Genomic DNA, 56,065 nt, shown 5'->3' on the forward strand with positions numbered 1-56,065 from the left:
CCCGACGACCGCACGTCACAGGGCCCGATCTGCCCCTGCCCGTGCACCTCGCGCGTCACGCGACCCCGCGTCGACGTCGGGCTCACCCGGCACGCGATCTCGCTCGGCTTCCTCCGCGTCGTCCAGCCGCACGTCGTGCGAGATCGCCGGGATGGACCCGGTGGACGTCGCGGGCTCGGTCGCCTGCAGCGTCGAGCGCAGCGGGAGCTGGCGGATGAACAGGGAGAGCACGAGGGCGGCGATGACGAAGGGCAGGGCGGTGGCGAACACGTCGTGCATGGCATCGCCCATCCCGGCGCGGATCGCCTCGGCGACGGCGTCGGGCAGCTGGGACAGCTTGGCCGGATCGAGCACCGCGGACTCGAGGTCCGAGCCCTCCATGCCCTGCATCGCCGCGAGCTCCTGCGGGGACAGCCCCTGCATCTTCGCGGCGATGTCGTCCTGCATGCGGGAGGCCATCACCGTGCCGAGCACCGCGATCCCCACGGTCGAGCCGACATTGCGGAAGAACTGCACCGCGGCGGTCGCGATGCCGAGCTGCTCGGTGCCCACGGCGTTCTGCACGATGAGCGTGTAGACCTGCATCGACAGGCCCAGACCCACGCCGATGACGACCATGGCCAGCGTGAGGTGCCACTGCGAGTCCCCGTAGGAGACCCGCGTCAGCAGCCAGTACCCGCCGATGAGGACCAGCAGGCCCGCGAGCAGGATCTCCTTGTACCGGCCCACGCGGCTGATCAGCAGCCCGGCCAGGATCGACATGACGATCATCGCGACGCTGAGGGGGATGAGGATCGCACCGGAGTTGGTGGCGCTGACGCCCATCACGCCCTGCGCGTACACGGGGATGTAGATGATGGCGCCGAACATGGCGACCGAGACCGCGAAGGCGGCGAGCACCGAGAGGCCGATGATCGGGCGGGCGAGCATCCCGATCGGCAGCAGCGGGTCCGTGGCGCGCAGCTCGACGACGACGAACAGGGCCAGCAGCACCGCGGTCGCGATGTACATGCCGATGATCGTCGCGGAGTCCCAGGCGTAGGTGGTGCCGCCCCAGCTGGTGGCGAGCAGGCCGAGCACGAGGCCCGGGGTGAGCGTGGCCATGCCGAGGTAGTCGATGATGACCGCGCGGCGGGTGTGGGGCAGGTGCAGGAAGCGGTAGATGACGAAGAACGCGACGACGCCGACGGGCAGCGTCAGGTAGAACAGCCAGCGCCAGCCCAGGCCGTCGGTGACGACGCCGCCGATGAGGGGGCCGGCCACGCTGGTCACGCCGAAGACGGCGCCCATGAGGCCCTGGTACTTCCCGCGCTGACGGGGCGGGATGATGTCGCCGATGATCGTCTGGGACAGCGGCAGCAGCGTGCCCATGCCCAGGCCCTGGACGGCGCGCGCGAAGACGAGGAACCAGAAGTTCGTGGACATGCCGGCCAGGATCGAGCCGATCATGAAGATCGCGATGCCCCCGAGGTAGAACCAGCGGCGACCGAAGATGTCCGAGAGCTTGCCGACGATCGGCACCGAGACCGCGGAGACGAGCATGGCGGCGGTCGCGATCCAGCTGTAGTGCTCCATCCCGCCGAGCTCGGCGACGATGCGCGGCATGGCCGGTCCGACGATGGTCTGGGACAGCGAGGCGACGAACATGCCGAGCATGAGGCCGATGAAGACGCGGCGCCCATCGCGGTCGAGTCCGGTGAACTCGACGCCGGGCGTCGCTGCCGAGCTGCCGGCGACCCGGCTGGCTGAGGTGGTCACGAAATGATGCTCCTGGGATGTCGAGGTGTGGTGGGCGGACTGTGCCCGCGGGTCCGGAGGCGCACCCGACGGACCGATCAGATGAGCCTAGCCACTCTACACTGACTGCACAATTGCAGAATGTGCAGTGATCGTGTGACTCTGCCGACGATCCGCACGGGCCATCCGCCGCGCGGGAGCAGGCGTGTGACACTCGCAGGGATGGACGAGAAGAACTCCGGGACCGCCGCGGCCCGAGACGCGACGCCCCCGGCCCTCGGTCTGCGTGCGCAGAAGAAGCAGAGGGCCCGGGATGCGATGCATCGTGCCGCCGTGGGCCTGGCAGCCGAGCTCGGGGCCTCCTCGGTGACGGTCGAGATGATCGCCGATGCGGCCGACGTCTCCCCGCGCACGTTCTTCAACTACTGGGAGTCCAAGGAGGCGGCGATCCTCGGGCTCACTCCGGACCGCACCGACCGCGCCGTGGACCTGCTGCGGGAGCGTCCCGTGGGCGAGCGCCCCGAGGCGTCGTTGCGCGCCGTGGTGCGGCAGATGGCCGCGCAGATGCCCACCGATCTCGAGCTGCGCCGCACCAAGCGTCTGGCCATGGATCGGGAGCCCGCGCTGCGCCTGGCCTCCGGACGCGTCATGTCCTCGCTCCACGAGGCCCTCACGACGGCGCTCGCCGAGCGTCTGGACGGCGAGGACGCCCGGGACCGCGCCACGGTGCTGGTGCAGCTGGCCTTCGGCGCAGCGCACGCCGCCTTCGCGCTGTCGCTGACCCACGGGACGACGCTCAGCGCCGAGTTCGACCGGATCTACGACCTCATCGACCGCGGGGTCGTCGGGATCTGAGCCCCGGTCGCGGGTGTGTGCCCGCCACCGAACGGGATCAGATCACGAGACGCCCGGTCCCCAGGAGCCATCCGCGGCCGTCGCGGAGCCGGTCGGCCACCGCGCGCTCGAGGCGCGTCGTCCGCGGGAAGGCGGCCGCGTCGTACGGCGGGCGCGCATGGAAGACGAAGAACGCCGCGTCGTCGGACCCGGGATGCGTGCGCTCGATGCTCCAGCGGGCCGCGAACGCCCCGAGGTTGGAATCGGCGCCGACGAGCTCGGGGAGCTCGTCGTTCACGAGCCACGACGTGCACGTGAACTCGCGGCCGAAGGGCGCTTGCGGCCCCGCGGTCGCGAGATCCGAGAAATGGGTCGTGAAGAACGTCGAGGCGCGCGCGAAGGAGGCGTCCACCGCGTCCGGGGTCAGCGGGCCCGTGGCCGGGATGTGGGTGCCGATCACCCAGCGGGGAGGGCCCTCCTCGCGGCCGCTGCGATGGAGGTCGAACTGCAGGCGACCGAGACCGAACAGGCGGCCGGCCCAGTTCAGCGCCGTCCACCCGAGCGTGTGATGGCCGAGGCCGCCGTACGTCAGGCGGTGGACCCGCATCTGCTGGCCGAGGTCCGCGAGCGCACCCCAGGACTCCTCCGCGGACAGGCCGCGCGCCGTGTGCCACGCCCGCACGGTGTCGGTCGAGACGAGGTGGGCGAGGATCGGGACGAGCCCGCGGCCCGGCAGCACGCGGGCCTGCAGGGCGTCGTCGCGCACGGCGAGCGCCCCCAGCGCCGCCTCCGGCACGTCGAGTCCCGCGGCGGTGCGCAGCAGGTTCGCCTCCTCGGTGACGGCCGCGAGGATCGCGGGGTCCGCGATGGCCCGCGGGATGACCGCGAGCAGCTCCTCGTGGTCGATGCCCGTGATGCCGAGCAGCTCCGCGGTCCGGCCGATCGCCGGGGCCGTGAGCATCGCGCCGACCGCATCGATCGAGAGGTCGAACGAGGAGCGGAGGGCGCGGGGCGGTGCGCCCTCGACGCGGGGGAGCGCGGCCTCGCGGGTGCGGCGGTGGGGGAGGTCCGGCTCGGACGAGGAGGCGGTGCCCTCGCGAGGAGGGGGGACAGCGGAAGCAGGATCGGCCATGGTCCGAGCCTAGGTGCAGTCGGTCATGGCGTGGTCGACGCGGGCGTGGAGGAGCCGGGCGGCTCCTCGTGCCGAGGCGTCGGATCGAAGGTCGCGGCCCTCAGGAGGCCGTCCTCCGTGCATCCGCAACGGGGCGCCGCGCGGTCGCGACCATCGTTCCCACGGCGACGGCCGACAGCACGACCGCGACCCACATCGGTCCCGATGCGCCGGCGCCGTGGGTGAGCACCAGGGCGCCGAGGGCCGGCCCGGCCGCGGCTCCGAGGTTGAGTGCCGAGGTGGCGTAGGCCCCACGCATCCTCGGTGCCTCGGAACCTGCGGCGAGCACGCGTGCCACCAGGGTGCTCCCCACGGCGAACGACAGGACCCCCTGGACGAAGACGAGGACCAGCAGGACCAGAGGGGTCCCTGCGACGCTCGCGAGCGTGATCCATCCCGCCGTCAGGAGCGGGCCGCCGATCCCGAGCAGGAGATCAGGGCGTGCGTCCGCCATCCGACCGGCGAGCGTGACACCCACGAACGATCCGCTCCCGAAGACGAGGAGCACGACCGGCACCCACCGCTCTCCCATCCCTGCCACCTCGGTCACGATCGGGGCCAGGAACGTGAAAGCCGCGAAGGTCCCCCCGTTGACCAGGGCCGCGAGCACGATCGCGAGCAGGAGGTCACGGCCGCGCAGCGCGGCGAGCTCGGCACGGAGGCCCGGTGCGCCGATGTCGGCCGCCGCCCGAGGGCACCCACGGGGGAGCCAGCGCAGAATGCCGATGACCGCGGGGACACAGAGCAGGGCGACGGTCCAGAAGGTCGTGCGCCAACCGCGCAGTCCTCCCAGCAGGGCCCCGGCCGGCACTCCGAGGATCATCGACGCGGTGGTCCCGGCCACGAGGACGGACACCGCGCGCCCCGTGCGGTGCGCCGGGACGAGGGAGCCCGCGGTGCTCAGCGCCACGGCGAGGAAGCCCGCGTTGGCCAGTGCGCTGACCGCGCGCGCCACCACCAGCAGCGGGAGAGCCGGCGCGAGAGCGGCCAGGACATGACAGCCGGCGAAGACGAGCAGGCACAGGAGCAGGGTCCGGCGTGGGGGCCACGTGCGGGAGAAGGCGGCCATCAGCGGGGCGCCCACGACCATGCCGATCGCGAAGGACGAGGTGAGCAGGCCCGCGGTGCCGACGCCGACGTCGAGGTCGTCGGCGATCGCGGGCACGAGCCCAGCGAGCATGAACTCCGAGGTGCCCATGACGAAGACCGCCAGGGCGAGGACATAGAGGGTGCGTGGCATCGGGTTCTCCGGGGTGAGAGAACAGAAGAGGGGTCTTCTGGTCACCACGGCCGGCACCGCGACACGTGTCGAGCGCACCCGCTCCCGTGAGGGGTGGGGGCTCTCAGGTGAGGGCGGGGCCGACGGCGTGACCGACGACCCCTGACCTGTCCGATGCGGGACTCGACATGCCCGCGAGGCTACCCGTCGAGGCCGCGCGGGCGCCAGGCAGTTCCCGGGGCCGGTCCTTGCCGAGGTGCGCGCGTCGCCCCGGTCCCGGTCCCCGGTGCGCGGCGCCCGGTGGATCCCTCGCCGGGTCCGCCCGCCGCCCGTCTACCATCGGCACCAGCACGGTGCCCCGGCACCATCAGACCCGATGCCCGCAGGAGAGCCGATGACCGACGCCGCCCCGACCGCAACGCCCGAGCCGAGCCCGGAGATCGCCGCGACGACTCCCGACGAGCCGGCCGCCGCGGCACCGAGCCCCGAGGCCACGACCCCGGCACCGCCTGCCGGCACCCCCACCACCGCGGCCCCGAGCCCCGAGGTCACCGCCGTGCGCGACGCCTACGCCTTCGAGGGCACCCGCATCCACCTGGGCGCCCTCGTCGAGGCTGACGAGCCGCTCGCCGACGTGCCCGTGAACCTCTCGCTCGCGATGCTGAACCGCCACGGGCTCATCGCGGGCGCCACCGGCACCGGCAAGACCAAGACCCTCCAGGTCATCGCCGAGCAGGTGGCCGCCGCCGGGACGCCCGTCTTCGTCGCCGACATGAAGGGGGATCTCTCGGGGATCGCCGTGCCGGGGGAGAGCTCCGAGAAGCTCCTCGCGCGCGCCGCCGCCCGCGGGCAGCAGTGGCGGTCGCACGCGGGGACGGCCGAGTTCTACAGCCTCGGCGGTCAGGGCCAGGGCGTGCCGATCCGCACCACCATCAGCGACTTCGGTCCGCTGCTGCTGGCCAAGGTGCTCGAGCTGAACCCGACCCAGGAGTCGTCGCTGGGCCTCGTCTTCCACTACGCCGACTCCCACGGCCTGGCGCTGCTGGACCTCAAGGACCTGCGTGCCCTGATCCAGTTCCTCACGGGCACCCCCGAGGGCAAGGCCGAGCTCAAGGCCATCGGCGGGGTCTCGGCCGCGACGGCCGGTGTGATCCTGCGCGAGCTCACGGCCTTCGAGGCCAGCGGCGCGGACGCCTTCTTCGGCGAGCCGGCCTTCGACACGAAGAACCTGCTGCGCACCGCGGCCGACGGCACCGGGATCATCTCGTGCCTCGAGCTGCCGGGCGTCGCCACCCGCCCGGCGCTGTTCTCGACCTTCATGATGTGGCTGCTCGCGGACCTGTTCCAGGATCTCCCGGAGGTCGGCGATGCCGACAAGCCCGAGCTCGTGTTCTTCTTCGACGAGGCGCACCTGCTGTTCGCGGACGCCTCCAAGGCCTTCCTCGAGCAGGTCACGCAGACGGTGCGGCTGATCCGCTCCAAGGGCGTGGGCATCTTCTTCATCACCCAGACCCCCAAGGACGTCCCCGGGGACGTGCTCGCCCAGCTCGGCAACCGGGTCCAGCACGCCCTGCGGGCCTACACCCCGGACGATGCGAAGGCCCTCAAGGCCACCGCGAGCACCTTCCCCACCAGCGGCTACGACCTCGTCGAGGTGCTGCCGTCCCTGCCGACCGGCACGGCGGTCGTCACCGTGATGAGCGAGGACGGCGCCCCGACGCCCGTGGCCGTCACGGCCGTGCGGGCCCCGGAGTCCTCGATGTCCCCGGCATCTGCCGCGACCGTCACCGGGATCGTCGCGGCCTCGGCGCTGAACGGCCAGTACAGCCAGGTCATCGACCGCGAGTCCGCCTACGAGATCCTCGCGGCGCGGGACGCGGATCGCGAGCGCGCCGAGCACGAGGAGGCCGCGCAGAAGGAGGCGGCGAAGCAGCGCCCGGCGCAGCCGCGGGCCGAGCGCGAGCCCGCCAGGCCGCGCGCGGAGACGTCGGGCGGCGGGCTGCTGGACAACCCCGCGGTGAAGTCGTTCCTGCGCTCGGCGGGCACCGTGCTGGGACGAGAGATCACCCGCTCGGTGTTCGGCACCCGGCGCCGCCGCTGATCGGCTCACGGGCCCCATCGGCTCACCAGAAGTAGCCGCGCCCCGCGCAGTACGTCGCGACCTGCTGCGGCGTCAGCCAGTGATGGCTGGGCAGGCCCGCGGTCAGCGTGGTGCCGGCGGGGTCGGCGATCCGCAGCGTGCGGTGCTCGGAGTCGTAGCCGTCGATGGTCACGAAGTGGAAGATCTCGCTCGTGTTGCCGCCCCAGTCGGGGTACTCCCCGGCACCGACCCACCAGTTGCACACGGTCGCGTAGCCGGAATCCACGTTCGCGGTCGCGCGCGACCACAGCAGGTCGGCATCGGCCGCGGACGCCGCGGATCCGGCCATCCACTGATCCCGGTAGGTGGCACCCGGGAGGTGCGCGGTGAGCACCAGGGAGATCGCCCCGAAGTTCGTGCCCGCCTCCGTGGTGCCGAGCTCGGCGGCGAGGGCGTCGAGCCCGGGCGGCGAGATCTTCGCACTCAGGGCGATGGACACCGCGGTCGGCCCGCAGTAGAAGAAGGTGGGCTGCTGCTGGTAGGTCGTGGGCAGGAGCGTCTCGGCGTCGGCCCGGGCGGCGGGTGCGCCGGCGATCGCGCCGATCCCGGCTGCGGTGAGCGCGGGGATCGTCAGCCCGGCGGCCCGCAGCACGGTGCGGCGGTCGGGGGAGCGGAGTTCGGCGGTGGGAGCGGGGGTCATCGTGCGTCCTCTCGTCGGTGGGACGCGGGACCTCGGCGCTCGGGATCCCGTGCGTTCTCGCCGTCGACCCTACGGGACCGCGTGCGGCCCGCCCCCGGAGCATGCGAGGACTCCCCGCCAGTCTCCTCCGACGGGGCGTCCTTCCCTGCACGGTGCGTCGGGCCGCTCCCCCTGAGGGGAGGACCGACGGCGGGCCTGCGTCAGCGACGACGCGCGGGGCCCGGCGTCACTTCTTGCCCTGGTTCGCGACCGCCTCCGCGGCGGCCTCGGCGGCCACCGGGTCGAGGTAGCGGCCGCCGGGGGTGACGGGGCGGAAGTCCTCGTCGAGCTCGTAGACGAGCGGCTGGCCGGTGGGGATGTTCAGGGCCGCGATGTCCTGGTCGCTGATGCCGTCCAGGTGCTTGACGAGCGCGCGCAGGGAGTTGCCGTGCGCGGCGATGAGGACGGTCTTGCCGTCGCGCAGGTCCGGCTTGATCTCGTCGTCGAAGTAGGGGAGGAACCGCGCGACGACGTCCTTGAGGCACTCGGTGCGGGGCAGCTCGGAGCCGAGATCCGCGTACTGCGGGTCCTGGTCCTGGCTGAACTCCGAGCCCAGCTCGATCTCGGGCGGCGGGGTGTCGTACGAGCGGCGCCACAGCATGAACTGCTCGTCGCCGTACTTCTCGCGGGTCGCGGACTTGTCGAGCCCCTGCAGCGCGCCGTAGTGGCGCTCGTTCAGGCGCCAGCTGCGGTGGACGGGGATCCACTGACGGTCCGCGGCGTCCAGCGCGAGGTTCGCGGTGGTGATGGCGCGGCGCAGGAGCGAGGTGTGGACGACGTCGGGCAGGACGCCCTCGGACTTGAGGAGCTCGCCGCCGGCGACGGCCTCCTTCTCGCCCTTGGCGGTCAGGCGCACGTCGACCCAGCCGGTGAAGAGGTTCTTGGCGTTCCAGTCGCTCTCGCCGTGGCGGAGCAGCACGAGTGTGTAGGTCATGCCGCCATCGTACGGGGCGCGACCGGGCGAGCCCTCAGGCCTCGAGCAGGATGGTGAAGGGCCCGTCGTTGACGAGCGAGACCCGCATGTGGGCACCGAACACACCCGTCTCGGCGTGGACGCCGCGTGCCCGGATCTGTGCGACGACCGCGTCGACCAGGGGCTCGGCGACGGGGCCGGGGGCGGCCTGGCCCCACGAGGGGCGTCGCCCCTTGCGCACGTCGCCGTACAGGGTGAACTGGGAGACGACCAGCACGGATGCTCCGGCGTCGGCCACCGAGCGCTCGCCGTCGAGGATCCGCAGGTCGCAGATCTTGCGCGCGATCGTGGCGGCCTGCTCCGGGCCGTCCTCATGGGTCACGCCCACCAGCGCGAGCAGCCCCTCGCCCTCGACCACGCCGACGGTCTCGCCGTCGACCTCGACGGAGGCGGAGTCCACCCGCTGGAGCACGGCGCGCATCTCAGGTCCTCGCCATCGAACCGGCGGGCCGCTCCTGGGTGGGAGCATCCCGGTCCCCGGGGGAGACGGCGTGGCCCACCCCCCGCAGCGGCGGACGGGCGGCCTGCCGGGATGGCGACGTGAGCGGAGCAGGACGCACGAACTCCGGCCGCGGCCTCTCGGCGACGTGGGAGGGGTGCACGGGCTCGTGGACCCGGCGCGCGGGCACGGGATGCGCGGCGATCTCGCGGGCCCGGGCGACCCAGGTCTCGGCGACGCGCACGATCGACTCGGTGGCCGATTCCCACGCCGCCTCCTGCTGGCGATGGGGACCGGTCGCCAGCGAGAGCACGACGCCGGCGGCGCGCAGGCACAGCTCCTCGGGGTCCACGCGACGCTGGAACACGCCCTCCCAGGCGCGGACCGCCTGGTCCACGCGCGCGTGGACCTCGGGGGCGATCCGTCCGGAGGCGCCGTAGTCGGCCAGCACGCTGAGATGGGCCAGCAGGCAGGCGAGGTCGTCGGCGCGTCGGCCGGGACCGACGGTGTCGATGTCGAGCAGGCCGACCACGCGGCCGCCCTCGACGAACACCTGGGCCTCGTAGAAGTCGCCGTGGACCACGTCGTGCGGATGCAGGCCCACGCGCCGCTCGACGGTCGCGAGGCCGCCCTGGATGGCGCCCACGAGGGCGTCCAGGCGCGGGCCGAGGGCGGGCACGGAGGAGCCGACGATCCCCGCGTAGAAGGCGGCGGAGTCGGTCCACGGGGCGCGCACCGGCACGGTGTAGAGCGAGGCGGGCAGCCGGTCGAGCAGGGCCACGAGGTCGCCGGCCGAGCACGCCTCGACGCCCTCCTCGACGATCGCCCGGGACAGCGGTCTGCCAGGCAGCTCGGCGAGGACGATGAGCCCCTCGTGATGGGCCAGCACCGCCGGGACCGGGACCCCTGCCGAGAGCAGGTGCTGGTGGCGGGCCACGATCTCGCCGCTGCGGCGCGGCTGGAGGACCTTGAGGAAGACGGCGCGGTCGGCGAGCTGGGCGCGCAGCACGGCCCGCCGCCCCGGTCGGTAGGAGACGACCTCGATGGGCACGGGGGCCTCGAGCGGGAGGCCGGTGGGCACGCCCAGCTCGGTGAGGGTCCGGCCGACGACGTCGGGGTAGCAGACCCGGGCGAGCATCGGCAGCCAGGGGTCGTTGGGATAGCGCCAGATGCGCACGGTGATCTCGCCGTCGGTCATCAGCAGGGACTGCTCGGCGCTCAGGAGGTCCTTCTCCGGCTCGCCGATATGGGCGCTGGCCCCGAACAGCTCGTCGCGGGGCGGGGCGCCCGGGCCGTCGAGCTCGGGCCAGGCGACCTGGGTGCGGTACAGCGCCTTCGTGGAGCGTCCGGGACGATGGTCGACGTGGTCGAGCTCCCACGACACGAGGACCCCACCGGCGTTGCTCACCGCCGAGCGGAGCAGTCCACCGGCCTCGCTCCCCGTGAGGAGCTCGGAGCCGTCGAGCGATCGCACCATGGGTCGTTTCTACCAGGGGAGAGGGGGCGGAGGACACCTGACGCACGGAGCAGGGGGCGCGAACCGCCCGGACCGGACAGCGGGGGCATCCCGGATCCGGCGGACGCATCCCGGATCCGTCCGGCGCTGCGCACGATCGTCGGCCCCGGTCCCTACCATGTGGTCATGGCCGATACTCCGCTCCCCACCCCTCAGCCCGATCCGAAGGCCGCCGCCCCGAGCGGCGGCAACCTCCTGGGCATCCCGCCGACCTTCCTCCCGGAGGACCACCCCGACGTCGCGGTGGCCGCGGGCATCCAGGACGGCGAGTGCGTGCGCGAGCTCGCCGCGCGCTACCCCGCTTCCTCTCTCGCCTGGGCGCTGCTGGGCCAGGAGGCGCTGACGGACGGTGAGCCCGTGGCCGCCTACGCCTACGCCCGCACCGGCTACCACCGCGGCCTGGACGCCCTGCGTCGTGCGGGCTGGAAGGGCCAGGGGCCGATCCCCGCCTCGCACGTGCCCAACCGTGGCTTCCTGCGGGCGCTCGCCGTGCTCGGCGAGGCCGCCCGTCAGATCCACGAGGACGAGGAGGCCGAGCGCATCGAGGCCTTCCTGCGCGAGGCGGACCCGAGTCTGCTCGACTGACCGCACGCCGCCCGGCGTCACCCGGTGGGCGGTCAGGGCTCCCGGGTACACTCGCCGCGTCCGTCGCCTCGTCGACGGGCATCCGGACGGAGCAGGCCGCGCCCCGCGCGCGGCGGCAGGTGCGCCGTCCCCGACCTCCCGTCCCCGTGCCCAGGAGTTGCCATGCCCGCCGTCGTGATCGTCGGAGCCCAGTGGGGGGACGAGGGCAAGGGGAAGGCGACCGACCTCCTCGGTGAGCGCGTCGACTACGTGGTCAAGCCCAACGGCGGCAACAACGCCGGGCACACCGTCGTGGTCCACGGCGAGAAGTTCGAGCTCAAGCTCCTCCCCGCCGGGATCCTCTCGCCCCAGGTGACGCCCGTGATCGGCAACGGGGTCGTGATCAACCTCGAGGCGCTCTTCGAGGAGATCGCCACACTCAGCTCGCGGGGCGTGGACACGACGCGCCTGCGCATCAGCGCCAACGCCCACATCGTCGCGCCGTACCACCAGACGCTCGACAAGGTCACCGAGCGCTTCCTGGGCAAGCGTGCGATCGGCACCACCGGCCGCGGCATCGGCCCGGCCTACATCGACAAGGTGGGGCGCCTCGGGATCCGGGTCCAGGACCTGTTCGACGCCTCGATCCTGCGTCAGAAGGTCGAGGGCGCCCTGCGCCAGAAGAACGAGCTGCTGGTCAAGCTCTACAACCGTCGCGCCGTCGACGTCGACGAGATCACCGAGGGGCTGCTCTCCTACGCCGAGGCGCTGCGCCCGATGGTCGTGGACACGGTCGAGCTGCTCAACGGGGCCCTGGACCGCCACGAGGTGGTCCTCATGGAGGGCGGGCAGGCCACCTACCTCGACGTCGACCACGGCACGTACCCCTTCGTCACGAGCTCGAACCCCACCGCGGGCGGCGCCTGCGTGGGTGCCGGCATCGGCCCCACCCGCATCGACGGCTCCATCGGGATCGTCAAGGCGTACACGACCCGTGTGGGCGCAGGCCCCTTCCCCACCGAGCTCGAGGACAAGTGGGGCGACTTCCTCCAGCAGGTCGGCCACGAGGTCGGCGTCAACACCGGTCGGCCCCGCCGCTGCGGCTGGTACGACGCCGTGATGATCCGCCACGCGGTGCGCATCAACGGCTTCACCGACATCGTGCTCACCAAGCTCGACGTCCTCAGGGGGATCGACGAGATCCCCCTGTGCGTGGCGTACGACATCGACGGGGTGCTGCACGACGTCATGCCCATGACCCAGACCGAGTTCCACCACGCCGTGCCCGTCTACGAGACGATGCCGGGCTGGGACGAGGACATCTCGGCATGCCGCACCCTCGAAGACCTCCCCGCGAACGCGCGCGCCTACGTCGCGCGGCTCGAGGAGCTCGCGGGCTGCCGGATCAGCGCCATCGGCGTGGGCCCGGACCGCGACGCCACCATCGCCGTCCACGACCTGCTGCCCGAGCGCGCCTGAGGTGGCGATCCGTCGGCGCACCGATCCGGCCGAGGGCGACGCCGCGCTCGAGGTCTGGGCGCGCGATCCCGCGGCGGCCCGTCGCCCGGTGCTCGCTCCCGCGGTGCGCCACACCCTGGAGCTGCTCGCCTCGGAGTTCCCCGGGGGAGCCGTGGAGGTGCGCGTGCCGCCCTACGGCGCCGTGCAGGCCCTGACCGGCACCCGCCACACGCGCGGCACCCCGCCCGCCGTCGTCGAGATGGACGCCCAGACGTGGCTGGCCCTCGTCGCCGGTGACCTGTCCTGGGACGAGGCCCGGCACGCCGGGCGCGTCGCGGCCAGCGGCGAGCGCAGCGACCTGTCCGAGATCCTCCCGCTGCCCGGACCGCGCCGACGGGTCCGCGACACCCGCGCGAGCGGCGGGCCCGGCATCTCGACGCCCGGCGCGCCGTCGGACGCCCCGGGCCGCGAGGACGGGGGAGCGGCATGAGCATCGCCGTCGAGATCGCCGTCGAGGACATCGCCGGTCTCGTGACCGCCGCGCACGCCGGGGCAGATCGCGTCGAGCTGTGCGTGGACCTCGAGCACGGGGGCACCACGCCGCCGGCGGCACTCGTCCGCGAGGCCGCCGAGCGTGCGGCCGCCCTCGTCGCCCGTGCGGACGCCAAGCCGCAGTTCGACGTGCACGTGCTCATCCGGCCGCGGGCGAGCGCCACCCCGCTCCTCGAGGACCGGGCAAGTTTCGTCCCCGACGCCGCCGACGTCGAGGCCATGGTCGCCGCGGCCGCCGAGGCCGTCGAGGCGGGCGCCGCGGGGATCGTGCTCGGAGCCCTCACGGCCGAGGGGCGCCTGGACGTGCCCGTCCTCGAGCGCGTGCGGGACGCCGCCCTGGGCGCCGCGACCGCCTCGCTCCGCGGGCTCCACCTGACCTGCCACCGCTGTCTCGACGCGATGCCGGACGCCGCGGCGCGCGTCGCCGCCGTCGAGCAGCTCGTGGGGCTCGGCTTCCATCGGGCGTTGAGCTCCGGAGGGGCCGCGCGCGCCCTCGACGGCGCCGCGGACCTCGCGCGCATGGTCGCCGCGGCCGACGGCCTCGTCGACATCTGTGCCGGCGGCGGCGTGCAGGTCGCCGACATCGTCCCGCTCGTGCGTGCCACGGGCGTCCAGGACATCCACCTCTCGGCACGTCGGACCCGCCCCGGTCCCGACGGCGTGCCGATCACGACCACCGATCCCGCGGTCTGCACGGCCGCGGTCGATGCCGCAGGAGCGCTGTGACCGACCGACCGACCCACCCGACGGGCTCCGAGCCCACGACCCCCCGCCCCGACCCCGAGGAGCAGGACGTGCACGCCCCCGCGGCGCGCGAGGACCCCGATGCACCGGCCGTCACGGCCGAGGACCCCGCGCCGCGCGACGACCTCCCCGAGGACCCCGACGCGCCGGTCGTCACGACCGACGCCTCCGGGCATCAGGTGCTGCTGGTCCGCCGGCGCCGGGTCCCGGCGCTGGGGTTCTGGGTGCTCGTGGCGATCGCCGTCGCCGTCATCGGCGGGGTCGTCACCGCCTGGGTCACCGGCGTGCGGGACGTCGCCGGGATGCTCTACTTCGCCGCGACCGCCGTGATGGTCGTCGGGATACCCCTGGCGGGCATCTCCGCGATCGTCGACGGCGTGCTGCACCGCCGCCGTCGCGCCCCTCGCCGCTGATCCGCGCGCCCCGTCGGGCGTCGTGTGATCCCCGTCCACCGGGCCCGGCGGCGTGCGGGGCGTGTGGCATGATGACCGGGTGGTACGCGGAGACGGACACCTGACCCACGATCTCCTCCCCGGGGAGAAGGGCCCGCAGGATGCCTGCGGAGTCTTCGGCGTGTATGCGCCCGGCGAAGAGGTCGCCAAGCTGACCTACTACGGCCTGTACGCCCTGCAGCACCGGGGGCAGGAATCGGCCGGCATCGCCGCCTCCAACGGCGAGCAGATCATGGTCTACAAGGACATGGGACTCGTCTCCCAGGTCTTCGACGAGACGGCGCTCGACGCGCTGACCGGGCACATCGCCATCGGCCACGCCCGCTACTCGACCACGGGCGGCTCCGTGTGGTCCAACGCCCAGCCCACCCTCGGCCCGCGTGCCGAGGGCACGGTGGCCCTGGCCCACAACGGCAACCTCGTCAACACCCACGAGCTCGTGGACCTCCTCGCGGAGCGCCAGGGCGCCGGCGCCCGCCGCACCGGTGAGATCGCCCGGGGCAACACGACGGACACGGCGCTCGTGACCGCGCTGCTGAACTCCAGCGGGCCCCTCGACGAGGCCCTGCGGGATCTGCTGCCCAGGATCCGCGGCGCCTACTGCTTCGTGCTCATGGACGAGACCTCGCTGTACGCCGCCCGCGACCCGCAGGGCATCCGACCCCTGGTGCTCGGGCGCCTGGACCGCGGCTGGGTGGTGGCCTCCGAGACCGCGGCACTGGACATCTGCGGCGCGAGCTTCGTGCGCGAGGTCGCCCCCGGCGAGATGATCTGCATCGACGAGCAGGGCCTGCGCAGCGAGCAGGTGCAGGAGGCCCGGCCCAAGGGCTGCGTCTTCGAGTACGTGTACCTCGCGCGCCCTGACACCCGCATCGCCGGCCGCAGCGTCAACGAGGCGCGCCAGGAGATGGGCCGCCAGCTCGCCCGCGAGCATCCCGTCGAGGCGGATCTCGTGATCCCCACCCCCGAGTCCGGGACGCCCGCCGCGATCGGCTACGCCCAGGAGTCCGGGATCCCCTACGGCCAGGGCATGGTGAAGAACGCCTATGTGGGACGCACCTTCATCCAGCCCAGCCAGACGATCCGCCAGCTCGGGATCCGGCTCAAGCTCAACCCGCTGCGCGAGGTCATCGAGGGCAAGCGCCTCGTCGTCATCGACGACTCGATCGTGCGCGGCAACACCCAGCGCGCCGTCGTGCGGATGCTCCGGGAGGCCGGGGCCGCGGAGGTGCACGTGCGCATCTCCTCGCCGCCCGTGCGCTGGCCCTGCTACTACGGCATCGACTTCGCGACCCGCGCCGAGCTGATCGCCAACGGTCTGGACGTCGAGGACATCGCCCGGTCCATCGGTGCGGACTCCCTCGGGTACATCTCGGAGGAGGGCATGATCGCCGCGACCCGGCAGCCCGCGGAGAACCTCTGCAGCGCCTGCTTCACCGGCGAGTACCCGGTGACCCTGCCGGACCCGGCGGCGCTCGGCAAGAGCGTCCTGGAGCAGAAGGCCGACGAGCTCGACGCGGCCGCCCGCGAGGCGGACCGCCAGGCGGGCACCACCCGGCACCTCGCGACGGTCGCGGCCCCCGGGACGCCCCGATGAGCGCGGGCGCGTCGGGCGGGCTCTCCTACGCCTCCGCCGGGGTCGACACCGAGGCCGGTGACCGCGCCGTCGAGCTCATGAAGGACGCCGTCGCCGCCACCCACGGACCCGAGGTCCTGGGCGGGGTGGGCTCCTTCGCGGGCCTCGTGGACGTCTCGGCGCTCAAGGACTACCGCCGGCCGCTGCTGGCCTCGAGCACGGACGGTGTGGGCACCAAGATCGCCGTGGCGCGCGCCCTGGGCATCCACGACACCATCGGCCGCGACCTCGTGGCGATGGTCGTGGACGACATCGTCGTGGTCGGTGCCAGGCCCCTGGCCATGACCGACTACATCGCCTGCGGCAAGGTCGTCCCCGAGCGCATCGCCGACATCGTGCGCGGCATCGCCGAGGGCTGCGCCCTGGCGGGCTGCGCCCTCGTGGGCGGCGAGACCGCCGAGCACCCCGGTCTCATGGCCGATGACGACTACGACGTCGCTGGCGCGGCCGTCGGCGTGGTCGAGGCGGACGCCCTGCTGGGCCCCGAGCGGGTCCGGCCTGGCGACGTCGTCATCGGCATGGAGGCCTCGGGCCTGCACTCCAACGGCTACTCGCTGGTCCGCGCCGCGATCGCCGCCGCGGGCCTCTCCTGGGACGCGCACGTCCCGGCGTTCGGGCGCACCCTCGGCGAGGAGGCGCTCGAGCCCACCCGGATCTACACCCGCGATCTCCTGGACCTGCTGGCCTCCGAGGCCGGCGCCGGTGTGCACGCGCTGTGCCACGTCACCGGTGGCGGGCTCGCCGCGAACCTCGCGCGGGTCGTCCCGGCGCACCTCGGTGCGCGGATCGACCGCGGCTCCTGGGAGCCCGGCGCGGTGTTCGGCGAGGTCGCCGCGTGGGGCGGCGTGGGGCTGCTGGACCTCGAGGCGACGCTCAACATGGGGATCGGCATGATCGCGATCGTGTCCGCCGGATCCGCCGATGCCGTGATCGCGGGCCTGCGCGACAGCGGTCTGCCGGCCGTGACGATCGGCGAGGTGCTGCCTCGTGAGATCCTGCCCCGTCCCGAGGCAGGAGACGCACTGATCGCAGGCTCCAAGGGCGTCGACGGCGGCGCCGTCCTCATGGCGGGACGCCATCCCGGCGCGTGGTCTACCGTCCGGTAGGTCCGGTATTTCCGACTCGTCCGCTCTATCCCGGATCGGCGACGCGGCACCGGGGCGGTGACGACGGTCTCGTGCCGGGACCGATCACTCGGCATGCCGGGGCGTCGATCGGGACCCGACACGACGACGGGGCGCTCCCGAAGGAGCGCCCCGTCGTCGTGTGCGGAGTCTCAGCGCCGGCGCGTGGCGCCGGAGGCGGGCTCGTCGGCCCAGTCCTCGTCCGAGCTCTCGTCGGGCTCGGTGTCCGCATACCGATCTGCCAGCTCGTCGTGGTGATCGTTGCTGGTGGCGCTCGTCTGCAGCTCTCGCTGGAGTGCCGACAGATCGGTCGGCGGGCTGTAGTACTTGAGGTCCCGCGCGACCTTGGTCTGCTTGGCTTTCTGTCGGCCACGACCCATGGATCCGACCCCCTGTGCATCGTCGTCTGTCCGGGCGCTCGTCGAGCGCGCGGAGGCGGTGTTCAAGGGCCCAGGGTACATCGGGCTCACGGGCGACAGGAAACGGCGGTGGTGTGACGGTGACCGCGGTCGCCGTCCACCTGCCGCGCGGACCGGGCCCGCATGCGTCCCCCGATGTCCCCCCGTAGGATCGGTGTGCCGCCTCCGGCTCACGGTCCGCTACTCTGCGGTAATATGAGTCCGGTCACCGAGTGGCGGCGGGTTTCGTGGATCGCAGGTCCAGGAGAGCTCGCCAAGGTGGCACAGCAGGACGAAGCCCCGATGAGGGGCGTCGGCGTCGCGGTCGCGCCAAACCCCGGTGCTCGGGGCGTGGCGCGTCGACGGAGTCGTCGCCCGCATCACGTCCGCACCACAGGCAGGGAGCCCCCGCTCCCTCGAGAACACGCAGGAGAGAGCCCGTGACCGTCGATCGCGCGAACACCCCCATCCGGACCCGTGAGCAGGAGACGCTGCTGACCCCCGCCGAGGTCGCCAAGCTGTTCCGGGTCGACCCCAAGACCGTCACCCGCTGGGCACAGGCAGGCAAGCTGTCCTCCATCCGCACGCTCGGCGGTCACCGCCGGTACCGTCGCGGCGAGGTCACCCGTCTTCTCGCCGAGAGCGAGGGCGACGAGGGCGAGCGCTGAGCGCACGCCCCCACGCCGACACCCTCGGCAGCCCTGCGGCGCCACCATGAGCACCACCGCCGCCTGGGAGCCCGACGAGATCCTCGGCGCGCCGTACGAGCGCCGGGACATCCCGCTCGGACGGGACGACGAGGGCGAGCTCCTCGCCACTCTCATCCACCGCCACCAGGACCAGGACAGCCCGCGCGACACGCCGGCGGTCCTGGTCCTGCACGGTTGGTCGGACTACGTGTTCCAGCGGACGCTGCTGGAGCGGCTGCACGAGGAGGGCATGGACGTCTGGGGCCTGGATCTCCGCAAGTCGGGTCGCAGCCTGCGCCCCGGGCAGACGCCCACCGAGGTCATCCGGCTCGAGGACTACGACCGGGAGCTCGACGCCGCGCTCGGTGCCATCGGTCGGGACCGTCGGCCGATCCTGCTGGCGCACTCCGCCGGGGGCCTGGTGGCGGTCCTGTGGGCCATGCGTCACCCCGCCACCGTCTCCGGGGTCGCGCTGAACTCGCCGTGGCTCGTCGCGCCGCTCGGCGCGGTGGGCCGTGGGATCGCCCGGCGTGCGCTGGCGCCGGTGGCCCGCCGTCGGCCCGGCAGCCCGATCCTTCCGCGGGGGCCCAAGCACTACGCCCGGATCGTGCACACGACCTACGGCGGGGAGTTCGACTTCGACACACGCCTCAAGCCCGAGGGCGGCCACCCCTTCCCGGTCGCGACGCTCCACGCGATCCTCGAGGGGCAGCGGCTCAGCGCCGCAGGTCAGGTCCAGGTGCCCGTGCTCGTCCTGCGTTCGGACGCCTCGCGGCTCAGCCTCCGGTTCGACGAGCGGATGCGCCGCGCGGACTCCGTCCTGGACGTGCACGCGATGGACTCCGCGGCGCGGCAGCTCGGTCCGGACGTCCGCGTCGAGGTCCTCCCCGGCGCCGTGCACGACGTCTTCCTCTCCCCTCCGGCGGTGCGCGAGCGGGCGATGCACGTGCTGCGGCGCTGGCTCGGCGGGATCGGCGTGCTGCCCCCCGCGGATCCACGATGAGGGCCGACGGCGGTGCGCGGGCGCCGTCGCCGTACGATGACGGGACGCCGATCCGGCGACCTGGCGCGTTCGAGGAGAGGCACGGCGTGTGAGCACGAACGACCCCCGTGAGCTGCGCGCCCTGGCCGATCTCTGCCGACGCTCGGCGGATCGTCTGGTGCTCCTACGCCTGCGCGTGGCCCGTGCGATCGGCGGCGGCGGGTTCGACACCGCCTCGACCGATGCCTGGGTGCATCGCATCCACCCCGCCGTCGCCGCGGAATCGTCCCAGCTGCACCACTACGCCCTGGCGCTGCGCGACGCCGCCGACCGTGCCGAGCGCGACCGCGGGGTGCGCCTGGGCGGGTATCGGGGAGCCGGGTACCTCGGCTCGGGATCACCGCCGGACGCGCACGTGCGCGAGGTCGCGACCTTCCTGGGGGCGCGCTCGGGTGCCGACCTCGGGTCGCCCCCGATCATGACGGACGGAGTGCGGGAGGACTGGTGGCCGGTGCTCCCAGGACGTGACGCCTCCCAGGCGATCGGCGCCCCCACCCCGGAACCGCCCGAGGACGACTGAGGACCGCCGGGAGCGGCAGGTCGTCCGGTCCCCGTCATCCCGCTACGGCCGCGCGGCGGTGTCCGCCGTCCTGCCGCGAGGGCCTCCGCCGACGACCGCGACGAGTGCTCCGAGCAGCCCGAGGGCGATCGGCACGAGCAGCGTCGTCACCGTGACCAGCAGCGAGGCCGCCACGGACGTGTCGGGATCGTGCCCGAGGGCGATGAGCGCCGCCGCGGAGCCCGTCTCGGCGATGCCGATCCCTCCCGGGGTCAGCGGGATCGCCGCGAGCAGCCTCCCGAGCACGAACACCGCGACGAGCTCCGCGACCGGCACCCGGAGGCCCACCGCGTCCAGCGCGACCACGAGCGCCAGCACCTGCAGCACCCGCGTGGCGACGGGACCCATGAGGAGCCCCGGTGCCCGCCGGCGCACCAGCGCGAGCGCATCGTCCCGTGTGCGCAGGACGAGCTCGGGGGACCAGCGCGCCGCCGCGCCCATGCCCAGCATGCCGGTCGCCTCGACGGCGGCCCGGGTCAGCCGCGCGAAGGTCCCGCGCCGCAGCAGCAGCACGGCGACGACGGCGACGACGAGCGAGATCCCGGAGAGCACCCACACGACGGCGAGGATCCCGCCCCCGGGATCGGCGCCGGCGACCGCGAGCGCCACGGCGCCGGTGGCCGGCAGCACGAGCGAGACGGCGAGGTCCGCGGCCGAGGTCACGACGATCCCGGTGAGCACGGCTGGCCGGGTCGCGCCCGCTCTCCGCAGACGCCGCCAGGTGACGGCCACACCGATCAGCGAGCCCGTGGGCACGGCGACCGTCAGCGCGGTGGTGATCGCGGTGGTGGGGACGGCCGTGGTGGCACGGAGCCCCGGGACGGAGGCCGCCAGCGTGACGGACTGGGCGAGCAGCGCCAGGACCGCCAGCACGGCCAGCAGCGCCAGGGCGGCGGGCGGGGCGGCCCCCAGGACGGCCAGGGTGCGGGACCAGGGGACGCCCGTGAGCGCGGGCAGGACCCAGATCAGCAGGGCTCCCGCCAGCAGCGCGGATCCGATGGTCAGCGGGACCGCCCGTCGGACGCGGGAGCGGCGGGCCGCGGCGGTGTCGTCGTCGAGCTCGGCCCACGCACCGTCGTCGGGCCGGTCGCCGGCGGGCGTGCTCATGCGCGCCAGTCTGGCACGAGAGGGGACGTGCCGACTGTCGGACCTCCCGCCTATCCTGAGGGGGCCATGAGCTCACTGTTCGACGACATCTCCCTGCCCGACGCCTTCCGCCGTCTCGACGGCGTGCGCGTGCACCCCGACGAGCCGTCCCCCGAGGATCACGGCCCGGAGGACGCGGACCCCGAGGAGGAGGACCCCTTCGCCCGGGACGAGCCCGTCGCGCCTCCGGCGGCGCCCGCGCACGGCACCTGGGACCCCGATCGCGACAGCGCGCGGTCCGTGGCGCGCGGCGCCTTCGGCTCCGCCGACCCCTCGGCGCTCGGATCCCTCGTCGGGGGGCTGAACGCACCGCAGCGCGAGGCCGTCGAGCACCGCGGCTCGCCGCTGCTGATCGTGGCTGGCGCCGGCTCCGGCAAGACCCGGGTGCTCACCCGTCGCATCGCGCACCTGCTCCGTTCGGGCGAGGCGCTGCCCGGGGAGGTCCTCGCGATCACCTTCACCAACAAGGCCGCCGCGGAGATGCGCGAGCGGGTCGAGGGCCTCGTGGGGCCCGTCGCGCGCTCGATGTGGGTCTCGACCTTCCACTCGGCATGCGTGCGGATCCTGCGCCGCGACGCCGCGGCCGCGGGACTGCGCTCGACCTTCTCGATCTACGACTCCGCGGACTCCCTGCGTCTGATCACGAACATCGCCAAGGACTTCGGCCTCGACGTCAAGAAGAACCCGCCGCGAGGCATCGCCTCGCGCATCTCGACGCTCAAGAACGACCTCGTGGACCCGGTGGACTTCGCCGATCAGGCCGAGAGCGCGAAGAACCCCTGGGAGAGGTCGATCGCCCAGATCTACACCGCGTACACCGAGCGGCTGCGCCTGGCCAACGCCGTGGACTTCGACGACCTCATCGGGCTCACGGTGACGATGCTCCGCGACAACCCGCCGATCCGCGAGGGCTACCGACGACGGTTCCGCCACGTGCTGGTCGACGAGTACCAGGACACCAACCCCGCCCAGTACGCCCTGGTCCGTGAGCTCGTGGGGGACGACCCCCGCGCCGACCTCACCGTGGTCGGCGACTCGGACCAGTCGATCTACGCCTTCCGCGGTGCGACGATCCGCAACATCGTCGAGTTCGAGCAGGACTTCCCGACCGCCCGCACCATCGTCCTGGAGCAGAACTACCGCTCGACGCAGAACATCCTCACGGCGGCCAACGCCGTGATCGAGGAGAACGAGGGGCGGCGCAAGAAGAACCTCTGGACCGCCGAGGGCGAGGGCGAGAAGATCACCCTCTACGTCGCCGACGATGAGCAGTCCGAGGCCCGGTACATCGGCCGCCAGATCGACGCCCTGGTGGACTCCGGCCGCAGCGCGGGGGACATCGCGATCTTCTACCGCGCCAACGCCCAGTCCCGCGCCATCGAGGACCAGCTGATCCGGGTGGGCCTGCCGTACCGGGTGGTCGGCGGCACCCGGTTCTACGAGCGGCGCGAGATCAAGGACGCGATGGCCTACCTGCGCCTGCTGTCCAACCCCGCCGACGAGATCAACCTGCGGCGCATCCTCAACGTCCCCAAGCGCGGGATCGGGGATCGTGCCGAGGCGGCGGTCGCGCTCCTGGCCGAGCAGGAGCGGATCGGTTTCGCGGATGCGCTGCGGCGCGCCGAGGACGCCCCGGGCATCGCGACCCGGTCCCTCGGGTCGATCCGCACCTTCGTCTCGATGATCGACGACCTGCGGCAGCTCGTCGTCGAGGGGCAGGGCCCCGCCGCCGTGCTCGAGGCGATCCTCACCCGCAGCGGGTACGAGGCGGACCTCCAGGGCAGCGACGATCCCCAGGACGAGTCGCGCCTGGAGAACCTCGCCGAGCTGGTCTCGGTCGCGGCCGAGTTCGAGGCCCAGGTCGAGGCGGGGGAGGCCGCCGCGAGCGAGTTCGAGGGCGAGCCCGACCCGACCTCGCGCGCTGGCGGCGCGACCGACGCCGAGCGCGCGGCCGACGACTCCGCCGTGGACCTCCACCTGGCCCCAGGCGAGGACGTGGATCCGGACGCCGCGCTGCCGGGCACCGAGGATCCCGACGCCGGACTCGTCGAGCAGTTCCTCGAGAAGGTCGCACTCGTCGCCGACGCCGATCAGCTGCCCGGGGGCGAGGACCAGTTCGTCACCCTCATGACCCTGCACACCGCCAAGGGCCTCGAGTTCCCGGTCGTCTTCCTCACCGGGCTCGAGGACGGCACCTTCCCGCACCAGCGCTCCCTCGCGGACCCCGACCAGCTCGAGGAGGAACGGCGCCTGGCCTACGTCGGCATCACCCGGGCGCGCGAGAAGCTCTACCTCACGCGCTCCCAGATGCGCGCGGCCTGGGGATCCCCGCAGTTCTTCCCCGCCAGCCGGTTCCTCGACGAGGTCCCGGGGCCCGTCCTCGAGGTGGCGCGGGCGGGCTCGAGCCTCGGCGCCGGCGGCTGGGGCGGCTCCGGAGGGAGCTGGGGCTCCTCCGGCGGCGGGCGCGGCCCCTCTGTCACGGGGATCGGCGTGGGCGGCGGCTCTCGCCGGGACATCTCGCGGCCCTCCTTCGGCTCGGGCCGTCCGGCGCGCTCGGGCGGCGACCTGCCCGCGCTCGCGGTGGGGGACCGCGTCACCCACGACTCCTTCGGGATGGGCTCGGTGACCGAGGTGAGCGGCGAGGGCGACAAGACGCAGGTCGAGGTGCAGTTCAAGGAGCCCCACGGCCGCAAGCGCCTGCTGCTGCGCTACGCGCCGATCGCCAAGCTCTGACAGGGGCCCGGCCGCGGATCAGGCGCGGTCGTGGAGGGTGATCCGGTAGCCGTCCGGATCCGCGAACGTGAACGTCCGTCCGAAGGGGCCGTCGATCGGTGCCTGCACGATCCGATGGCCGTCCGACGCGAGCGCGTCGTGGATGCCCTGGACATCATCGGCGTGGAGCCAGACGGCGACGCCGGCCCCCGGCTGCGGCACCGCGTCCAGATCGAGGTCGGGGGCGACCTCGCGGACCGCGAATGCGATGGGGGCGGTCGTGAACACCACGGCGTGGGGAGGTCCGGCGGGGGAGCGCTCGAGACCGAGGTACGTCTCGTAGAACGCCTGCGAGGCGGCGAGATCGCGGACCTGGAGGGAGATGAATTCGGGGCCGGTGACGGGCATGGGTGCCCCTTCGATTCGTGTCAGTTGTCTGACATGGTCGACCGCATGTCATGACTGCTGACATGGGTCGAGAGAGGGGTCGTCTCGAGCTGGAGGCATCCTTGGGCTATCTGCTCAAGGAGGCGTCGAGCGTCCTGCGCACGTCGATGGAGGAGGCGCTGAGACCTCTGGGGATGACCATGACCCACTACGCGTGCCTCGAGCTCCTGGCGCAGCGGCCGGGGCTGTCGAACTCGGAGCTCGCCCGCGGGGCCTTCGTCACCCGGCAGTCGATGAGCGTGCTGCTGCGGTCCCTCGAGGACGCCGGGGAGGTGCGCCGGGCGGCGGGGGAGGCAGTCGGGAAGACCCAGCCCACACGCCTCACAGACCTCGGCAGATCCCGGCTCGCGACGGCGAGCCGCGCCGTGCGGGAGGTCGAGGACTCGATGATCTCCACGCTGTCGAGAGAGGACCAGGACCAGGCGCGACGAGCGCTGCGGGCGATGGTCGCCGCCCTGCGCGCCACGACCGGCCCCGCGGGTCCACGCGCCTGACGACGGTCCTGACGTCCGGGGGCGTCGACCCCTCGCGCCGGGTCAGTCCCGGTCGCGACGTCGGGTCGACGGACGGCTGCGGACGGGCTCCTCGGCCGCGGCCGTGCCCCGGGGGTCGAAGCTGCGATCCGCCGGATCGTCCTCGGGGGAACGCTCGTCCTCCCAGGCGTTGACGTCGTCGACGGTGGTGTCCTGGCGTGCGAACAGCGCATACCCGAACCGCACCACCATCAGCACGACGATCACGCCGATGAGGATGGACGGGGGGATCGCCACGCCGGTGCGGGTCACGACGAACCAGATGATGGCCACCGAGCCCCCCATGAGCAGGGCGTCGCGCAGGGCGTTCTTCAGGCGCGTGCCCAGGCGGGCCCGTCGGATCCGCGTGCCGGCCACGGCGCCGTACGCCGCCGTGGTGCGGCGTGCGCGGGCGCCGGACTCCTTCAGCGAGCGCTGCACCTCGGGCGCCTGGCGCGCCGCGGTGTTGCGTGCCGCCTGCGTGTAGACGCCCGCTCCGGCCTTCGCCTCGGACGCCTGCTTGCGGGCGGTGTTCCGCGCCGCCTTGGCGATGATCTTCCAATCGGCCATGGTGATGCCGCCTCCGGTCGCTGTCAGCGGTCCTCGTCGCGCCAGCGGATGTCGCCGCCGCCGCGCGGTACGGACCTCGGGGATCGAGCATTCCGACGTGCTCGCGCCTCGGTGAGATAGGACAGCCCCACGTTCAGCGCGAGCGTGATGAGGATGGACAGGAACAGCCCCGACACCGTCGAGCGGACGCCGAACAGCCGCAGCACGAGGAACAGCCCGAGGATCGCGACCACGCTGAACAACAGGTGATCGCGGATGCGTCGGCCGAACGTGCGTGTCGAGGGAGCCACGAAGTCATCGTACGGGGGCGGCCTGCGCGGCGCCGGGGCGGGGTCCCGGGAACCGACGGCACCCGGTGCATGGGCCGCGCGGCGTCACGCTAGGCTTGCCCCGTTCTCAGGGACCGGTGACGAGGCCGCACGACGGCCGGGCCGCCCCTGCCGATCATCGAGAGGATTCGACACCCGTGGACCTGTTCGAATATCAGGCTCGCGACCTCTTCGAGAAGCACGGCGTCCCCGTGCTCGGAGGAGTCGTCGCGGAAGACCCGGCAGCCGCCAAGGCCGCCGCCGAGAAGCTCGCCACCCCCGTCGTCGTCGTCAAGGCGCAGGTCAAGGTGGGTGGCCGTGGCAAGGCCGGCGGCGTCAAGATCGCCACGTCCCCCGAGGAGGCGGAGCAGCAGGCCTCCGAGATCCTCGGCATGGACATCAAGGGCCACACCGTCCACCGCGTCATGATCGCGGCCGGTGCGGACATCGCCGAGGAGTACTACTTCTCGCTGCTGCTGGACCGCGCGAACCGCAACTACCTGGCGATGTGCTCGGTCGAGGGCGGCATGGAGATCGAGCAGCTGGCCGTCGAGCGGCCCGAGGCCCTCGCTCGCGTGGCGGTCGACCCCAACGTCGGGATCGACGCCGCCAAGGCCCAGGAGATCGTGGACGCGGCCGGCTTCGACGCCGAGACCGGCGCGAAGATCGTGCCCGTGCTGCAGGGGCTGTGGGACGTCTACCAGGGGGAGGACGCGACGCTCGTCGAGGTCAACCCGCTGGTCAAGACCGGCTCCGGCGACATCGTCGCCCTCGACGGCAAGGTGACCCTCGACGACAACGCCGAGTTCCGTCACGAGGACCACGCGGCCCTCGTCGACACCGCCTCGGAGGACCCGCTCGAGGCCAAGGCCAAGGCCCTGGACCTCAACTACGTCAAGCTCGACGGCGAGGTCGGGATCATCGGCAACGGCGCCGGGCTCGTCATGTCCACCCTCGACGTGGTCGCCTACGCAGGCGAGGAGCACGGGGTCAAGCCCGCGAACTTCCTCGACATCGGCGGCGGCGCCAGCGCCGAGGTCATGGCCAACGGCCTCGACGTGATCCTGGGCGACGACCAGGTGCGCTCGGTGTTCGTCAACGTCTTCGGCGGCATCACCGCGTGCGACGCGGTCGCCAACGGGATCGTCGGCGCCCTCGACAAGCTCGGCGACACGGCCACCAAGCCGCTCGTCGTGCGCCTGGACGGCAACAAGGTCGAGGAGGGTCGCAAGATCCTCGCTGACGCCGCCCACCCCCTGGTCACCCTGGCCGACACCATGGACGGCGGAGCGGCCCAGGTCGCCGCGCTGGCCGCCGACGGAAAGTGAGCCCCACCCGACATGTCGATCTTCCTTGACTCCGATTCCAAGGTCATCGTCCAGGGCATGACCGGCTCGGAGGGCATGAAGCACTCCCAGCGCATGCTCGACTCCGGCACCCAGGTGGTCGGTGGCGTGAACCCCCGCAAGGCCGGCACCGAGGTCGAGTTCGAGGGCGGCGCGTCCGTCCCCGTCTTCGGCTCCGTCGCCGAGGCCATCGAGAGCACCGGGGCCAACGTCTCGGTCGTCTTCGTGCCCCCGCGCTTCGCCAAGGCCGCCGCGGTCGAGGCGATCGAGGCGGGCATCGAGCTGCTCATCGTCATCACCGAGGGCATCCCGGTGAAGGACTCCGCGGAGTTCGTCAACCTCGCCCTCGCCAGCGGCACCACGCGGATCATCGGCCCCAACTGCCCGGGGATCATCAGCCCCGGACAGTCCAACGCCGGGATCATCCCCGCCAACATCACCGGTCCGGGCAAGGTCGGGCTGGTGTCGAAGTCCGGCACCCTGACCTACCAGATGATGTACGAGCTGTCCGATCTGGGCTTCACCACCTGCATCGGCATCGGCGGCGACCCGGTCATCGGCACCACGCACATCGACGCCCTCGCGGCGTTCGAGGCGGACCCCGAGACCGAGGCGATCGTGATGATCGGCGAGATCGGCGGCGACGCCGAGGAGCGCGCCGCCGCGTTCATCGCCGAGAACGTCACCAAGCCGGTCGTCGGCTACGTCGCGGGCTTCACGGCGCCGGAGGGCAAGACGATGGGCCACGCCGGCGCCATCGTCTCGGGCTCGGCCGGGACCGCGCAGGCCAAGAAGGAGGCCCTCGAGGCCGCGGGCGTCAAGGTCGGCAAGACGCCGACCGAGACGGCCGAGCTGCTGCGGGAGATCGTCCGGGCGAGCGCCTGACACGACCCCCTCACGGAAGGCCCCGATGCATCGCATCGGGGCCTTCCGTGCATCCCGGACGCGGTGATCGCGAGGGGCGGGCGTCCGTCGGTGCCCACGACTAGACTCGGCGGGACGCTCCGGGCCGCGGGTCCGGGGCACAGACCATCCCCGGCGCACAGGAGCAGACGTGAGCACCGACCTCATCGACACCACCGAGATGTACCTCAAGACGGTGTTCGAGCTCGAGGAGGCGGGGATCCCGCCCATGCGCGCGAGGATCGCCGAGCGCCTCAGGCACTCCGGGCCCACGGTCTCCCAGACGGTGGCCCGCATGGAGCGCGATGACCTCCTGCACCTCGACGAGGAGCGCCACATCCACCTGACGCCCAAGGGCGCGGCGATCGCCAAGGACGTCATGCGCAAGCACCGCCTGGCCGAGCGCCACCTGCTGGACACCATCGGGCTGGACTACGCCCATGTCCACGAGGAGGCGTGCCGCTGGGAGCACGTCATGAGCGCGGAGGTGGAGCAGCGCATCGCCCATCTCATCTCCCCGCCGTACCTCGACCCGTACGGGAACCCCATCCCGGGATTGGACGAACTGGGCATCGATGTCAACGAGAGCGGCGTCACACCGGTGGGTCAAGATGCCTCCAAGGCGCTCTCGCCGCTCGGGGACCTCGACCTCTCCCAGGGACCTGTCGAGGTGGTGCTCGACCGGATCGGGGAGAGGGCCCAGAGCGATGTCGAGCTCCTGCAGGATCTCGCAGGTCACGGCGTCGTGGCGGGGGCTCCGCTGGCCGTCGAGAGGGTCGTCGACGAGGTCCGTCTGCGTGTCGCCGGACACGATCCGACCATCATCCCGCGGGACGTCGTGGGCCAGCTCACGGTGCGCGTCGGGACGGCTCGGTAAAGGGAGCGTCAAGACCTTCTCCAGACCCTTTCAGGAGGGCCGGAACGGCCCGCGCATCCCCCTAAAGTCGTAGTCGTGCCGCAGGAGGATGCGGTCGCCGGCCCGGGATCCCTCCCGCACCTGGGTCGCAGCGAAGACTTGTGAGACGTCGGCGGGGAGGGCCTCAGGGCCCGGGTTATGGAGATCGCATCGTGTCGAACCGCAGCAGCAACACCCACCGCCGCGCCATCCGGACCGTGACCCCCGTGGTCCGGATCGGTCGGAACGCGGCCGGTGCCGCGATCACCGCAGGCCTCCTGGTGGGCGGCGCCTCGGGCGCCCTCGCCGACGGCGGGGTCGACCAGGCCGCCGGTGCCCCGGGCGCCGTCGCCACCACCGCGAAGGCCGCCCCGGCGGTCGCGCTCCCCGCCTCGACCGCGGGCGGCTACGGCTACGCCTCCGCCGCGTTCACCGCGAAGAAGAAGCCGGTCGTGACGCCTGCTCCCGCCGTGGAGCGCGAGAACGCCGACGAGAACGAGGACTCCTCCTCCTCGACCCGTGAGCGTACGAACCGCACCGCCGATCGCGATCAGGCCGACGAGCAGACCACCGCTCAGCAGAACGCCGACGAGCAGGACTCCGCGGACTCCGAGAAGAAGGCCGCGGCGACGAAGGACGAGGCCCCGGCCGAGCAGTCCTCCGCCAAGGGCAGCTCGATCGTCGAGACCGCCCGCAACGGCATCGGCGTCCGCTACGTCTACGGCGGTTCCACCCGCGGCGGCTGGGACTGCTCGGGCTTCACCGCCTGGGTCTACGCCCAGCATGGCGTGAGCCTGCCCCACTCGGCCTCCGGCCAGAAGTCCCAGGGAACCGTGATCTCCAAGTCCGAGGCGCGCCCCGGCGACCTCGTCTACACCCCGGGTCACATCGGCATCTACGCCGGCAACAACACGATCATCGACGCCGGCACGTCCGTCAAGGACACCTCCGAGCGCAAGATGTGGTCCGCCAGCTGGACCTTCGTCCGCGTCGGCTGATCCTCCCTCCCCCGCATCGACACGGGCCCGTCTCCTCGGAGACGGGCCCGTTCTCGCGTGCGGCACGTGGGACCTTCGAGCTCGTCCCCTCGCTAGGCTGAGGCGCATGGACACCGTGCGCGACATCCTGGCCGGCGTGCTCGCCGTGGCCGCGGCCGTGATGCTCACCCTATGGGCACCCGCGGCCTGGGTGCGGGACACCGTCGTCGACGAGGCGGGGTTCCTGTCCGTGGCACAGCCCCTCGGCAGCCAGGACTCCTTCCGCACCGAGGTCGCCGACACGGCGGTCACCGCGGTCCTGGACGAGATCGACGTGCCGCGACCCGTCCGCTCCCTCGTCCAGCCGGCTCTCCAGGACGCCGCACAGTCCCTCGCGCGCGACCCGGTCTTCGGGACCATCTGGGACGGCTCCATGAAGGACCTCCACACGGCGATCATGTCCCCGCAGGGCGGGGCGGTCACGGCCGACCTGAACCCGTATGCCGACGCCCTCCTGAAGCCGGTCTCCGAGCGTCTCGGGATCACGATCGACCTGCCCGAGACCGACGCCCTGTCGCTGACCATCGTCACCGTGCCGGCCTCGCCGTGGGCGGGGCGCCTGCAGGCCGCCGCGGATGCCGCGAGCTGGATCGGGTGGGCGGGGCTCGGCGCGGCCGTGCTCTCGGTCCTCGTCGCGTCGCGCCGGGGCGTCCTGGGCTTCGTCCTGGGGCTCGTCGTGGCCCTGGGCGGCGTCGCGCTCCTCGCGGGATCGAGGGTCGCGGGGATCTTCGTGCCCACCCGCGTCGCGGACAGCCCGATCCTCGGCTCGCTCGTCGAGGCGTTCGAGCAGCGTCTGGCCGCGGACCTGCTGGCCCCGGCGGTGATCGTGATCGGCGGGGGAGCGGCCGTGATGGCTCTGGCGATCGTGGTGATCGGGGTGGCTGCGGGGAGGCGGCGCGATGCGGCGGACTGAAGCCGGCGATGCAGCCTGCGCCCGGCATCGATCGTCCGCCGTCGCCGGTGGAGACTCGACGGCGCACGACGGTGTGCGACGTCGCGGTGGGTGCCCCCGGCGCGATTCGAACGCGCGACACCTTCTTTAGGAGAGAAGTGCTCTATCCCCTGAGCTACGGGGGCCCGGGCCGACGGGACGCTCCGACAGCCCGGACGAGTCTACGGCACTGCATGCGGGTGCTCGTGCGGCGCCGGGGCGCGCACGAGCCGCGGACGCCGTGCGAACGGGAGCGCAGGACCTGGCCCGGACCAGGGGCGCAGGACCCGGAGCGCACGGTGAGCGGCTCGCGGACATGGCCGACCCCGCACACCGAGCACGATCGGTGCGAGGATCGTCCTGATCGGCCCGGTCCGCCCACCCGATCACCCAGCACTCAGCACGGTGCACGCCTGCTCGCCCACCTGTTCCCCCACTTGTCGGAGGCTCCACCCATGAGGATCGCGCTCGTCCAGCTCACCCCCGCGCAGGAGGCGTTCCGCAACGCCGACCTCGCGGTCGACGCCATCGCCGACGCCGCCCGCCGTGGCGCTCGCCTCGTCGTGCTCCCCGAGGCGACGCTCACCCCCTTCGGGACCGACCTCGCCGCGGCCGCCGCCGCCCAGGCCGACGTCTTCGACGCGCGGGTGACCGAGGCCGCGGAGCTCCACGACGTCGTGGTCGTCGTCGGGAGCTTCGCGACGGCGCCGCACGCCAGGGTGCACAACCGGGTCATCGTCCGCGGGCGCGGCGTGCACGCGGACTACGACAAGATCCACCTCTTCGACGCCTTCGGCACGCGCGAGTCCGACACGGTGGCGCCGGGGACGGAGCTTCTCACCGTCGACGTCGACGACCTCCGCATCGGGCTCGCCACCTGCTACGACGTGCGCTTCCCCGAGCAGTTCCGGGCCCTGGCCCAGGCCGGTGCGGACGCCATCGTGCTGCCCGCGGCCTGGGGCGACGGCGAGGGCAAGCTCGAGCAGTGGTCGCTGCTGGTGCGCGCCCGCGCCCTCGACGCGACCGCGTACGTGCTCGCGGCCGATCAGGCGCCGCCGGAGGGCGATGCACCCGGCCCCCGGGGCGTGGGGCACAGCACCGTCGTCTCGCCGCTCGGGGCGGTGCTCGGGGAGCTCGGCCGGGAACCGGGCGTGCTCCTCGCGGACCTCGATCCCGCCGTGGTCGCGAGCGCGCGGGAGACCCTGCCGGTGCTCCGTCACATCGTGCCCCTCTCGTCGCTCGACGTCGAGGAGCGTGGCTAGGCTGGTCCGGTGCCAGCACTTCCCGCCTCCGCTCCCACGGCCCCCGGGCCCGTCCGCCGCGTCTCCCCGCTCGTCGTCGTGCTCCAGCTCCTGGGGGCGCTGGCCCTCGTGCTCGTGCCGACGGCGGCCCTCGCCCACGATCGGCTCGTGTCCTCGGACCCCGCCGACGGCTCGAGCGTCGAGACCTCGCCGACGGCCGTCACCCTGACCTTCTCCGACACGCCGCTGAGTGTCTCGCCGGTCGTGCGCGTCACCGGTTCCGACGGGCAGACCGTCTTCGACGGCGCCCCGACGATCGTGGACACGCAGGCCACGGCCACGCTCGAGCGGCCGCTGCCCGCGGGGACCGCCACCGTCGAGTGGCGCGTGGTCTCCGCCGACGGGCACCCGATCGAGGGCAGCTTCACCTTCGAGGTCCTCCAGGCCACGCAGCCGTCCGCCGCTCCGACCGTGTCGCCGTCCTCCGAGAGCGCCGCAGCAGCCACCCCGGCGGCCTCGTCCGGCACCACCGAGCAGAGCACGGTCGCCGAGCCGAGCGCGTCGGCGACGGCCGAGGCCGCGAGCACCGGCGGCGGGCTCAGCCCCGCGGTCATCGCGCTGATCGCCGTCCCCGTGGTCGTCGTCCTCGGTGTCGCGGCCTGGTTCCTGCTGCGCCGGCGCGGCCCCCACCAGGACTAAACCCTCCGCGCCGGTCGGATCCGGCGGCGCCGGTCGGGCCCCACGGCGTCGTTCGGGTCCTTTGGCGCCGTTCCGATCTCACAGCGTCGTTCCGACCACTGTGCGGCGTCCCGATCCCGCCGGGCGGGTCGGATGCAGGCGTTGCACGTCGTGCGCGCCACGCCCGTGGTCGCGCCGCGCCCCGGACGACACGGAACCCCCCACCCGTGACGGGTGGGGGGTTCCGTGCCCCCTCACGGGGACGGAGTCACGCAGGACCCCGGGCGCTCAGTGGCGTCGACTCACTTGTCGTCGCCGGTGCCCAGGAAATCCTTGGCGCTCGTGGCACCCTGGTCGATCCCGCCGTCGAGCTGGTCGGGAGCGAGGTCCTGCGCCTTCTTGTTGGCGCCGTCGATCGCATCGTTGGTCTGATCCTTGTGATCGCCGGCGAAGTCCTTCGCCTTGTTCAGTGCATCATCGAAACCCATGGTGTTCTCCTTCTGTCGTGGAAAACGCTCCGGGTCCGGAGCGATGCCGTCACGCTAGAACCTCCGTGCCGTCCCGACAACCGGAGATGTCCTCCGCGGACATATGTGCATGTTCGCGCGGTTCTCGAGACACAGGGCATCAATGTCACGCATAATGGGTGCGTGAACACGCAGATGAAGCCCCGGGACAAGAGTGGTCGTTGGGACCACATCCTCGCGCAGCTCGCCCAGGACCGGCGGCTGTCGGTGACCGCGGTCGCCGAGGACCTGGGGATCAGCGAGTCCACCGTGCGACGCGACTTCGTGGAGATGGAGCGGGCCCAGCTGGCACGTCGCACCCACGGCGGTCTCGTCGCGATCGATGTCGCGTACTCCCTGGCCGCCGGGCCGCGCAGTGCCGACGTCGAAGGAGCCCGTCGCGAGCAGGTCGCCGGGGCCGCGTGCGACCTCGTGCGCCCCGGACAGATCGTCGGGTTCAACGGCGGCCGCACCACCTCGGCGACGGCTCGACGTATCGTCTCACGCCCGGAATTCGAGGGTCGGGACGGCGTCGCCGGGCTCACCGTCGTGTGCGCCGCGCTGAACATCGCCATCGAGTCGGTGCTGCGGCCCTCCGTGCGCACCGTGGTGCTCGGCGGGGTCGCGGAGCCGCATTCGTTCGAGCTCACCGGCCCGCTCGCGGCGGCCACCATGCGCGACCTCTGGCTCGACGTCATGTTCGTGGGCATGATCGGCATGGACCTCGAGGCGGGGCTCACCTGCCATTCCGACGCGGAGGCCGGGGTCACCCGCACGATGATCGGGCACGCCCGTCGCGTGGTCGGCCTCGCCACCGCCGACAAGCTCGGGATCCGGGCCATGGCCGGGATCTGCTCGCTCGGGGCTCTGACCGATCTGGTGGTCGCGGGCGAGGTGCCCGAGGACTTCCGTCGCGACCTCGCCGAGCACGAGGTCCGACTGCTGCAGGTCTGAGCCGGACACCCTCGGAGCCACCCCGGGGTGAAAAGTCCGTTCCGTCCGAGGTGGCGCCCCTCGCGCCACGGTGGCCACGGCACGCCTGCACGATGCCGCGACAGCACCCCGGTAGCCTCGGGACGTGATCTGGAAGTTCTCGCGAGACAAGCGCCGCGCCGCGTCCCCGGCGCCCTCCCCGGCCCCTGCGGTCGAGGAAGCTCGCCCCGGCGACCCGGACGTCCGCGCGGGCGACCCGGACGCCTCCGCGACGCCGTCCCCGCGTCGCGCGGGGCACCCCGGGGCGGATGCGTCCGACGGCGTCGACTTCGAGGTCAGTCGCACCCAGGGCCATGCCCGCGCGGATGCCGTGCCCGATCAGGACGAGGACGAGCTCCCGCACCGTCGCCTCGACGACCGTCCGCTCAGCCGCGCCGACCGTGTCGGCGAGGCGCTGGACCGCTGGTCCGCGCCCCTGACGCTGGCCTCGCAGGGGCCGTCGTTCCTCTCCCAGCTGCGCGCGGGCGATCACGTCCTGGACCTCACCCACTCCCACCCCTCGGGCCTGGCCCAGCTGCTCGCCGGGCGGGGCGCCACGCGGCTGTCGTCCCTGGTCCGCGAGGTCGGCGCCCTGGCCGATGCCCGCGGGCACGCCCGCGCGCTGCGGGAGACCGCCGAGCGCCAGGCGGAGGAGATCGGCCTGACCACCTGCCACCTGGCGATCGGGGAGGCGACCTGGCAGCCCGAGGATGGCGGCGAGCCCGTGCACGCGCCCGTGCTCGTGCGGCCGATCACCCTGCGGCTGCGCGGCAACGCCCGCGAGGACATCGAGCTCGAGATCGACGCGACCGTCGACGTGAACCCCGTGCTCCTGCGCGCGCTGCGCGAGGCAGGCGTGGCCGTCGACGCGCGGGCGCTGCTGGCCACGACCGACGGCCCTTACGGCTTCGACCCCAACCCCGTCCTCGACGCGTTCCGGGCGCTCGGCGAGCCGCTGCCCGGCTTCCGGGTCACCCACGCCCTCGTGGTCGGCAACCTCATGGACGCCGTCGGCCCCCTCGCGCGGGACCTCTCGAGCGAACGAGCCGACTGGGTCGAGCACCCGCTGGTCGCCGCCATGGCCGGGGATCCCGGGGCACGCGAGGCCCTGGCCGCGGACGCCGACGAGGAGCCCGCCGCCCCCGTGCCCGAGACGGATCTCGTGGCCGCCGTCGACCCCGACCGCCAGCACGCGCTCGAGCAGGTCCTCGCCGGTCGCCACGTGGCGCTGTCGACACCCCCGGGGACCGACGCGAACGATCTGGTCGTCGACCTCATGGCAGAGCTCAACGCCCGCGGACGCAGCGTCCTGGTGGTCAGCCAACGTCGCCGCAGCCTCTCCCAGATCGCCGCGCTCGCCGAGGAGCGCGGCCTCGCGGACCTCCTGTTCGACCTCTCGCCGGACCCCGCCCTGCAGCGCACCGCCTCCGAGTCACTCCTGACCTCCCTGCGCCGCGCGGGATCCTTCCGCGCGGGCTCCTCGCTCGAGGAGTCACCCGCGCTGCGGGACGCGAGGGACACCCTCGTCGGCCACGTCGAGGCCATGCACCGGGTGCAGCAGCCCTGGGGCGCCTCCGCGCACGACGCGATCTCGGCGCTCGCCGCGCTCACCCGGAGCCGCCCCGCGCCGCGCACCACCGTGCGCCTGTCCGCGGAGGTCGCCGCGCGGATGATCGGCGAGGAGCGGGCACGGTTCGCAGTGCTGCTGCGCGAGGCCGCGGAGGCCGGCGCGCTGTCCACCGGGCCCGAGGACACGGCCTGGTTCGGCGCCACCATCACCACCGACACCCAGGCCCGCCGGGCCCGCGAGCTCGTCACGGAGCTGCGGGAGGAGATCCTGCCCCCCGTGCGGGAACGGGTCGCCTCGGTGTCCGGGGACCTGGGGCTGCGGGAGGTCCGGGACCTCGCCGCCCTGCACCGCCGCATCGCCCTCCTCGAGCGTGTCCGGACCGTCCTCGTCAGCTATCAGGGCGCCGTGTTCGCCGCGCCCCTGGAGGACCTCGCCGCGGCCACGGCAGACAAGACGTGGCGCGTCGAGCACGGTGTCGAGATGCGCTGGGGCGCGCGTCGCAGGCTCCGCAAGCAGGCGCTCGAGCTGGAGCGCCCCGAGGCCGAGGTCCCCGATCCCCATGCCGTCCTGGCCGAGGCGCGCCGGGTGCGCGAGGCCTGGCGCAAGGAGACCGCCTCGGCGGGCGCTCCGCCCAGGGTCCCGCCGCACCTGGACCGCCTGAGCCGGCTCGCCGAGCGTGCACAGCGGGCGTGCGACGAGCTCGCGGTGCTCCTGGACGGGACCATCGCCGGAGGTGAGCTGGCGACCGAGGACCTCGGGATCGTGGCCGCCCGCCTGGACGCCCTGGACGCCGACAGCGGCTCCCTGGCTGATCTTCCGCGCCACACGACCCTGGTGCGCAGGCTCCGCTTCGACGGGCTCGGCGAGCTCGTCGACGACCTCCGCGACCGTCGCGTGTCCGCGTCCCAGGTCTCCGCCGAGCTGGATCTCGCCTGGTGGCGCAGCGTGCTCGAGCTCATCGCCGGGGCCGAGCCCAAGATCTCGACGTACGACGGCACCTCGCTGTCGCGCGTCGCCGAGACCTTCCGCCGCCTGGACGCCGAGCACCTCGCGGAGTCCGCCGACCGGGTGCGCACCGCGAGCGACGACGTGCTGGTCAAGACCATGAAGCGCTTCCCGGACACCTCTCGGTCCGCGATCGCCGAGCTGTCGCGCTCCTCGACCACTTCCGTGCGGGACCTCGCCGCGAAGTACGAGGACATCCTGTTCCGAGCGCGCCCCAGCTGGCTCGCCTCGCCCTACCTCGTGCCGCAGATCGTGCCGCGCGGCACCCACTTCGACGTCGTGATCGTGGCCGATGGCGGGCGCCTGCCCACCTGGGCCGCGCTCCCGGCGATCCTGCGGGCGCGCCAGACGGTGATCGTCGGCGATCCCCTGGAGTACGCCGGCGAGGACCACCCGGTCCTCCTCGACGACGTCCGCGACCTCGTCCCCTCGCTCGCGCTGCGCCGCGACCCCCACCCGGCGACCGGTGGGGTGCGGGCCTTCGCCCAGCGTCGGGCCGCGGGACCGGGTGTCCTCGCGGCGCCCAGCCCCACGGTCGCCGAGCCGGACCGCCTGGTCCTCGTCGAGGCGGCCCGGGGGCTCGTGACGCCCGGCGCCGAATACGTCGAGAGCACCGAGGCGGAGCTGCGTCGCGTGACCGACCTCGTCATCGAGCACGCCCGCACGCGGCCCGAGCGGTCCCTGGGCGTCATCACCTTCACCCCGGCGCACGCGCAGGCCGTGCTCGAACGGGTCCTCAGCACCGTCGGCGTCGTGCCGATGCTCCGGGGCTTCTTCGACCCGGACTCGGAGGAGTTCTTCACCGTCGTGCCCGTCGCCCACACCCCGGGCCTCGTGCGCGACGACGTGATCGTCTCGCTCGGGTTCGGGATGACCCCGCACGGACGGCTCATCCACCACTTCGGCCCGATCTCCGGGGACCACGGGCGCAAGGCCGTGGTCTCGGCGCTCACCCGCGCGCGCGGCCGGACGACGGTCGTCTCGGGACTGCGGGCCGAGGACCTCGACGTGTCCCGCCTGCGCACCGAGGGAGCCCAGGACCTCCACGACCTGCTCACCTACCTGTACACGGGGGAGGACCCGCTCGTGACCGGCCGCGATGCCGCGCACGACGCCGATGCCCCGGCCGCCGGGATCTTCACCGCGAGCAGCGCTGCGATCCGCACGGCGGAGCCGGACGGGGCCGAGCCGGTGGATGCTCCCAAGGGCGCGGAGGCGGAGAGGGAGGTCTCGACCTCCGCGGACGATGCGACGATGCTCCGCCCGGATGGTGCCGAGCGCCCGAGCGCGCCGGCGTCCGCGCAGGGCGGCGGCGCGGTCGCGGTGGGGTCGACGCCCGCACCGGACCTCGTGACGGGCACGGACGACTCGAGCCCCGTGCGCGATGCAACGACCGCAGATGGCACGACCCCGGCGGACACTGCCGAGGACCTGGACCCGTCGGTGACGTCCGACGAGGTCCCGAGGACCTCCTCCGACGTCGACCCGGGAGCGCCGGATGCCGTCGCGGACGACGGGACCGCGGACCCCGGCCCCGCGGAGACCACGCCATCCGAGGACTCCACGGAGGGCCCGTCCGGCGACGTCTCGCCGATTGCCGAGGGGGACGGCGACGCCGCGCCGGATCCCGACACTGATGGCGTGGTGCCGATCGCGCCTGGCGCCACCGTGGACGCGGCGGGTGCCCTCGTGGCGGACCTCGCCGACCGGCTGTGGCGCCTGGGCCTGGTGGTCGAAGCGGACTTCGGGCAGACCGAGGACCGGATCGAGCTGGCGCTGGGCCACCCCGACCTCCCGGGACGGTTCCTCGTGGCCGTCGACACCGACGGTCCGCGTTACGTCGCCACCACGAGCCAGCGGGAGCGTGATCGCCTGCGTGCCGAGCGGCTCGAGGGCATCGGCTGGCACCCCGAGCGGGTGTGGTCCTGGGCGCTGTTCATCGATCCCGAGGGCGAGGCCGACCGCATCCGGCGCGCCGTCGAACGGGCGCTGACCGCCGTCCAGGACGAGGACACCCCGGAGACGCCGCGCGGCGTGGGCAGCGCGCCCCACCGCGTGCCGCGTCCGCAGATCGCCGCGGGCCGACCGCTGTCCTTCTACGCGACCGAGGACTTCGACGCGGTGGTGGAGTACATCTGCTCCGACGGTCGTGCCCGGCTCGAGGACCAGCTGGCGGGCGAGGTCCGAACCTTCCTGGGCTTCGAGCGACGCTCCGTGCTGCTGGACGTCGCGGTGGCGTCGGCGGTCCGCCGCTACCAGGAGCGACTGTGAGCACGGGCTCGACGGGCTCGACGGCTGATACGGGTGGGGAGGGGGTTTCCGCCGGGGCAGCACCGCACCGTGTGGTGATCTCCTCGCTCACGGGCCGCCCCATCGCGTGGAAGGACGACTCATCGTCGGACCGCCGCGACGGAGCCGGTCCCATCGTCCCGGATCGTGCCGCCGAGGACGCCCCGGAGCCGGGCCAGGACACCTCCAACGACGACCGGCTCACCCGCGACGTCCCACCGCACTGGGGCACCGGGAGCTGACGGGACCGAAGTGCGATGCGCCGCCGCACCGGCGCCCCGGCGATATCGCATTCGACCGTCCGTGATCGGTCCGCTGCACGAGGACGACGGGAATGGGCTTCCTGCCTGGCACGTGCGGGCGACGGGAGCCGGGATCTTGCCCGTCTCGTGCGGGCGACGGGAGCCGGGATCTTGCCCGTCTCGTGCGGGCGACGGGAGCCGGGATCTTGCCCGGCACGTGCGGGCGACGGGAGCCGGGATCTTGCCCGTCTCGAGCGGGCGACGGGAGCCGGGATCTTGCCCGTCTCGTGCGGGCGACGGGAGCCGGGATCTTGCCCGTCTCGTGCGGGCGACGGGAGCCGGGATCTTGCCCGTCTCGTGCGGGCGACGGGAGCCGGGATCTTGCCCGGCACGTGCGGGCCGCGGGGTAGGGGATCCTGCCCGGCGACGTTCCGAAGGATGCCCCCGCCGTGGCGCGGCGGGATGGGTCAGATCGAGGTGCCGAGCACCTGCCGCACCACGGCGGCCTGCGAGGGACGCATCCGTGCCAGCGCCTCTGCGGGAGGCAGCAGGGCGGCGTCGGTGATCTCGAGGCGTTGGAGGTGGATAGGCGCCTCCTGGATCGCCACGGTCCCCAGGCACCAGATCTCGATGCGCTTGACGTAGCCGGTAGACACGCGCGCGACCTCCAACGAGCTCGGGACGAGGCCGCACTCCTCTGACAGCTCACGCCGGGCGGCCGCCTCCGGGGACTCCCCGTACCGCATGTGGCCGGACGGGCACCCCCACCGATTGCCGTGCCAGAAACGGTTCTCGAGTAGGAGGATCCGGCCATCGGGGGAGCGCAGCACCGACACCACGCCCACGAGGAAACGCGGCTGCGTCCACAGCACCACCCTGAATCGCACGACGTCCCGGAGGCGGCGGAGCACGGCGGTGAGCATGCGGGGGAGTCTAGGCGGTGGCCCGGAGAATCGAGCGCGCGAGCATGCCACGGCGGCTTGCGCGTGAACTGGGCGTGGTGCCCGGTGGTGGGGGGCGTGCACCGGCGTCGCGAGGCCTGTGTCCTCGCCCTACCCGTGCCCGTGGCCGTGCGCGTGTCGGGGTCCGGCGTGCAACAACCTGACTCCCAGCGCCCGAACCCTCGATTTTCGGATGCCGTGGGCCTGTGGAGTCAGGTTGTTGCACGGACACGCCCGCCAGCGACCGGAACCCGACTCCACGGCGACCGCCGCCTCCGGCCGGCTTCGATGCGCACTTCGGTCCCGGCGCCCCGGCGGGACCTGGCTCTCATGCTGGCGACCCGCATTCGCGCGCGAGGCGACTGCCCGCGCCCCTGACAAGCCTCGGCGCTCGCTATGGCGACCGGCGCCCGGCCGGGCCATGCCGCTCGCCCGCGCCCCTGACATGCCTCGGTGCTCGCCATGGCAACTTGCGCCCGGCCTGGCCATGCCGCTGGCCCGGGCAACCTGCGCCCGGCCTGGCCACGCCGCTGGCCCGGGCAGCCTGCGCCCCGGTAGGCGACCTGCACACGGACTCGCGCGGACTTCCCGCACGCCGCCTGATGCATGCCCGGCGCCCGCGTTCCCTCACGGCACCCACGTCGCACCGTCCGACTTAGGCTGGTGCCATGAGCACCGACGCCACCGACCCCCACGCCCACGGCCCCCAGGCCACCGCTCCCGACCACGACGCCCCCCACCACGACGCTCCCCACGCCTCCTCCGGTGCCGCCGTCGATCCCGCCTCGCTGCGTCTGGTCGTCCTGGGCGCGGGCAACATGGGCGGTGCCTTCGTGCGCGCGGCCCGGGCCGCGGGGGTACCCGCCGACGGCGTGCGGATCGTCAACTCGCGCGAGGAGTCCTCGCGACGCGCCGCCGAGGACCTCGATGCGACGGCCGGAACCCTCGCGGACATCGCCGGCGCGGACCTGCTGCTGATCGGCATCAAGCCCTACCAGCTCGCCGCCGTGCTCCCCACGGTGCGCGAGCACCTGCGGGACTCCACCCTCGTGGTCTCCCTCGCCGCAGGCGCGACCCTCGCGTCGCTGGCGGAGACGCTCGGCGGGCACCGGCAGCTCGTCCGGGCGATGCCGAACATCCCCATGTCCGTGGGCGAGGGCGTCACGCAGGTGGTGGCAGGTCCGGACACCGACGAGGAGGCGCTGGACCGCCTGCGGGCCGTGCTGTCCGCCTCGGGTCTGGTCATCGAGCTGCCCGAGGACAAGGTCCACGCCGTGATCGGTGCCGCGGGCAGCGCGGTCGCCTTCGTGTACACCGTCGTGGACGCCATGGTCGACGAGGCCGTGCGCCAGGGCATCCCGCGCGCCGATGCCCAGAGGATCGTGATCCAGACCGTCAAGGGCGCCGCCCAGCTGCTCGAGACCACAGGGGAGCACCCCGCCGTGGCCCGCGGCAACGTCATGAGCCCCGGCGGGACGACCGCCGAGGGCGTCGCGGCCCTCGAGCGGCACGGTCTGCGACCTGCGCTCGCCGCCGCGATGGACGCCGCCGCCACGCGTTCGCGGGAGATGGCCGGGGAGTGAGCGCAGGGCTCGGCGACGTCTCGCTCGGGCCGCGCACGGCCGGAGCCGCGTGCGCGGCGATCCCGATCAGGGCCGGTTGGCGAACCGCTCGATGAGCTCGGTGTGGCCGGACACGATGAGCAGGTCGTGGCGGGTCACCATCGTCTCCGGGGTCGCGTACGTGAAGTCGCGGCCGGGAGACTTCACGCCCACGATCGTCACCCCGTACTTCGAGCGGATGTCGGACTCGGCGAGGGTGAAGCCGACGGTCTCGCGCGGGGGCCGCATCTTGACGATCGCGAAGCCGTCGTCGAACTCGATGTAGTCGATGAGGCGGCCGTTGACGAGGTGGGCCACCCGCTGACCCGCGTCCTTCTCGGGGAACACGACGTGGTGGGCCCCGATCCGCTCGAGGATCTTGCCGTGCGCCTGGGAGATGGCCTTGGCCCAGATGACGGGGCGGTCCAGGTCCACGAGGTTCGCGGTGATCAGGACGCTGGCCTCGATGGAGGTGCCGACGCCGACGACGGCGACCCCGAAGTCCGCCGCGCCCACCTGCTGGAGGGCGTCGAGGTTGGTCGCGTCGGCCTGGACGACGTGCGTCAGGTGACCGGAGAACTCCTGGACCAGCTCGGGGCGGGTGTCCATCGCGAGCACCTCGGTGCCCAGCTCCTGGAGGGTCAGGGCGATCGACGCGCCGAAGCGCCCGAGCCCGACCACGAGCACACCGCTGTCTCGACTGCGTTCGGACACGCGCACTCCTTCGGTCGTGGCCGGCCCTCCCGGCGGCGACCAGCGTAGTACGCGCTGCGGGCGCGCCGGTCGCGGGACCTGCACCGACACGCGACGGGCCGGTCAGCCGATGATCGGCCGGTCCTCCGGCAGGCGCACCACACGGGACCGCTCCCGCAGGGCCAGCGCCGCACCGAGGGTCATCGGCCCGATGCGCCCCATGTACATGCAGGCGATGATGACGGCCTTCGCGCTGGTGGGCAGGTCCGCCGTGATCCCGGTGGACAGGCCCACGGTGCCGTACGCCGAGAGCACCTCGAACAGCGTCCTGTCGAGCCCGAAGTCCGCGAGTTCGAGCAGGGCCAGGGTCGCGACGAACACGACCGAGGCGCTCATGACGAGCACGGCGATGGCCTGGCGGATCGCGTCCTGCGGGAGGCGGCGCCCGAACACCTCGACGTCGCGGTCACCGCGGGCCTCGGCGACGATGGACAGGACGAGCAGCGCGAAGGTGGTCACCTTGATGCCGCCGCCGGTGGATCCGGAGCCGCCGCCGATGAACATCAGCAGGTCCACGAACAAGCGGGTCGCGGGCTCGAACTGCCCGACGTCCAGCGTGGACAATCCCCCGGAGCGGGGCATCACCGAGGCGAAGGCGCTCGCGAGGATGCGGGTGCCCAGGTCGCGCCGCCCGAGCGTCCCGGGGTTGTCCCATTCCATGGCGAGGATCCCCAGGAAGCCGACGACGAACAGGATCGCGGAGGTCGAGAGGGTGAGCTTGGCGTGCAGGCTCCAGTGCGCCGGGGTGCGCCACTTGCGCACGAGGACGAGGATCACGGGGAAGCCGAGGGAGCCGACGAACACCGCGGTCGCGATCGGGATCGAGAACCACGGGTCACCCACGTACTGGCCCGTCCCGGCGACCTCGGGCACGAATCCGGCGTTGTTGAAGGCGCTGATCGCATAGAACATGCCGTTGAAGATCGACCGGCCCAGCCCGTGGTCGTTGACGATCATGTGGGGCAGCAGCGCCAGGAACGTCAGCAGCTCGAGGCTCGTGGAGGTGATCACGATGACCTTGAGGACCCCGCCGACCTCCGACAGCTTCTCGCTGCGGGTCTCCGAGGCGGCGATGATCCGCTGGGCCAGGCCCATGTGGCGCATCACCGACAGGCTCAGCAGCGAGGCCAGCGTCAGCACGCCGAGGCCGCCGACCTTCATCGCGACCATGATCACCACGAGCCCGAAGGTCGACCAGTGCGTCGCGGTGTCCACCGTGGTCAGCCCCGTGACGCACACCGCGGAGACCGCCGTGAACAGGGCGTCCACGAAGGGGGTGGGAATCCGCGACTCGGTGGCGATCGGCAGCGCCAGCAGCGCCGTGACCACGAGGATGATCCCCGTGAACGCTGTCAGGGCCAGACGGGCCGACGACGATCTCGCGGCGCTCGCGATGACGTCCCGCAGCGCCGAGCGCAGCCCCAGGCGCCGGGAGCGGTGGGCCAGCCGAGCGGCCCAGCGGCGCGGGCCGTCGGCACGCCGGGCGCGGTCCCCGGAGGATCCGCGGGCGGGGCGGCGGGGACGGGTGTCGCGCACGTCCTGCTCCCTCCGGCCCACGCCGGGCTCGTGCCACGGCACCGGGAGTCTACGCAGGCGTGCCCGGTGGTCCACTCGCTGCCGATGGGGCACGCCGGGAGCGCCCACCCCGATAGCCTGCGGCCATGAGCACCGCAGGGGGGACCACGCCGCGGCCCGGGGAGGGCGAGACCGCCGTCGTCTGGGAGGAGGCCGTCGCGGACTACGACTTCGGCCCGGACCACCCCATGTCGCCCGTGCGGCTCGAGCTGACCGCCGCGCTGTGCCGCTCCGAGGGACTGTTCGAGCGCCCCGGTGTGCGGATCCTCCCGGCGCCGATCGCGACCGACGCGCAGCTGGGGACCGTCCACGACGCGGAGTTCGTCGCGGCCGTCCGCGCCGCCTCGGACCCCGCGACCCGCCCCGCCCCTCGCGACCTGCTGCCCTACGGGCTGGGCGGCGACGACACCCCGGTGTTCGACGGTATCCACCCCGCGAGCGCCCGCCTGGTGGGCGGGACCCTCGGTGCCGTCGATGGCGTGCAGCGCGGGGACGTGCGCCGCGCGGTGAACTTCACCGGCGGGATGCACCATGCCCGGGCGTCCCAGGCCGCGGGGTTCTGCGTCTACAACGATGCCGCCGTGGGGATCCTGCACGCGCTGGACCGCGGCGAGCCGCGCGTCGTCTACGTGGACCTCGACGTCCATCACGGCGACGGCGTCGAGCGCGCGCTGTGGGACGAGCCGCGCGCGGTGACGATCTCGCTGCACGAGTCCGGGGAGCACATCTTCCCCGGGACGGGCTTCGTGCAGGACGCGGGCGGTCCCGGGGCACCCGGCAGCGCCGTCAACGTGCCGCTGCCCCGACGCACCGACTCCAGCGGGTGGCTGCGCGCGATCGAGGCGGTGGTGCTGCCACTGGTCCGGGCGATCGGCCCCACGCTGCTGGTCACCCAGCACGGCTGCGACACGCATCGGGACGATCCGCTGGCCGATCTCTCCGTCACCCTCGAGGGGCAGCGCGAGGCGATGCTCATGATGCGGGCTCTCGCCGACGAGGTCTGCGACGGACGCTGGCTCGCCCTGGGCGGTGGCGGCTACGCCGTGGCCGATGTCGTCCCACGGTCCTGGACCCATCTGGTGGCGATCGCGACGGGGGAGCCGCTGGACCCGGCGAGCGCCCTCCCGGAGGACTACCGCGCGACGATGCTGCAGCTGGCGCGCGAGCGGGGTCTGCCCCGACCGGACCGGGTGCGCACCCTCGGGGACGGCGTGCCCCCCACCCTGCGCCCCTGGGTCGCGGGCTTCGATCCGGCCGACCCCCTGGACCGTGCCGTCCAGGCGGCCCGCCGGGCGGCCTTCCCGGCCTGGGGCCTGGATCCGTACTACGACTGAGGCGACGCGCCCCTGCGAGAATGACCGCATGATGACCACGGCCCCCGGGGGACCCACGACGCTCGAGGACCTCGCGAGCGACCTGCACCAGGTGCACCTCCCGCTGCCCGTCGAGGGCGCCGAGCGCGGACGTCGCGCCGTCGCCTCGGCGCTCGACCAGCTCGCCGACCATGTCGTCCCCCGCCTCGAGGCCCTCGACGCGCCCCTGCTGGTGGTGGTCGGCGGCTCGACGGGCGCGGGGAAGTCCTCGCTGACCAACGCGCTCGTAGGACGCCCGGTGAGCCGGGCCGGGGCGATCCGCCCCACCACCCGGCGTCCGATCCTCGTCCACCATCCCGCCGACGCCGCCTGGTTCACGGGGCCGCGGATCCTGCCGGGGCTCGCCCGCGTGCACGCCGAGGGGCCGGGCACCGTCGGCGAGGACGCGCGCCGCGTCGCCTCCACGACCGCGGCCGCCGTTCCCAGGGACGGCACCCACGCCGAGGAGCCGTCGGCCGCGGCGACCTCACTCCTCCTCGTCGCCGATCCCGCCGTCCCGCGGGGACTGGCCCTGCTGGACGCCCCGGACATCGACTCGGTCTCGGCGGGCAACCGGGAGCTGGCCCGCCAGCTGCTGCGCGCCGCGGACCTGTGGCTGTTCGTCACCACCGCCAACCGCTATGCCGACGCGGTGCCGTGGGAGGTGCTGCGCACGGCCGCCGCCCGGGACATCACGGTGGCCGTCGTCATGAACCGGATCCCCGACCGTCCGGGGGTGGCCGAGGAGCTGTCCGAGGACCTGCGCGGACTCCTGGACCGCGGCGGACTTGACGGGGCACGGCTGTTCCTCGTCACCGAGGGGGAGGTCGACGAGGACGGGATGCTGCCGCCGGACGCGGTCGCCTCGATCCGCGGCTTCTTCACCGACCTCGCCGAGGACACCGCGGGACGCGGCGCGATCGCCCGCCGCACCCTCGCCGGCGCCATCACGGGGCTGGCGAGCAGTGCTCGGGAGATCTCCGATCACGCGGCGGACCAGGACGCCGCCCGGGAGCACCTGCGCGCCGACGTCGACTCCGCCTTCGCGGAGTCCCGGGAGCGGATCGACACCGTCCTGGGGGACGGCTCCCTCCTGCGCGGGGAGGTCCTGGCCCGATGGCAGGACGTGGTGGGCACCGGGGAGCTGATCCGTGGCGTGCAGAGCCTCGTGGGCCGGGTGCGCGACAGCATCACCGGTGCGCTGTCGGGCAGGCCCGCGCCGGCGGTCGCCGCCGAGGACGCCCTCGGGTCGGGCCTCGTGCACGTCGTGGTCGACGAGGTCGCGCGGGCCGCCGAACGGGCGGACGCGGCCTGGCGCTCCACGGAGGCGGGCAGGGCACTCGCCGCGGACGGGGACCTGGCCCGGGTGCCCGAGGGCTTCGGGGACGACGTGTCCGCGGCCGTCCGCGCGTGGCAGGGAGACGTCCTCGAGCTCGTGCGCAGCGAGGGCTCGGACCGCCGCATCAAGGCCCGCGTCCTGTCGCTGGGCGTCAACGCCGTGGGCGTCGCGCTGATGGTCGTCGTCTTCGCCTCGACCGCGTTCATCCCCACCGGGCTCGAGGTCGGGACGGGCGCCGCCGCCGCGCTGATCGGCCAGAAGCTCCTGGAGACGATCTTCGGGGAGGACGCGGTGCGCCGCCTCTCGCGGATCGCACGGGAGGCGCTGGCGAGTCGTCTGGACGACCTCGTCGCCGACCGTGCCGAGCCGTTCCGTGCGCGCCTGGCCGAGGTCGCCGGGGGGACCGGTCCCGAGCGGCTGCGCGAGGACGCGGCTCTGCTCGACGCCCTTGCCGCGGACGTCCGCGCGGGTCGCGGGGACCGCGAGGATCGGCCCGACAGCGTCGACGGACGCGCGAGCGGCGATCGGGACCATGACGCCCCCGAGCCCCGGAGCGCGCCATGACCCGCAGCGGGGGCCCCGATCAGCGGGCCGGGCTCGCCGAGCGCGTCGAGGCCCTGACCCGCGCGGTCGACGGGATCGAGGGGATCGTGGGCACCCGCGGGCTCGACGAGGCCCGCGCGGTGATCGCCCGCGCCCAGGGGCGGGCCGCGCTGTCGATCGAGCACACCGTCGTCGGGTTCCTCGGCGCGACGGGGTCCGGCAAGTCCTCGCTGCTGAACGCCGTGGTGGGCGCGGAGATCGCCCGGGCGGCCGTGCGCCGCCCCACGACCTCCGAGCCGCTGGCCGCGGTGCTGGGAGCCCCCGGCAGCGAAGCGCTGCTGGACTGGATCGACGTGCCCGAGCGTCACCTCCTCGACGATTCCGGCGTGCCGCTCGAACAGGCGCTGCTCGAGGCCGCGCGGGCTCCGCGCCGCGGGCTCCTGCGCCGCACCGAGACCCCCGCCGCGCCCGTCCCCGGGCTCGTGCTCCTGGACCTGCCCGACCTCGACTCCGTCGCCGCCGCGCATCGCAGGATCGCCGAGCGCATGGCCGGGCTGGTCGACGTGCTGGTCTGGGTCACCGATCCGCAGAAGTACGCCGACGACCTGCTGCACCACGAGTTCGTCGAGGCCCTCGCGGCGCACGACGCCACGACCCTGGTCGTGCTCAACCAGGTCGATCGGATCGCGGACCGCGACCGGCAGGCCGTGCTCGCCTCCCTCACGGAGCTCGTGCGCGCCGACGGGCTCGAGGCCGCGCCCGTGCTGGGCGTCTCGGCGGCGACGGGGGAGGGCATCGAGGATCTCCGGGAGCGGTGCACGGCGCTCGCCGTCCGCCACGACGCCGCCGCCCAGCGGGTGCGCACGGACGTCCGCGAGGCGGCCCTGCGGATCCGCGACGACGCCCCCGTGGGGACCCTCCCGGCCGACGTGCGCCCGGCCGACGTCCGCGCACTCACCGCGGACCTCGGGGCCGCCGCCCGGGTGGGTCCCGTCGCCGACGCCGTCGCCGCCTCGTACCGCCACCGCGCCGCGCGGCACGTCGGATGGCCGATGGTGCGCTGGCTGGGGAGGTTGCGCCCCGATCCGCTGGGGCGGCTCGGCATCGGCCGGACCGCCTCCTCCCGCGCCGTCGGCACCGAGACGGAGGAGGTCCAGACTTCTCGCACCTCGTTGCCCGCACCGGACGCCGCGACCGCGGCCCGCGCCTCGGGCGGCCTGCGGCGCTTCGCCGAGTCCACGAGCGAGGGAGCCTCCGATCCCTGGCGCGCGGCCGTGCGGCGCGCCGCCCGCTCCCACGAGGACGCGCTGCCCGACGCCCTGGACCAGGCGGTCGCCGGGGCGGACCTCCGCGCCCGCACCCGGCCGTGGTGGTGGCACGTGCTCTCGGTGATCCAGTGGCTGGCCCTGGCACTGGTCGTGGCAGGGCTGGGCTGGCTGGTGCTCCTGGCTGTGCTCGGGTTCCTCCAGGTCCCGGCGCCGCCGATGCCGATGGTCGAGGGGCTGTGGATCCCCGTCCCGCTGCCCACGGCGCTGCTCGTGCTGGGGCTGGGCATCGGCGTGCTGGTGGCGACGGCCGGCACGCTGATCGCCGCGCTCGCGGCCACGGCGGCGCGCCGCCGAGCCCGTCGCGTGCTCGAGGCGCGCGTGGCCGAGGTCGCCGAGCGGCTCGTCGTCGCGCCCGTCGAGGACGTGCTGGACCTCGCCCGCGACGTGGCGACGGATCTCTCCCTCGCGGCGGGCGGACGGCGCTGACCGCGCCATGTACCATGGAACGTCGTCTGTCGCACGGTCGGCGGCCCGCGCGTCCCGCGCGCCGGGTGCCGTCGGCGGCGGTCGTGGGCCGCGACGAGGATCCTCGCTGATCCCCGTCGGGCGGCCCCGGCCCGCGCGACACACCCCATCCCGGGCGAGCATCGACGGGATGGTCCACCGAACCGAGCGAGGAGAACGAGGCACCCATGGGCTCCGTCATCAAGAAGCGCCGCAAGCGTATGGCCAAGAAGAAGCATCGCAAGCTGCTGCGCAAGACCCGTCACCAGCGCCGCAACAAGAAGTGAGCGCCTGACACCAGCAGCGAGCTCCGCGAGGCCACGGCCCCGCGGCGATCCCGACCGGCCACCCCGAGACCCACGAGGTCCCGACGGGTGGCCGTCGTCGTCTCCGCGTCATGGAGAGCGGAACATCGGTGCACGATGCACGATGCACGGTGCGCGGCGACCCCGGGCAGGTCCCGATCGGCTCAGCCGCCGGGCAGCAGACGACGCCACCTCGGCCCGGGCCGCAGCGCGCGACGGAGGGCGACGGGATCGACGCGGTAGCGGGCCACGACCTGTCCGTCGACCACGACCACCGGCACCTGATCTCCCCACGCCTCGCGCAGGTCCGGATCCGCGTCGACATCGAGGCGCTCGACCGTGGTCCCGGCGCGCTCGGCCTCGTCCGCGACCAGGGGTCGGGCCGCCTCGCAGAGATGGCAGCCGTCCCGGTCCAGCAGGACGATGCGGGCCGATGGGTCCGAGGCGGCCGGGGGAGCGGGGGCGGGTCCGGGAGCTGCAACCATGCGCAGGAGCCTACGGGGCCGCGTACGGCACGGACGACGACGGGCCGCCCACCAGATGGTGGACGGCCCGACGGGTGTGGTCCGGGCTCCGGGCGCGATGCCCAGGCGCGAGGTCCGCGAGGGGTCAGGCGGCGGTGGGCGCCACGAACTCGGCCTCGACGGAGATCTTGACCTCGTCGCCGACGAGCACGCCGCCGGCCGCGAGGGCGGCGTTCCAGGTCAGTCCGAAATCCTTGCGGGAGATCGAGGTGGTGGCCGAGAAGCCCGCGCGGTAGGCGCCGAAGGGATCGGTCGCGGTGCCCTCGAACTCGGCGTCCAGCACGACCTCCTTGGTCACGCCGTGGAGCGTGAGGTCGCCGGTGACCTTGCGGGACTCGACCTTGGTCGAGCGGAAGGCGAACTCGGGGAACTGCGCGGCGTCGAAGAAGTCGGGGGAGCGCAGGTGGTCGTCGCGGCCGTCGTTGTTGGTGTCGACGGAGGTGATGTCGAGCTCGGCGGCGAAGACGAGGCTCTCGAGGGAGTCGCCCACCTCGAGCGAGCCGCTGGTGGGCTCGAAGGTGCCGCGCACCTTGGAGATGCCGGCGTGTCGGATGGTGAAGCCCACGGTGGTGTGAGTGGCGTCGAGGTTCCAGGTGCCCTGGGTGAGGCCCTCGGGAAGTGCGGTCATGGTCAAACTCCTCGGTCGGGGTGAACGGGTTAGTACTTGAAACGTAAACTAATATTCGGCACAATGCAACAGGACCCGCCGTGGCGATCCGCGCACCGGTCCGGGTCGATGGGGAAGGATCGAAGCGATGACCACTCTCGACGCGACCGGGCGCGACACCACCCGTGAGAACACCTCGCCCCGGGGCGAGGACGCCCCGCTGTGGCTGACCCGCACGGAACAGCATGCCTGGCGCAGCTTCATCGTGGGGGTCAACTCGATGGTCGAAGGGCTCTCCCAGGTCCTCGAGCAGGACCCGGAGATCGACCTGACGCTCAACGAGTACGAGATCCTCGTCCGACTCTCGGAGACCGAGGGGCACCGGGTCCGCATGGCCGAGCTCGCCGACCTCGTGGTCCACTCCCGCTCGCGCCTGACCCACACCGTGGCCCGCCTCGAGAAGCGCGGGCTCGTCGAGAGGGTGCGCTGCTCGGCCGATGGCCGCGGGCGAGAAGCCGTGCTGACCTCGGCAGGCATGGATCTGCTGGTCCGCGCGGCACCCGTCCATGTGGCCTCCGTGCGCAGCCACCTGCTCGACATCGTGGGCCCCGAGGACTTCCTCGCGCTGGGGCGGATCATGGGCCGCACGCTCGAGAAGGGGCCCGGCTCGGAGGGGCACGCCTGACCCGTCGTTCGCAGGATCGGCTGTTACCGTGAAGAGTCCCGTCCGGAGCCCGGATCCGGTCCTCGCGATCCGGTCGCGGACGGACACAGGGCGACATCCGTCGACACCTGTCGGCACCATCGACACCGCCCGTCGCCGAATCGGTGAGGTCCCCACGCGCACATGAGCACCACCACGGTCCACCTCGTCCGCCACGGAGAGGTCCACAACCCGGACAAGATCCTCTACGGGCGCCTGCCCGGGTACCGCCTGTCCGAGCGCGGGCAGCAGATGGCACGCCTGGTCGCGGAGTACCTCGCGCCGCATGACGTCGCCCATGTGGTCGCCTCCCCGCTGCTGCGCGCCCAGCAGACGGCCGCCCCGATCGCCGCCGCCCACGACCTCCCCGTCGAGACCGACGAACGGCTCATCGAATCTGCCAACCACTTCGAGGGGCTGCGCGTGGGGCACGGGGAGGGGCGCCTGACCAATCCCCGGCACTGGCCCTCTTTCGTCAACCCCTTCCGCCCGTCCTGGGGTGAGCCGTACCGCTCCCAGGAGAAGCGCATGATCGCGGCGGTCCATGCCGTGCGGGCGCGCTCGCTGGGCCATGAGGCCGTGATCGTCTCCCACCAGCTGCCCATCTGGGTGACCCGGCTCTCCGCCGAACGTCGCCCCCTGGTGCACGATCCTCGACGCCGCCAGTGCGGGCTGTGCTCCGTCACGAGCCTGCGCTTCGACGGCGACCGGCTCGTGGCGGTCGACTACGCGGAGCCGGCGGCGGCGCTCTACCCCGGGGCGGTCGACGCCACGGGCGGGAAGCTCACGTGAGCGCGACCCCGCGCCGCCGCATCCTGCAGGCCGGTGCCCTCGCCGCGACCGGCGCCCTGCTCGCCGCCTGCGCGACCGACACCTCCGACCGCTACGGCACCGACACCGGCTTCGTCTCCGGGGACGGCGTGGCCACCGAGATCGACGCCGCCGACCGCGGGGAGCCGATCGCCTTCACCGGGACCACCTACGAGGGCGACGCGTTCTCGGCGGAGGAGCAGCGCGGCCATGTCCTCGTGCTCAACGTCTGGTACGCCGCCTGCGCCCCGTGCCGCAAGGAGGCGCCCGAGCTCGCGACGATCGCGCGGGACTACGCCGACAAGGACGTCACCTTCCTCGGGATCAACGTGCGCGATGCCGCGGGCCCCGCGCAGTCCTTCGAGAAGAACTTCGACGTGCCCTACCCCTCCGTCCCGGACACCGATGCGCAGATCATGTACGCCCTGCGCGGCCAGGTGGCCCCCAACGCCGTGCCCTCGACCCTGGTGCTGGATCCCGAGGGCCGCGTCGCCGCCCGCATCTCGGGACTCATCGACGCCTCGACACTGAGGTCGATGATCGACCGGGTGCTCGGGGCATGACGGGGGCGGGCATCGGGGAGGTCTTCTCGAGCACGATCCTGTCGGGCTCGATGTGGCTCGCCGTCGCGGTCGCCGCCGCCGCAGGCATCGTGGCCTTCGTGTCGCCGTGCGTGCTCCCGGTGGTGCCCGGCTACCTCGGCTACGTCTCGGGGCTCGCCGGACAGGACTCCCAGGAGGAGCGCCGGGCCCGCCGCATGCTCTGGGGCTCTCTGCTCTTCGTCGGCGGTTTCACCGTCGTCTTCATGGTCCTCGGAGGCTTCATCGGCGCCCTCGGCTTCGTGCTCCAGGAGCACCTGGTGTGGGTCAACCGCATCGCGGGCGTCATCGTGATCGTCATGGGCCTGCTCTTCCTCGGAGCCTTCCCCGCCCTGTCAGGCACCAGGGCGATCGCCAAGCGGCCCGATGCGGGCCTGTGGGGTGCGCCGCTGCTGGGCATGGTGTTCGGCCTCTCGTGGACGCCGTGCATCGGCCCCACCTATGCCGCGGTGCTCGCCCTCAGCCTCGACGGCGCCTCGCCGGTGCGCGGCGGCCTGCTCGCGCTGGCCTACTCGCTCGGGCTCGGGATCCCCTTCGTGCTGTTCGCCCTCGGGTTCCAGCGCGCCCTCGGGGCCAGCCGCTTCCTGGCCCGGCACCGCCGCGTGATCGGCGTGATCTCCGGTGCCCTGCTCATCGCGATCGGCGTGCTGCTGCTGACCGGGCAGTGGAGCGCATGGATGGGGCAGCTGCAGGGTGCCATCGGCGGATACGAGACGGTGGTCTGATGGCACGCGACGAGATCGACCCGACCGCGGGGGACCAGCAGCTCCCGGACGCCGCCGAGAAGGCGACGACGGAGGGCACGGCCCGCGATGCGACGTCCGCCAGGAATCCGACGGCTTCGACGCCCCCTCCGTCTCCGAGGGCTCCGAAGCGCTGGAGGGCCGCGCGGTCCGCGGCGTCCGGACGCGGCGCACGCGGCACAGACCGCTCCTCGCGCGCGCCGCAGGGGCCGATGCTCCCCGGCAGCACCGCACCCGCCGACGGCGCCGATCCCGGTCGCCGCGCGACCCTGCCGCGGCTCGGCGCCCGCGGCGTGCTGCTGTTCCTGTGGCGTCAGCTCACGAGCATGCAGACCGCCCTCGTGCTGCTCATGCTCCTGGCCGTGGCGGCCGTCCCCGGCTCCCTCTACCCCCAGCGCAGCGTCGACCCGGGCCTGACCGACCAGTTCCTCGCCGAGAACGGCACCTACGGCAAGGTCCTGGACACCCTCGGGTTCTTCGACGTCTTCTCCTCGCCGTGGTTCTCGGCGATCTACCTGCTGCTGTTCGTCTCGCTCGTGGGCTGCATCGTGCCGCGCCTGGGCGTGCTGATCCGCCAGCTCCGCTCGCGGCCCCCGCGGACCCCGCGCCGGCTGGACCGCTTCGTCGGGCACTCCCGCACGGAGCTGCCGGGGCGCTCGGACGAGGAGCTCATCGCGCAGGCCTCCGCGGCGCTGAAGCGGCGGCGCTACCGGCTGGACGTGCACACCGAGCGCCACGGCGCCTCGATCAGCGCCGAGCGGGGCTACCTCCGCGAGGCGGGGAATCTGCTGTTCCACATCGCCCTGGTGGGCGTGCTCGCGGGTGTCGCCCTCGGGCACCTGACGCAGTACCGCGGGCAGGTCACCGTCATCGAGGGCGAGGGCTTCTCCAACACGCTCGCCGGCTACGACTCCTTCACCCCGGGCCCGTGGTTCGACGCGTCGACGCTGCCGGAGTTCCAGTTCACCCTCGACGATTTCCGTGCCGAGTACGACACCTCGCCCACCGAGCACGAGTTCGGCCAGCCCCGGAAGTTCGAGGCGGACGTCTCGGTGACCGATCCCGGCACCGGCACCACGAAGCAGACGGTGCGCGTCAACCAGCCGATGCACGTGCCCGGCGCCTCGGTCTACCTCCTGGGCAACGGCTACGCCCCGGACATCACGATCACCGACCCCACGGGTCAGGTCGTGGCGCAGGGGCCGTTCATCTCGATCCCGCGGGACAGCATGTACACGTCCCAGCTGGTGCTCAAGGCCCCGGATGCGCGCCCCGAGCAGATCGCCGTGGTGGGGATCTTCATGCCGACCGCCGAGATCGACGAGACGGGCCCGCACTCGCGGTTCCCCGACCTCGTGGATCCCCAGATCGCCATGTCCGTGTACACCGGGGACCTCGGCCTGGACCAGGGCGTCCCGCAGAACGCCTATCAGATCGACGTGTCCACCCTGACCCCGGTCACCGACGCCGACGGCCAGCAGGTGCTGCTGAGGATGGCGCCCGGACAGAGCCAGACGCTGCCCGACGGCACGACGATCGCCTTCAACGGCGTCAAGCGGTACGCCGCCTTCGACATCAAGCACGATCCCTTCGCCTACTTCACCCTCGGTGCGGCCCTCGCGGCGACGTCGGGGCTCGCGCTGTCGCTGTTCGTCCCGCGCCGTCGCGTGTGGGTGCGGGTCACCCGCCGTGACGGCGAGGACGGGCCCGTGAGCGTGCTCGAGGTGGCGGGACTGGCCCGGAGCGAGGATCATCGTCTCCAGGCCGCCGTCGAGGAGCTCGCCGCGCGCCTCGCCGCCGACGCCGGACCGGATGCGCCCGAGGGCGCCGCACCAGGAGGAAAATCCCGTGGCTGACACCATGTTCGCGCAGGTCTCGGGCCTGCTCTTCGTCGTCGCCATCGTGGTGTACGTCCTGGCCATGACCGGCTTCGCGGTCGACCTGGCGCGCAGCACCCAGCGGCGCAGCGACGCCCGGCTCGAGCGCCGTGCGGCCACCGCCCCGGCCCGTGCCGCGGGCTCCGGCTCCAAGGTTGCGGTCCTGGACCGGGATCCGGGCGCCGTCGACGCCGGTGACGCGTCTGCCCGGGGGACCGGATCGGGCGTCCCCGCGACGGGCGCGGCACCTGCCGGCGGCATGAGCGCGGGCACCTTCGCGGTGATCATGGCCTGCGGTGCGGCGATCGTGCACGTGGCCGCGGTGGTCCTGCGCGGCCTGGCGACCCACCGGGTGCCGTGGTCGAACATGTACGAGTTCGCGATGACGGGCAGCGCGGTGGTGATGGTGCTGTTCCTCGCGATCATCCTGCGACGCAGGGAACTGCGGGTGCTCGGCACCTTCGTCGTCGGGCCGATGCTGATCCTCATGCTGATCGCCCAGCGCATGTGGTACGTCCCGGCCGCGGCCCTGCCGCCGAGCCTGCAGAACTCCCACTGGCTGGTCATCCACGTCTCGGTCGCGATCCTGGCGTCGGCGCTGTTCACGATCGGCGCGGTCATCTCCGTCCTGCAGCTCCTGCAGGCGCGCCGCGAGCTCCAGGATCCGGACGGCGCCGTCGAGGCCCCCGGGACCCGCACGGAGCGGCTGCGCGAGGGCATCTGGCGCCGCATCGGGCCGGTGCTGGACCGGCTGCCCAGCTCGAAGGACCTCGAGGCGCTCGCCT

53 protein-coding genes and 1 tRNA gene (1 of these 54 cut by a window edge) are annotated in these 56,065 nt (G+C 73.3%); 35 read left to right on the forward strand and 19 right to left on the reverse strand.

Annotation, left to right across the window (positions count from 1 at the left end; genetic code table 11):
- Positions 1-15 precede the first annotated feature (15 nt).
- Positions 16-1,758, reverse strand: a complete 1,743-nt coding sequence (locus ACT3TZ_RS04970; protein ID WP_444582291.1) for an MDR family MFS transporter — start codon at positions 1,756-1,758, stop codon at positions 16-18.
- Between the two features lie 201 nt (positions 1,759-1,959).
- On the opposite strand from ACT3TZ_RS04970, the gene ACT3TZ_RS04975 reads away from it, so the two are divergent.
- Positions 1,960-2,592, forward strand: a complete 633-nt coding sequence (locus tag ACT3TZ_RS04975) for a TetR/AcrR family transcriptional regulator (protein WP_444582292.1) — start codon at positions 1,960-1,962, stop codon at positions 2,590-2,592.
- 37 nt (positions 2,593-2,629) lie between these two features.
- Here the strand turns inward: ACT3TZ_RS04975 and ACT3TZ_RS04980 are convergent, their stop codons facing one another.
- Both ACT3TZ_RS04980 and ACT3TZ_RS04985 read right to left on the reverse strand, forming a co-directional pair.
- Entirely contained in the window at positions 2,630-3,703 is a 1,074-nt protein-coding gene (locus tag ACT3TZ_RS04980) for an acyltransferase domain-containing protein (protein ID WP_444582293.1), read from the reverse strand.
- A gap of 100 nt (positions 3,704-3,803) precedes the next feature.
- Positions 3,804-4,982, reverse strand: a complete 1,179-nt coding sequence (locus tag ACT3TZ_RS04985; protein ID WP_444582294.1) for a Cmx/CmrA family chloramphenicol efflux MFS transporter — start codon at positions 4,980-4,982, stop codon at positions 3,804-3,806.
- 373 nt (positions 4,983-5,355) lie between these two features.
- Here ACT3TZ_RS04985 and ACT3TZ_RS04990 point away from each other — a divergent pair, with 373 nt between their 5' ends.
- On the forward strand, positions 5,356-7,062 hold the full coding sequence (locus ACT3TZ_RS04990) for a helicase HerA-like domain-containing protein (RefSeq protein ID WP_444582295.1): 1,707 nt from the start codon (positions 5,356-5,358) through the stop codon (positions 7,060-7,062).
- Positions 7,063-7,084: 22 nt separating this feature from the next.
- Here the strand turns inward: ACT3TZ_RS04990 and ACT3TZ_RS04995 are convergent, their stop codons facing one another.
- From ACT3TZ_RS04995 to ACT3TZ_RS05010, 4 genes are all read right to left on the reverse strand, one after another.
- Positions 7,085-7,741, reverse strand: a complete 657-nt coding sequence (locus ACT3TZ_RS04995; protein ID WP_444582296.1) for a C39 family peptidase — start codon at positions 7,739-7,741, stop codon at positions 7,085-7,087.
- A gap of 226 nt (positions 7,742-7,967) precedes the next feature.
- The gene (locus ACT3TZ_RS05000; RefSeq protein WP_444582297.1) at positions 7,968-8,714 is read right to left on the reverse strand and encodes a phosphoglyceromutase; all 747 of its coding nucleotides are present in this window, start codon (positions 8,712-8,714) and stop codon (positions 7,968-7,970) included.
- Between the two features lie 34 nt (positions 8,715-8,748).
- A complete protein-coding gene (dtd, locus tag ACT3TZ_RS05005; protein WP_444582298.1) occupies positions 8,749-9,174 on the reverse strand; it encodes a D-aminoacyl-tRNA deacylase in 426 nt (141 codons plus the stop codon).
- 1 nt (position 9,175) lies between these two features.
- On the reverse strand, positions 9,176-10,669 hold the full coding sequence (locus ACT3TZ_RS05010; protein WP_444582299.1) for a phosphotransferase: 1,494 nt from the start codon (positions 10,667-10,669) through the stop codon (positions 9,176-9,178).
- A gap of 165 nt (positions 10,670-10,834) precedes the next feature.
- Here ACT3TZ_RS05010 and ACT3TZ_RS05015 point away from each other — a divergent pair, with 165 nt between their 5' ends.
- From ACT3TZ_RS05015 to purM, 7 genes are all read left to right on the forward strand, one after another.
- Entirely contained in the window at positions 10,835-11,293 is a 459-nt protein-coding gene (locus ACT3TZ_RS05015; RefSeq protein ID WP_444582300.1) for a DUF3151 domain-containing protein, read from the forward strand.
- A gap of 162 nt (positions 11,294-11,455) precedes the next feature.
- On the forward strand, positions 11,456-12,751 hold the full coding sequence (locus ACT3TZ_RS05020; RefSeq protein WP_444582301.1) for an adenylosuccinate synthase: 1,296 nt from the start codon (positions 11,456-11,458) through the stop codon (positions 12,749-12,751).
- 1 nt (position 12,752) lies between these two features.
- Positions 12,753-13,220: a sterol carrier family protein gene (locus ACT3TZ_RS05025; RefSeq protein ID WP_444582302.1), complete on the forward strand. Its 468-nt coding sequence runs from the start codon at positions 12,753-12,755 to the stop codon at positions 13,218-13,220.
- Positions 13,217-14,008 (forward strand): copper homeostasis protein CutC, encoded by a 792-nt coding sequence (locus ACT3TZ_RS05030; RefSeq protein WP_444582303.1) that lies wholly within the window; start codon positions 13,217-13,219, stop codon positions 14,006-14,008. The genes ACT3TZ_RS05025 and ACT3TZ_RS05030 overlap by 4 nt, the downstream gene beginning before the upstream one ends.
- Positions 14,005-14,439 (forward strand): hypothetical protein, encoded by a 435-nt coding sequence (locus ACT3TZ_RS05035; protein WP_444582304.1) that lies wholly within the window; start codon positions 14,005-14,007, stop codon positions 14,437-14,439. The genes ACT3TZ_RS05030 and ACT3TZ_RS05035 overlap by 4 nt, the downstream gene beginning before the upstream one ends.
- A 79-nt stretch (positions 14,440-14,518) precedes the next feature.
- Positions 14,519-16,075, forward strand: coding sequence for an amidophosphoribosyltransferase (purF, locus tag ACT3TZ_RS05040; protein ID WP_444582305.1), 1,557 nt, complete (start codon positions 14,519-14,521; stop codon positions 16,073-16,075).
- Positions 16,072-17,220, forward strand: coding sequence for a phosphoribosylformylglycinamidine cyclo-ligase (gene purM / locus ACT3TZ_RS05045; RefSeq protein WP_444582306.1), 1,149 nt, complete (start codon positions 16,072-16,074; stop codon positions 17,218-17,220). The genes purF and purM overlap by 4 nt, the downstream gene beginning before the upstream one ends.
- A 170-nt stretch (positions 17,221-17,390) precedes the next feature.
- On the opposite strand, the gene ACT3TZ_RS05050 is transcribed toward purM, so the two are convergent.
- Complete coding sequence (locus ACT3TZ_RS05050; protein ID WP_444582471.1) at positions 17,391-17,618, reverse strand: DUF3073 domain-containing protein; 228 nt, start codon at positions 17,616-17,618, stop codon at positions 17,391-17,393.
- A gap of 485 nt (positions 17,619-18,103) precedes the next feature.
- Here ACT3TZ_RS05050 and ACT3TZ_RS05055 point away from each other — a divergent pair, with 485 nt between their 5' ends.
- The 3 genes from ACT3TZ_RS05055 to ACT3TZ_RS05065 all read left to right on the forward strand — a co-directional run bounded on the left by ACT3TZ_RS05055 (position 18,104) and on the right by ACT3TZ_RS05065 (position 19,887).
- Entirely contained in the window at positions 18,104-18,304 is a 201-nt protein-coding gene (locus ACT3TZ_RS05055; protein WP_444582472.1) for a BldC family transcriptional regulator, read from the forward strand.
- Positions 18,305-18,350: 46 nt separating this feature from the next.
- Positions 18,351-19,328 carry an alpha/beta hydrolase gene (locus ACT3TZ_RS05060; protein ID WP_444582307.1) on the forward strand — a complete coding sequence of 326 codons (978 nt, stop codon included), beginning with the start codon at positions 18,351-18,353 and terminating at the stop codon, positions 19,326-19,328.
- Between the two features lie 88 nt (positions 19,329-19,416).
- Positions 19,417-19,887, forward strand: coding sequence for a hypothetical protein (locus ACT3TZ_RS05065; protein WP_444582308.1), 471 nt, complete (start codon positions 19,417-19,419; stop codon positions 19,885-19,887).
- A 42-nt stretch (positions 19,888-19,929) separates the two neighbouring features.
- Here ACT3TZ_RS05065 and ACT3TZ_RS05070 read toward each other — a convergent pair whose 3' ends face one another.
- On the reverse strand, positions 19,930-21,033 hold the full coding sequence (locus ACT3TZ_RS05070) for a lysylphosphatidylglycerol synthase domain-containing protein (protein WP_444582309.1): 1,104 nt from the start codon (positions 21,031-21,033) through the stop codon (positions 19,930-19,932).
- Between the two features lie 66 nt (positions 21,034-21,099).
- On the opposite strand from ACT3TZ_RS05070, the gene ACT3TZ_RS05075 reads away from it, so the two are divergent.
- On the forward strand, positions 21,100-23,805 hold the full coding sequence (locus ACT3TZ_RS05075) for a UvrD-helicase domain-containing protein (protein WP_444582310.1): 2,706 nt from the start codon (positions 21,100-21,102) through the stop codon (positions 23,803-23,805).
- Between the two features lie 18 nt (positions 23,806-23,823).
- On the opposite strand, the gene ACT3TZ_RS05080 is transcribed toward ACT3TZ_RS05075, so the two are convergent.
- The gene (locus ACT3TZ_RS05080; RefSeq protein ID WP_444582311.1) at positions 23,824-24,192 is read right to left on the reverse strand and encodes a VOC family protein; all 369 of its coding nucleotides are present in this window, start codon (positions 24,190-24,192) and stop codon (positions 23,824-23,826) included.
- Positions 24,193-24,254: 62 nt separating this feature from the next.
- On the opposite strand from ACT3TZ_RS05080, the gene ACT3TZ_RS05085 reads away from it, so the two are divergent.
- On the forward strand, positions 24,255-24,725 hold the full coding sequence (locus tag ACT3TZ_RS05085; protein ID WP_444582312.1) for a MarR family winged helix-turn-helix transcriptional regulator: 471 nt from the start codon (positions 24,255-24,257) through the stop codon (positions 24,723-24,725).
- 42 nt (positions 24,726-24,767) lie between these two features.
- Here the strand turns inward: ACT3TZ_RS05085 and ACT3TZ_RS05090 are convergent, their stop codons facing one another.
- Positions 24,768-25,313 (reverse strand): hypothetical protein, encoded by a 546-nt coding sequence (locus tag ACT3TZ_RS05090; protein WP_444582313.1) that lies wholly within the window; start codon positions 25,311-25,313, stop codon positions 24,768-24,770.
- A 23-nt stretch (positions 25,314-25,336) separates the two neighbouring features.
- Entirely contained in the window at positions 25,337-25,603 is a 267-nt protein-coding gene (locus ACT3TZ_RS05095) for a hypothetical protein (protein WP_444582314.1), read from the reverse strand.
- Positions 25,604-25,779: 176 nt separating this feature from the next.
- Here ACT3TZ_RS05095 and sucC point away from each other — a divergent pair, with 176 nt between their 5' ends.
- From sucC to ACT3TZ_RS05120, 5 genes are all read left to right on the forward strand, one after another.
- Positions 25,780-26,949: an ADP-forming succinate--CoA ligase subunit beta gene (sucC, locus tag ACT3TZ_RS05100; protein ID WP_444582315.1), complete on the forward strand. Its 1,170-nt coding sequence runs from the start codon at positions 25,780-25,782 to the stop codon at positions 26,947-26,949.
- Between the two features lie 12 nt (positions 26,950-26,961).
- The gene (gene sucD, locus ACT3TZ_RS05105; RefSeq protein ID WP_444582316.1) at positions 26,962-27,852 is read left to right on the forward strand and encodes a succinate--CoA ligase subunit alpha; all 891 of its coding nucleotides are present in this window, start codon (positions 26,962-26,964) and stop codon (positions 27,850-27,852) included.
- A gap of 169 nt (positions 27,853-28,021) precedes the next feature.
- Complete coding sequence (locus tag ACT3TZ_RS05110; protein WP_444582317.1) at positions 28,022-28,747, forward strand: metal-dependent transcriptional regulator; 726 nt, start codon at positions 28,022-28,024, stop codon at positions 28,745-28,747.
- 191 nt (positions 28,748-28,938) lie between these two features.
- Positions 28,939-29,763 (forward strand): C40 family peptidase, encoded by an 825-nt coding sequence (locus ACT3TZ_RS05115; RefSeq protein ID WP_444582318.1) that lies wholly within the window; start codon positions 28,939-28,941, stop codon positions 29,761-29,763.
- A 106-nt stretch (positions 29,764-29,869) separates the two neighbouring features.
- On the forward strand, positions 29,870-30,715 hold the full coding sequence (locus tag ACT3TZ_RS05120) for a hypothetical protein (protein ID WP_444582319.1): 846 nt from the start codon (positions 29,870-29,872) through the stop codon (positions 30,713-30,715).
- A 91-nt stretch (positions 30,716-30,806) separates the two neighbouring features.
- Here the strand turns inward: ACT3TZ_RS05120 and ACT3TZ_RS05125 are convergent.
- A tRNA-Arg gene (locus tag ACT3TZ_RS05125) sits at positions 30,807-30,879 on the reverse strand.
- 309 nt (positions 30,880-31,188) lie between these two features.
- Between ACT3TZ_RS05125 and ACT3TZ_RS05130 the strand changes: the two genes are divergently transcribed.
- Together ACT3TZ_RS05130 and ACT3TZ_RS05135 are read left to right on the forward strand one after the other, a co-directional pair.
- Positions 31,189-31,995 (forward strand): nitrilase-related carbon-nitrogen hydrolase, encoded by an 807-nt coding sequence (locus ACT3TZ_RS05130; protein ID WP_444582320.1) that lies wholly within the window; start codon positions 31,189-31,191, stop codon positions 31,993-31,995.
- A 9-nt stretch (positions 31,996-32,004) separates the two neighbouring features.
- Positions 32,005-32,673 (forward strand): copper resistance CopC family protein, encoded by a 669-nt coding sequence (locus ACT3TZ_RS05135; protein WP_444582321.1) that lies wholly within the window; start codon positions 32,005-32,007, stop codon positions 32,671-32,673.
- A 281-nt stretch (positions 32,674-32,954) separates the two neighbouring features.
- On the opposite strand, the gene ACT3TZ_RS05140 is transcribed toward ACT3TZ_RS05135, so the two are convergent.
- Positions 32,955-33,140 carry an antitoxin gene (locus ACT3TZ_RS05140; RefSeq protein ID WP_444582322.1) on the reverse strand — a complete coding sequence of 62 codons (186 nt, stop codon included), beginning with the start codon at positions 33,138-33,140 and terminating at the stop codon, positions 32,955-32,957.
- Positions 33,141-33,302: 162 nt separating this feature from the next.
- On the opposite strand from ACT3TZ_RS05140, the gene ACT3TZ_RS05145 reads away from it, so the two are divergent.
- The 3 genes from ACT3TZ_RS05145 to ACT3TZ_RS05155 all read left to right on the forward strand — a co-directional run bounded on the left by ACT3TZ_RS05145 (position 33,303) and on the right by ACT3TZ_RS05155 (position 39,236).
- Positions 33,303-34,112, forward strand: coding sequence for a DeoR/GlpR family DNA-binding transcription regulator (locus ACT3TZ_RS05145; RefSeq protein WP_444582323.1), 810 nt, complete (start codon positions 33,303-33,305; stop codon positions 34,110-34,112).
- A gap of 124 nt (positions 34,113-34,236) precedes the next feature.
- On the forward strand, positions 34,237-38,976 hold the full coding sequence (locus ACT3TZ_RS05150; protein ID WP_444582324.1) for a DUF4011 domain-containing protein: 4,740 nt from the start codon (positions 34,237-34,239) through the stop codon (positions 38,974-38,976).
- Positions 38,977-39,050: 74 nt separating this feature from the next.
- Positions 39,051-39,236 (forward strand): hypothetical protein, encoded by a 186-nt coding sequence (locus tag ACT3TZ_RS05155; RefSeq protein ID WP_444582325.1) that lies wholly within the window; start codon positions 39,051-39,053, stop codon positions 39,234-39,236.
- A gap of 467 nt (positions 39,237-39,703) precedes the next feature.
- Here ACT3TZ_RS05155 and ACT3TZ_RS05160 read toward each other — a convergent pair whose 3' ends face one another.
- Positions 39,704-40,159, reverse strand: coding sequence for an NUDIX hydrolase (locus ACT3TZ_RS05160; RefSeq protein ID WP_444582326.1), 456 nt, complete (start codon positions 40,157-40,159; stop codon positions 39,704-39,706).
- Between the two features lie 686 nt (positions 40,160-40,845).
- Between ACT3TZ_RS05160 and proC the strand changes: the two genes are divergently transcribed.
- Entirely contained in the window at positions 40,846-41,760 is a 915-nt protein-coding gene (gene proC, locus ACT3TZ_RS05165) for a pyrroline-5-carboxylate reductase (RefSeq protein ID WP_444582327.1), read from the forward strand.
- Positions 41,761-41,826: 66 nt separating this feature from the next.
- Here the strand turns inward: proC and ACT3TZ_RS05170 are convergent, their stop codons facing one another.
- Entirely contained in the window at positions 41,827-42,492 is a 666-nt protein-coding gene (locus ACT3TZ_RS05170) for a potassium channel family protein (RefSeq protein ID WP_444582328.1), read from the reverse strand.
- Between the two features lie 102 nt (positions 42,493-42,594).
- Positions 42,595-43,956 (reverse strand): TrkH family potassium uptake protein, encoded by a 1,362-nt coding sequence (locus ACT3TZ_RS05175; protein WP_444582473.1) that lies wholly within the window; start codon positions 43,954-43,956, stop codon positions 42,595-42,597.
- Positions 43,957-44,192: 236 nt separating this feature from the next.
- On the opposite strand from ACT3TZ_RS05175, the gene ACT3TZ_RS05180 reads away from it, so the two are divergent.
- From ACT3TZ_RS05180 to ACT3TZ_RS05195, 4 genes are all read left to right on the forward strand, one after another.
- Positions 44,193-45,440 (forward strand): acetoin utilization protein AcuC, encoded by a 1,248-nt coding sequence (locus ACT3TZ_RS05180; protein WP_444582329.1) that lies wholly within the window; start codon positions 44,193-44,195, stop codon positions 45,438-45,440.
- A gap of 28 nt (positions 45,441-45,468) precedes the next feature.
- Positions 45,469-47,361 (forward strand): dynamin family protein, encoded by a 1,893-nt coding sequence (locus tag ACT3TZ_RS05185; RefSeq protein ID WP_444582330.1) that lies wholly within the window; start codon positions 45,469-45,471, stop codon positions 47,359-47,361.
- Entirely contained in the window at positions 47,358-49,094 is a 1,737-nt protein-coding gene (locus ACT3TZ_RS05190; protein ID WP_444582331.1) for a dynamin family protein, read from the forward strand. The genes ACT3TZ_RS05185 and ACT3TZ_RS05190 overlap by 4 nt, the downstream gene beginning before the upstream one ends.
- Before the next feature lie 206 nt (positions 49,095-49,300).
- Complete coding sequence (locus tag ACT3TZ_RS05195; RefSeq protein ID WP_003792170.1) at positions 49,301-49,399, forward strand: 30S ribosomal protein bS22; 99 nt, start codon at positions 49,301-49,303, stop codon at positions 49,397-49,399.
- A gap of 182 nt (positions 49,400-49,581) precedes the next feature.
- On the opposite strand, the gene ACT3TZ_RS05200 is transcribed toward ACT3TZ_RS05195, so the two are convergent.
- Together ACT3TZ_RS05200 and ACT3TZ_RS05205 are read right to left on the reverse strand one after the other, a co-directional pair.
- The gene (locus tag ACT3TZ_RS05200) at positions 49,582-49,902 is read right to left on the reverse strand and encodes a glutaredoxin family protein (protein ID WP_444582332.1); all 321 of its coding nucleotides are present in this window, start codon (positions 49,900-49,902) and stop codon (positions 49,582-49,584) included.
- Positions 49,903-50,026: 124 nt separating this feature from the next.
- Positions 50,027-50,569, reverse strand: a complete 543-nt coding sequence (locus ACT3TZ_RS05205; protein ID WP_444582333.1) for a YceI family protein — start codon at positions 50,567-50,569, stop codon at positions 50,027-50,029.
- Positions 50,570-50,696: 127 nt separating this feature from the next.
- Here ACT3TZ_RS05205 and ACT3TZ_RS05210 point away from each other — a divergent pair, with 127 nt between their 5' ends.
- From ACT3TZ_RS05210 to ccsB, 6 genes are all read left to right on the forward strand, one after another.
- Complete coding sequence (locus ACT3TZ_RS05210; protein WP_444582334.1) at positions 50,697-51,233, forward strand: MarR family winged helix-turn-helix transcriptional regulator; 537 nt, start codon at positions 50,697-50,699, stop codon at positions 51,231-51,233.
- A 162-nt stretch (positions 51,234-51,395) separates the two neighbouring features.
- The gene (locus ACT3TZ_RS05215) at positions 51,396-52,043 is read left to right on the forward strand and encodes a histidine phosphatase family protein (protein ID WP_444582335.1); all 648 of its coding nucleotides are present in this window, start codon (positions 51,396-51,398) and stop codon (positions 52,041-52,043) included.
- Positions 52,040-52,624: a TlpA family protein disulfide reductase gene (locus ACT3TZ_RS05220; protein WP_444582336.1), complete on the forward strand. Its 585-nt coding sequence runs from the start codon at positions 52,040-52,042 to the stop codon at positions 52,622-52,624. Before ACT3TZ_RS05215 ends, ACT3TZ_RS05220 begins: the two co-directional genes overlap by 4 nt.
- A complete protein-coding gene (locus ACT3TZ_RS05225; RefSeq protein WP_444582337.1) occupies positions 52,621-53,385 on the forward strand; it encodes a cytochrome c biogenesis CcdA family protein in 765 nt (254 codons plus the stop codon). Before ACT3TZ_RS05220 ends, ACT3TZ_RS05225 begins: the two co-directional genes overlap by 4 nt.
- A 230-nt stretch (positions 53,386-53,615) precedes the next feature.
- Positions 53,616-55,259: a cytochrome c biogenesis protein ResB gene (resB, locus tag ACT3TZ_RS05230; RefSeq protein ID WP_444582338.1), complete on the forward strand. Its 1,644-nt coding sequence runs from the start codon at positions 53,616-53,618 to the stop codon at positions 55,257-55,259.
- Positions 55,252-56,065, forward strand: partial view of a c-type cytochrome biogenesis protein CcsB gene (gene ccsB, locus ACT3TZ_RS05235; protein ID WP_444582339.1) — the 5' portion only. It continues 287 nt past the right edge of the window; the window shows 814 of its 1,101 coding nt (coding positions 1-814); the start codon lies at positions 55,252-55,254; the stop codon falls past the right edge of the window. The genes resB and ccsB overlap by 8 nt, the downstream gene beginning before the upstream one ends.

This window comes from Brachybacterium sp. AOP25-B2-12 (genome assembly GCF_052378625.1).
Taxonomy (GTDB): domain Bacteria; phylum Actinomycetota; class Actinomycetes; order Actinomycetales; family Dermabacteraceae; genus Brachybacterium.

Coding starts and splice junctions, on each gene's coding strand:
- ACT3TZ_RS04975 (WP_444582292.1), top strand. CDS start 1,960: ATGGACGAGAAGAACTCCGGGACCGCCGCGGCCCGAGACGCGACGCCC.
- ACT3TZ_RS04980 (WP_444582293.1), bottom strand. CDS start 3,703: ATGGCCGATCCTGCTTCCGCTGTCCCCCCTCCTCGCGAGGGCACCGCC.
- ACT3TZ_RS04985 (WP_444582294.1), bottom strand. CDS start 4,982: ATGCCACGCACCCTCTATGTCCTCGCCCTGGCGGTCTTCGTCATGGGC.
- ACT3TZ_RS04990 (WP_444582295.1), top strand. CDS start 5,356: ATGACCGACGCCGCCCCGACCGCAACGCCCGAGCCGAGCCCGGAGATC.
- ACT3TZ_RS04995 (WP_444582296.1), bottom strand. CDS start 7,741: ATGACCCCCGCTCCCACCGCCGAACTCCGCTCCCCCGACCGCCGCACC.
- ACT3TZ_RS05000 (WP_444582297.1), bottom strand. CDS start 8,714: ATGACCTACACACTCGTGCTGCTCCGCCACGGCGAGAGCGACTGGAAC.
- dtd (WP_444582298.1), bottom strand. CDS start 9,174: ATGCGCGCCGTGCTCCAGCGGGTGGACTCCGCCTCCGTCGAGGTCGAC.
- ACT3TZ_RS05010 (WP_444582299.1), bottom strand. CDS start 10,669: ATGGTGCGATCGCTCGACGGCTCCGAGCTCCTCACGGGGAGCGAGGCC.
- ACT3TZ_RS05015 (WP_444582300.1), top strand. CDS start 10,835: ATGGCCGATACTCCGCTCCCCACCCCTCAGCCCGATCCGAAGGCCGCC.
- ACT3TZ_RS05020 (WP_444582301.1), top strand. CDS start 11,456: ATGCCCGCCGTCGTGATCGTCGGAGCCCAGTGGGGGGACGAGGGCAAG.
- ACT3TZ_RS05030 (WP_444582303.1), top strand. CDS start 13,217: ATGAGCATCGCCGTCGAGATCGCCGTCGAGGACATCGCCGGTCTCGTG.
- purM (WP_444582306.1), top strand. CDS start 16,072: ATGAGCGCGGGCGCGTCGGGCGGGCTCTCCTACGCCTCCGCCGGGGTC.
- ACT3TZ_RS05050 (WP_444582471.1), bottom strand. CDS start 17,618: ATGGGTCGTGGCCGACAGAAAGCCAAGCAGACCAAGGTCGCGCGGGAC.
- ACT3TZ_RS05060 (WP_444582307.1), top strand. CDS start 18,351: ATGAGCACCACCGCCGCCTGGGAGCCCGACGAGATCCTCGGCGCGCCG.
- ACT3TZ_RS05070 (WP_444582309.1), bottom strand. CDS start 21,033: ATGAGCACGCCCGCCGGCGACCGGCCCGACGACGGTGCGTGGGCCGAG.
- ACT3TZ_RS05075 (WP_444582310.1), top strand. CDS start 21,100: ATGAGCTCACTGTTCGACGACATCTCCCTGCCCGACGCCTTCCGCCGT.
- ACT3TZ_RS05080 (WP_444582311.1), bottom strand. CDS start 24,192: ATGCCCGTCACCGGCCCCGAATTCATCTCCCTCCAGGTCCGCGATCTC.
- ACT3TZ_RS05085 (WP_444582312.1), top strand. CDS start 24,255: ATGGGTCGAGAGAGGGGTCGTCTCGAGCTGGAGGCATCCTTGGGCTAT.
- ACT3TZ_RS05090 (WP_444582313.1), bottom strand. CDS start 25,313: ATGGCCGATTGGAAGATCATCGCCAAGGCGGCGCGGAACACCGCCCGC.
- sucD (WP_444582316.1), top strand. CDS start 26,962: ATGTCGATCTTCCTTGACTCCGATTCCAAGGTCATCGTCCAGGGCATG.
- ACT3TZ_RS05120 (WP_444582319.1), top strand. CDS start 29,870: ATGGACACCGTGCGCGACATCCTGGCCGGCGTGCTCGCCGTGGCCGCG.
- ACT3TZ_RS05130 (WP_444582320.1), top strand. CDS start 31,189: ATGAGGATCGCGCTCGTCCAGCTCACCCCCGCGCAGGAGGCGTTCCGC.
- ACT3TZ_RS05140 (WP_444582322.1), bottom strand. CDS start 33,140: ATGGGTTTCGATGATGCACTGAACAAGGCGAAGGACTTCGCCGGCGAT.
- ACT3TZ_RS05160 (WP_444582326.1), bottom strand. CDS start 40,159: ATGCTCACCGCCGTGCTCCGCCGCCTCCGGGACGTCGTGCGATTCAGG.
- proC (WP_444582327.1), top strand. CDS start 40,846: ATGAGCACCGACGCCACCGACCCCCACGCCCACGGCCCCCAGGCCACC.
- ACT3TZ_RS05180 (WP_444582329.1), top strand. CDS start 44,193: ATGAGCACCGCAGGGGGGACCACGCCGCGGCCCGGGGAGGGCGAGACC.
- ACT3TZ_RS05185 (WP_444582330.1), top strand. CDS start 45,469: ATGATGACCACGGCCCCCGGGGGACCCACGACGCTCGAGGACCTCGCG.
- ACT3TZ_RS05190 (WP_444582331.1), top strand. CDS start 47,358: ATGACCCGCAGCGGGGGCCCCGATCAGCGGGCCGGGCTCGCCGAGCGC.
- ACT3TZ_RS05195 (WP_003792170.1), top strand. CDS start 49,301: ATGGGCTCCGTCATCAAGAAGCGCCGCAAGCGTATGGCCAAGAAGAAG.
- ACT3TZ_RS05200 (WP_444582332.1), bottom strand. CDS start 49,902: ATGGTTGCAGCTCCCGGACCCGCCCCCGCTCCCCCGGCCGCCTCGGAC.
- ACT3TZ_RS05205 (WP_444582333.1), bottom strand. CDS start 50,569: ATGACCGCACTTCCCGAGGGCCTCACCCAGGGCACCTGGAACCTCGAC.
- ACT3TZ_RS05210 (WP_444582334.1), top strand. CDS start 50,697: ATGACCACTCTCGACGCGACCGGGCGCGACACCACCCGTGAGAACACC.
- ACT3TZ_RS05215 (WP_444582335.1), top strand. CDS start 51,396: ATGAGCACCACCACGGTCCACCTCGTCCGCCACGGAGAGGTCCACAAC.
- ACT3TZ_RS05225 (WP_444582337.1), top strand. CDS start 52,621: ATGACGGGGGCGGGCATCGGGGAGGTCTTCTCGAGCACGATCCTGTCG.
- resB (WP_444582338.1), top strand. CDS start 53,616: ATGCTCCCCGGCAGCACCGCACCCGCCGACGGCGCCGATCCCGGTCGC.